The organism is Diaphorobacter aerolatus (genome assembly GCF_014489535.1).
GTDB lineage: Bacteria > Pseudomonadota > Gammaproteobacteria > Burkholderiales > Burkholderiaceae_C > Diaphorobacter_A > Diaphorobacter_A aerolatus.
In genome coordinates, this window is the sequence record NZ_CP060783.1 from 4,850,120 (window position 1) to 4,906,256 (window position 56,137).

General features: G+C 62.1%; 55 protein-coding genes and 9 pseudogenes (2 of these 64 cut by a window edge). 41 read left to right on the forward strand and 23 right to left on the reverse strand.

Translation table 11 applies throughout. The features are described 5' to 3' along the window. The 3 genes in view from H9K75_RS22725 to H9K75_RS22735 are tightly spaced (at most 12 nt apart) and all read left to right on the forward strand, a layout consistent with a single transcriptional unit that may run on beyond the window. Positions 1-3,008, forward strand: partial view of a DEAD/DEAH box helicase gene (locus H9K75_RS22725; RefSeq protein ID WP_187724235.1) — the 3' portion only. Its footprint begins 505 nt before the window's first position; only the last 3,008 of its 3,513 coding nucleotides appear in the window; its start codon lies off the left edge, out of view; it ends in the stop codon at positions 3,006-3,008. Between the two features lie 12 nt (positions 3,009-3,020). Continuing rightward, complete coding sequence (locus H9K75_RS22730) at positions 3,021-3,848, forward strand: hypothetical protein (protein ID WP_187724236.1); 828 nt, start codon at positions 3,021-3,023, stop codon at positions 3,846-3,848. Then, a complete protein-coding gene (locus H9K75_RS22735; RefSeq protein WP_187724237.1) occupies positions 3,845-4,585 on the forward strand; it encodes a DUF4365 domain-containing protein in 741 nt (246 codons plus the stop codon). Before H9K75_RS22730 ends, H9K75_RS22735 begins: the two co-directional genes overlap by 4 nt. A 237-nt stretch (positions 4,586-4,822) precedes the next feature. Here H9K75_RS22735 and H9K75_RS22740 read toward each other — a convergent pair whose 3' ends face one another. From H9K75_RS22740 to tnpB, 3 genes are all read right to left on the reverse strand, one after another. Further along, entirely contained in the window at positions 4,823-5,104 is a 282-nt protein-coding gene (locus H9K75_RS22740) for a hypothetical protein (protein ID WP_187724238.1), read from the reverse strand. Between the two features lie 4 nt (positions 5,105-5,108). After that, positions 5,109-6,698 carry an IS66 family transposase gene (gene tnpC / locus H9K75_RS22745; RefSeq protein ID WP_449757736.1) on the reverse strand — a complete coding sequence of 530 codons (1,590 nt, stop codon included), beginning with the start codon at positions 6,696-6,698 and terminating at the stop codon, positions 5,109-5,111. A gap of 149 nt (positions 6,699-6,847) precedes the next feature. Beyond that, the gene (gene tnpB, locus H9K75_RS22750; protein WP_187724240.1) at positions 6,848-7,180 is read right to left on the reverse strand and encodes an IS66 family insertion sequence element accessory protein TnpB; all 333 of its coding nucleotides are present in this window, start codon (positions 7,178-7,180) and stop codon (positions 6,848-6,850) included. A gap of 406 nt (positions 7,181-7,586) precedes the next feature. On the opposite strand from tnpB, the gene H9K75_RS22755 reads away from it, so the two are divergent. The 7 genes and pseudogenes from H9K75_RS22755 to H9K75_RS22780 all read left to right on the forward strand — a co-directional run bounded on the left by H9K75_RS22755 (position 7,587) and on the right by H9K75_RS22780 (position 14,611). Then, complete coding sequence (locus tag H9K75_RS22755) at positions 7,587-8,894, forward strand: acyclic terpene utilization AtuA family protein (protein ID WP_226858400.1); 1,308 nt, start codon at positions 7,587-7,589, stop codon at positions 8,892-8,894. Between the two features lie 79 nt (positions 8,895-8,973). After that, positions 8,974-9,132 carry an AtuA-related protein gene (locus H9K75_RS24430; RefSeq protein WP_226858401.1) on the forward strand — a complete coding sequence of 53 codons (159 nt, stop codon included), beginning with the start codon at positions 8,974-8,976 and terminating at the stop codon, positions 9,130-9,132. 159 nt (positions 9,133-9,291) lie between these two features. Further along, a pseudogene (locus tag H9K75_RS22765) lies at positions 9,292-10,895 on the forward strand (carboxyl transferase domain-containing protein). 2 nt (positions 10,896-10,897) lie between these two features. Beyond that, positions 10,898-12,520, forward strand: a complete 1,623-nt coding sequence (locus H9K75_RS22770) for an acetyl-CoA carboxylase biotin carboxylase subunit (RefSeq protein WP_226858402.1) — start codon at positions 10,898-10,900, stop codon at positions 12,518-12,520. 137 nt (positions 12,521-12,657) lie between these two features. Continuing rightward, positions 12,658-12,870: an acetyl-CoA carboxylase biotin carboxyl carrier protein subunit gene (locus tag H9K75_RS24435; RefSeq protein ID WP_226858403.1), complete on the forward strand. Its 213-nt coding sequence runs from the start codon at positions 12,658-12,660 to the stop codon at positions 12,868-12,870. A gap of 122 nt (positions 12,871-12,992) precedes the next feature. Beyond that, positions 12,993-13,793 (forward strand): IclR family transcriptional regulator, encoded by an 801-nt coding sequence (locus H9K75_RS22775; RefSeq protein ID WP_187724241.1) that lies wholly within the window; start codon positions 12,993-12,995, stop codon positions 13,791-13,793. Then, a complete protein-coding gene (locus tag H9K75_RS22780; protein WP_187724242.1) occupies positions 13,793-14,611 on the forward strand; it encodes an IclR family transcriptional regulator in 819 nt (272 codons plus the stop codon). The genes H9K75_RS22775 and H9K75_RS22780 overlap by 1 nt, the downstream gene beginning before the upstream one ends. Positions 14,612-15,028: 417 nt before the next feature. On the opposite strand, the pseudogene H9K75_RS25690 reads toward H9K75_RS22780, so the two are convergent. Both H9K75_RS25690 and H9K75_RS22795 read right to left on the reverse strand, forming a co-directional pair. Then, positions 15,029-16,988, reverse strand: a pseudogene (locus H9K75_RS25690) (methyl-accepting chemotaxis protein). A 71-nt stretch (positions 16,989-17,059) separates the two neighbouring features. Continuing rightward, positions 17,060-18,048: pseudogene (locus H9K75_RS22795) on the reverse strand (ABC transporter substrate-binding protein). Between H9K75_RS22795 and H9K75_RS22800 the strand changes: the two are divergent. Continuing rightward, positions 17,986-18,351: a hypothetical protein gene (locus tag H9K75_RS22800; RefSeq protein WP_187726184.1), complete on the forward strand. Its 366-nt coding sequence runs from the start codon at positions 17,986-17,988 to the stop codon at positions 18,349-18,351. The pseudogene H9K75_RS22795 and the gene H9K75_RS22800 overlap by 63 nt on opposite strands. Before the next feature lie 107 nt (positions 18,352-18,458). On the opposite strand, the pseudogene H9K75_RS25695 reads toward H9K75_RS22800, so the two are convergent. The 8 genes and pseudogenes from H9K75_RS25695 to H9K75_RS22840 form a co-directional block, all read right to left on the reverse strand. Next, positions 18,459-19,273, reverse strand: a pseudogene (locus H9K75_RS25695) (enoyl-CoA hydratase-related protein). Continuing rightward, positions 19,270-20,127, reverse strand: coding sequence for an enoyl-CoA hydratase/isomerase family protein (locus tag H9K75_RS22810; protein ID WP_226858404.1), 858 nt, complete (start codon positions 20,125-20,127; stop codon positions 19,270-19,272). Before H9K75_RS22810 ends, H9K75_RS25695 begins: the two are co-directional and overlap by 4 nt. 18 nt (positions 20,128-20,145) lie before the next feature. Next, positions 20,146-21,156: a Bug family tripartite tricarboxylate transporter substrate binding protein gene (locus H9K75_RS22815; protein ID WP_187724244.1), complete on the reverse strand. Its 1,011-nt coding sequence runs from the start codon at positions 21,154-21,156 to the stop codon at positions 20,146-20,148. Positions 21,157-21,203: 47 nt separating this feature from the next. Continuing rightward, complete coding sequence (locus H9K75_RS22820; protein WP_226858405.1) at positions 21,204-22,223, reverse strand: Bug family tripartite tricarboxylate transporter substrate binding protein; 1,020 nt, start codon at positions 22,221-22,223, stop codon at positions 21,204-21,206. 30 nt (positions 22,224-22,253) lie between these two features. After that, positions 22,254-22,757 (reverse strand): FAS1-like dehydratase domain-containing protein, encoded by a 504-nt coding sequence (locus tag H9K75_RS22825; protein ID WP_226858406.1) that lies wholly within the window; start codon positions 22,755-22,757, stop codon positions 22,254-22,256. 35 nt (positions 22,758-22,792) lie between these two features. After that, a pseudogene (locus H9K75_RS22830) lies at positions 22,793-24,015 on the reverse strand (CaiB/BaiF CoA transferase family protein). A gap of 605 nt (positions 24,016-24,620) precedes the next feature. Further along, positions 24,621-24,962: a hypothetical protein gene (locus tag H9K75_RS22835; RefSeq protein WP_226858407.1), complete on the reverse strand. Its 342-nt coding sequence runs from the start codon at positions 24,960-24,962 to the stop codon at positions 24,621-24,623. A gap of 48 nt (positions 24,963-25,010) precedes the next feature. Continuing rightward, the gene (locus tag H9K75_RS22840; protein WP_187724245.1) at positions 25,011-25,727 is read right to left on the reverse strand and encodes a TIGR02391 family protein; all 717 of its coding nucleotides are present in this window, start codon (positions 25,725-25,727) and stop codon (positions 25,011-25,013) included. A gap of 232 nt (positions 25,728-25,959) precedes the next feature. On the opposite strand from H9K75_RS22840, the gene H9K75_RS22845 reads away from it, so the two are divergent. Next, entirely contained in the window at positions 25,960-27,129 is a 1,170-nt protein-coding gene (locus H9K75_RS22845; protein ID WP_187724246.1) for an RES family NAD+ phosphorylase, read from the forward strand. Positions 27,130-27,225: 96 nt separating this feature from the next. Here the strand turns inward: H9K75_RS22845 and H9K75_RS22850 are convergent, their stop codons facing one another. Both H9K75_RS22850 and H9K75_RS22855 read right to left on the reverse strand, forming a co-directional pair. Further along, entirely contained in the window at positions 27,226-27,936 is a 711-nt protein-coding gene (locus H9K75_RS22850; RefSeq protein WP_187724247.1) for a PIN domain-containing protein, read from the reverse strand. Next, entirely contained in the window at positions 27,936-28,601 is a 666-nt protein-coding gene (locus tag H9K75_RS22855; protein ID WP_187724248.1) for a hypothetical protein, read from the reverse strand. The genes H9K75_RS22850 and H9K75_RS22855 overlap by 1 nt, the downstream gene beginning before the upstream one ends. A gap of 214 nt (positions 28,602-28,815) precedes the next feature. Here H9K75_RS22855 and H9K75_RS24450 point away from each other — a divergent pair. From H9K75_RS24450 to H9K75_RS22890, 9 genes and pseudogenes are all read left to right on the forward strand, one after another. After that, a pseudogene (locus H9K75_RS24450) lies at positions 28,816-29,193 on the forward strand (ParB/RepB/Spo0J family partition protein); the annotation flags it as partial. A 71-nt stretch (positions 29,194-29,264) separates the two neighbouring features. Continuing rightward, positions 29,265-30,485 (forward strand): PRTRC system ParB family protein, encoded by a 1,221-nt coding sequence (locus H9K75_RS22860; RefSeq protein ID WP_226858408.1) that lies wholly within the window; start codon positions 29,265-29,267, stop codon positions 30,483-30,485. A gap of 109 nt (positions 30,486-30,594) precedes the next feature. Continuing rightward, positions 30,595-31,077: a PRTRC system protein E gene (locus H9K75_RS22865; protein WP_187724249.1), complete on the forward strand. Its 483-nt coding sequence runs from the start codon at positions 30,595-30,597 to the stop codon at positions 31,075-31,077. Between the two features lie 95 nt (positions 31,078-31,172). Further along, positions 31,173-31,316, forward strand: a pseudogene (locus H9K75_RS24455) (PRTRC system protein C); the annotation flags it as partial. Between the two features lie 310 nt (positions 31,317-31,626). Beyond that, the gene (locus tag H9K75_RS24460; protein WP_264294052.1) at positions 31,627-32,004 is read left to right on the forward strand and encodes a PRTRC system protein F; all 378 of its coding nucleotides are present in this window, start codon (positions 31,627-31,629) and stop codon (positions 32,002-32,004) included. Next, positions 31,952-32,674: a PRTRC system protein F gene (locus tag H9K75_RS22875; protein ID WP_404826387.1), complete on the forward strand. Its 723-nt coding sequence runs from the start codon at positions 31,952-31,954 to the stop codon at positions 32,672-32,674. The genes H9K75_RS24460 and H9K75_RS22875 overlap by 53 nt, the downstream gene beginning before the upstream one ends. A 26-nt stretch (positions 32,675-32,700) precedes the next feature. Continuing rightward, a complete protein-coding gene (locus H9K75_RS22880; RefSeq protein WP_187724250.1) occupies positions 32,701-33,441 on the forward strand; it encodes a PRTRC system protein B in 741 nt (246 codons plus the stop codon). Beyond that, positions 33,441-34,154: a PRTRC system protein A gene (locus H9K75_RS22885; protein ID WP_187724251.1), complete on the forward strand. Its 714-nt coding sequence runs from the start codon at positions 33,441-33,443 to the stop codon at positions 34,152-34,154. Before H9K75_RS22880 ends, H9K75_RS22885 begins: the two co-directional genes overlap by 1 nt. 53 nt (positions 34,155-34,207) lie before the next feature. Further along, complete coding sequence (locus tag H9K75_RS22890; RefSeq protein ID WP_226858409.1) at positions 34,208-34,993, forward strand: PRTRC system ThiF family protein; 786 nt, start codon at positions 34,208-34,210, stop codon at positions 34,991-34,993. A gap of 708 nt (positions 34,994-35,701) precedes the next feature. On the opposite strand, the gene H9K75_RS22900 is transcribed toward H9K75_RS22890, so the two are convergent. Continuing rightward, a complete protein-coding gene (locus tag H9K75_RS22900; RefSeq protein WP_404826388.1) occupies positions 35,702-36,742 on the reverse strand; it encodes a phage integrase N-terminal domain-containing protein in 1,041 nt (346 codons plus the stop codon). 1,314 nt (positions 36,743-38,056) lie between these two features. On the opposite strand from H9K75_RS22900, the gene H9K75_RS22905 reads away from it, so the two are divergent. The 4 genes from H9K75_RS22905 (at position 38,057) to H9K75_RS22915 (ending at position 40,343) form a co-directional block, all read left to right on the forward strand. After that, positions 38,057-38,803 carry a PRTRC system protein D gene (locus H9K75_RS22905; RefSeq protein ID WP_226858411.1) on the forward strand — a complete coding sequence of 249 codons (747 nt, stop codon included), beginning with the start codon at positions 38,057-38,059 and terminating at the stop codon, positions 38,801-38,803. Between the two features lie 278 nt (positions 38,804-39,081). Then, the gene (locus H9K75_RS22910; protein ID WP_187724252.1) at positions 39,082-39,357 is read left to right on the forward strand and encodes a hypothetical protein; all 276 of its coding nucleotides are present in this window, start codon (positions 39,082-39,084) and stop codon (positions 39,355-39,357) included. A gap of 255 nt (positions 39,358-39,612) precedes the next feature. Next, positions 39,613-39,810 carry a CFI-box-CTERM domain-containing protein gene (locus H9K75_RS25300; RefSeq protein WP_319016931.1) on the forward strand — a complete coding sequence of 66 codons (198 nt, stop codon included), beginning with the start codon at positions 39,613-39,615 and terminating at the stop codon, positions 39,808-39,810. Beyond that, entirely contained in the window at positions 39,807-40,343 is a 537-nt protein-coding gene (locus tag H9K75_RS22915) for a PD-(D/E)XK nuclease family protein (protein WP_187724253.1), read from the forward strand. The genes H9K75_RS25300 and H9K75_RS22915 overlap by 4 nt, the downstream gene beginning before the upstream one ends. Positions 40,344-40,734: 391 nt before the next feature. Here the strand turns inward: H9K75_RS22915 and H9K75_RS22920 are convergent, their stop codons facing one another. After that, complete coding sequence (locus tag H9K75_RS22920) at positions 40,735-40,875, reverse strand: hypothetical protein (RefSeq protein WP_187724254.1); 141 nt, start codon at positions 40,873-40,875, stop codon at positions 40,735-40,737. Positions 40,876-40,996: 121 nt separating this feature from the next. On the opposite strand from H9K75_RS22920, the pseudogene H9K75_RS22925 reads away from it, so the two are divergent. Next, a pseudogene (locus tag H9K75_RS22925) lies at positions 40,997-42,198 on the forward strand (tyrosine-type recombinase/integrase). Positions 42,199-42,280: 82 nt separating this feature from the next. On the opposite strand, the gene H9K75_RS22930 reads toward H9K75_RS22925, so the two are convergent. Beyond that, complete coding sequence (locus H9K75_RS22930; RefSeq protein ID WP_187724255.1) at positions 42,281-42,532, reverse strand: helix-turn-helix transcriptional regulator; 252 nt, start codon at positions 42,530-42,532, stop codon at positions 42,281-42,283. Between the two features lie 104 nt (positions 42,533-42,636). Continuing rightward, on the reverse strand, positions 42,637-43,653 hold the full coding sequence (locus H9K75_RS22935) for a LuxR family transcriptional regulator (RefSeq protein ID WP_226858412.1): 1,017 nt from the start codon (positions 43,651-43,653) through the stop codon (positions 42,637-42,639). Between the two features lie 90 nt (positions 43,654-43,743). Between H9K75_RS22935 and H9K75_RS22940 the strand changes: the two genes are divergently transcribed. From H9K75_RS22940 to H9K75_RS22980, 10 genes are all read left to right on the forward strand, one after another. Continuing rightward, positions 43,744-43,977: a DNA-binding protein gene (locus H9K75_RS22940; protein WP_187724257.1), complete on the forward strand. Its 234-nt coding sequence runs from the start codon at positions 43,744-43,746 to the stop codon at positions 43,975-43,977. Positions 43,978-43,980: 3 nt separating this feature from the next. Beyond that, positions 43,981-44,325: an AAA family ATPase gene (locus H9K75_RS25815; protein WP_449757724.1), complete on the forward strand. Its 345-nt coding sequence runs from the start codon at positions 43,981-43,983 to the stop codon at positions 44,323-44,325. 61 nt (positions 44,326-44,386) lie between these two features. Continuing rightward, positions 44,387-44,854 carry an AAA family ATPase gene (locus H9K75_RS25820; RefSeq protein ID WP_449757725.1) on the forward strand — a complete coding sequence of 156 codons (468 nt, stop codon included), beginning with the start codon at positions 44,387-44,389 and terminating at the stop codon, positions 44,852-44,854. Continuing rightward, a complete protein-coding gene (gene repC / locus H9K75_RS22950) occupies positions 44,844-45,767 on the forward strand; it encodes a replication protein C, IncQ-type (RefSeq protein WP_226858413.1) in 924 nt (307 codons plus the stop codon). Before H9K75_RS25820 ends, repC begins: the two co-directional genes overlap by 11 nt. A 598-nt stretch (positions 45,768-46,365) precedes the next feature. Then, entirely contained in the window at positions 46,366-46,644 is a 279-nt protein-coding gene (locus H9K75_RS22955; RefSeq protein WP_187724258.1) for a TraK family protein, read from the forward strand. Between the two features lie 322 nt (positions 46,645-46,966). After that, positions 46,967-47,338, forward strand: a complete 372-nt coding sequence (traJ, locus tag H9K75_RS22960; RefSeq protein WP_187724259.1) for a conjugal transfer transcriptional regulator TraJ — start codon at positions 46,967-46,969, stop codon at positions 47,336-47,338. Positions 47,339-47,532: 194 nt separating this feature from the next. Then, positions 47,533-48,318, forward strand: a complete 786-nt coding sequence (gene trbJ, locus H9K75_RS22965) for a P-type conjugative transfer protein TrbJ (protein WP_187724260.1) — start codon at positions 47,533-47,535, stop codon at positions 48,316-48,318. Positions 48,319-48,333: 15 nt separating this feature from the next. Then, complete coding sequence (gene trbK, locus H9K75_RS22970; protein WP_187724261.1) at positions 48,334-48,603, forward strand: entry exclusion lipoprotein TrbK; 270 nt, start codon at positions 48,334-48,336, stop codon at positions 48,601-48,603. Further along, on the forward strand, positions 48,600-50,249 hold the full coding sequence (trbL, locus tag H9K75_RS22975) for a P-type conjugative transfer protein TrbL (RefSeq protein WP_187724262.1): 1,650 nt from the start codon (positions 48,600-48,602) through the stop codon (positions 50,247-50,249). Before trbK ends, trbL begins: the two co-directional genes overlap by 4 nt. A 322-nt stretch (positions 50,250-50,571) precedes the next feature. After that, entirely contained in the window at positions 50,572-50,805 is a 234-nt protein-coding gene (locus H9K75_RS22980; RefSeq protein ID WP_187724263.1) for a type I toxin-antitoxin system ptaRNA1 family toxin, read from the forward strand. Positions 50,806-51,027: 222 nt separating this feature from the next. Here H9K75_RS22980 and H9K75_RS24465 read toward each other — a convergent pair whose 3' ends face one another. From H9K75_RS24465 to H9K75_RS22990, 3 genes are read right to left on the reverse strand one after another with little or no spacing between them, the layout of a single operon-like run. Next, on the reverse strand, positions 51,028-51,192 hold the full coding sequence (locus H9K75_RS24465; RefSeq protein ID WP_226858414.1) for a helix-turn-helix domain-containing protein: 165 nt from the start codon (positions 51,190-51,192) through the stop codon (positions 51,028-51,030). A 48-nt stretch (positions 51,193-51,240) separates the two neighbouring features. Beyond that, positions 51,241-51,375: a hypothetical protein gene (locus H9K75_RS24945; protein ID WP_264293922.1), complete on the reverse strand. Its 135-nt coding sequence runs from the start codon at positions 51,373-51,375 to the stop codon at positions 51,241-51,243. After that, positions 51,372-51,713, reverse strand: a complete 342-nt coding sequence (locus tag H9K75_RS22990; protein WP_226858415.1) for an XRE family transcriptional regulator — start codon at positions 51,711-51,713, stop codon at positions 51,372-51,374. The genes H9K75_RS24945 and H9K75_RS22990 overlap by 4 nt, the downstream gene beginning before the upstream one ends. A gap of 191 nt (positions 51,714-51,904) precedes the next feature. On the opposite strand from H9K75_RS22990, the gene H9K75_RS22995 reads away from it, so the two are divergent. The 5 genes and pseudogenes from H9K75_RS22995 (at position 51,905) to H9K75_RS23015 (ending at position 55,654) form a co-directional block, all read left to right on the forward strand. After that, positions 51,905-52,474: a recombinase family protein gene (locus tag H9K75_RS22995; RefSeq protein WP_187724264.1), complete on the forward strand. Its 570-nt coding sequence runs from the start codon at positions 51,905-51,907 to the stop codon at positions 52,472-52,474. Positions 52,475-52,520: 46 nt separating this feature from the next. After that, positions 52,521-53,411 carry a sce7726 family protein gene (locus tag H9K75_RS23000; protein ID WP_187724265.1) on the forward strand — a complete coding sequence of 297 codons (891 nt, stop codon included), beginning with the start codon at positions 52,521-52,523 and terminating at the stop codon, positions 53,409-53,411. A 61-nt stretch (positions 53,412-53,472) separates the two neighbouring features. Further along, positions 53,473-54,363: pseudogene (locus H9K75_RS23005) on the forward strand (sce7725 family protein). Between the two features lie 5 nt (positions 54,364-54,368). Beyond that, complete coding sequence (locus H9K75_RS23010) at positions 54,369-55,409, forward strand: RES family NAD+ phosphorylase (protein WP_187724266.1); 1,041 nt, start codon at positions 54,369-54,371, stop codon at positions 55,407-55,409. Positions 55,410-55,453: 44 nt separating this feature from the next. Next, positions 55,454-55,654: a hypothetical protein gene (locus H9K75_RS23015; RefSeq protein WP_187724267.1), complete on the forward strand. Its 201-nt coding sequence runs from the start codon at positions 55,454-55,456 to the stop codon at positions 55,652-55,654. A gap of 221 nt (positions 55,655-55,875) precedes the next feature. On the opposite strand, the gene H9K75_RS23020 is transcribed toward H9K75_RS23015, so the two are convergent. Beyond that, positions 55,876-56,137: the final stretch of an HNH endonuclease gene (locus tag H9K75_RS23020; protein ID WP_187724268.1), read on the reverse strand. Its footprint extends 968 nt past the window's final position; 262 of the gene's 1,230 nt are visible here — the last part of the coding sequence; the start codon falls outside the window, past its right edge; it ends in the stop codon at positions 55,876-55,878.

Sequence of the window (56,137 nt, forward strand, 5' to 3'; positions counted from 1 at the left end):
AGGGCGCGGTCGTTGCCGCGCTGGGCAGGCCGGACACAGTGGGCGATGGCGACGACACGGATGGCGCGGGGTCTCCCGACGGGCGGATTCGCGCCGTGCTGGTCGCCCTGGAGGACAACTTCATGGCCGCTCTGGCCGTCGCGATGCTGGCCCTGGAGCGCGGCGACGAGGCCTTGTTGCCCGTCGCGCGCGAGCGCCTGCAGCATGGCCTCGAGGTCGCCGGAGAACTTGAACTCGTGCCCGCCTGGTGGTGTCACCGCCTGGCGATACATTTGCTAGGCGGTCTTTGGGAGACCAGCTTCCACAAGATCCTGCCGCTGTCCGGGCCACCCGGCGCAGAGGTCGGCGACTGGGCTCGGCTGCGCAAGCTCTTCATTGCCTCGCTCTACCGTAGGAGCAAGTCGGAGGTCGAGCTCTGGCCTTCACAGCTCCAGGCGGCACAGCGTGTGTTGGATGCCGGAACAAACCTGGTGCTGTCACTGCCCACCAGCGCCGGTAAGACGCGTATCGCGGAGCTGTGCATCCTGGCCTGCCTGGCGCGTGGCAAGCGCATCGTCTTCGTCACCCCGCTTCGGGCGCTGTCCGCGCAGACCGAAGTGGGCCTGCGGCGCACCTTCTCCCCGTTGGGCAAGTCCGTCTCGAGTCTTTACGGAAGCATCGGTGCCAGCGGCGCGGACGTCGATGCCTTGCGTTCGACCGATATCGTCGTTGCCACACCCGAGAAGCTCGATTTCGCGCTGCGCAGCGATCCGACGTTGTTGGACGATGTAGGTCTGGTGGTGCTTGACGAAGGCCACATGATCGGCCTGGGAGAGCGCGAGGTGCGCTACGAGGCACAGATTCAGCGCTTGCTGCGGCGTTCCGACGCGGCCGGGCGGCGCATCGTGTGTCTCTCGGCGATCTTGCCCGACGGATCCCAGTTGGAGGACTTCGCAGCCTGGTTGACTCGGGACCAGCCAGAGGGGCTGATCAAGGACGACTGGCGTCCGACCCGATTGCGCTTCGGCGAGGTCGAATGGAAGGGCCAGCATGCCCAGCTCAGCGTGAGCGTCGGTGACGAAAAGCCCTTCATCCCGAAATTCGTGGTCGCGAAAAAGCCGACCCGTGGCCGTGCCAGAAAACTGTTCCCGTCCGACCAGGGGGAACTGTGCATCGCAACCGCCTGGCGCTTGGTGGAAGAGGGCCAGACCGTCCTCGTCTTCTGCCCGATGCGTCGCTCGGTGCTGCCCTTGGCCGCAAGCATCATCGAGATGCACAAGCGCGGCCACATAGCTTCCGTCCTGGCGCATCCAGTTTCCGTGCTGGCGACGGCATTGGCCGTAGGCGCGGAATGGTTCGGACCCGACCACGACATTCTTGAGTGCTTGAAGCTGGGCGTGGCGGTCCACCATGGCGCCTTGCCCACGCCGTACCGCAAGGAGGTTGAGCGGTTGTTGCGCGAGGGCGTGCTTCGCGTCACGGTGTCTTCGCCGACCTTGGCGCAGGGGCTCAACCTGGCTGCGACCTCGCTGGTCTTTCGGGGGGTAAGACGTGGCCGCGATCTCCTCGATGCCTCGGAATTCCGCAATGTCGTCGGCCGGGCCGGGCGTGCCTACATCGATGTTGAAGGCCTGGTGCTGTATCCAATGTTCGACAACCATAGGCAGCGGCGAAGCGATTGGCAGGATCTGGTCTCGAACCATGGTGGTCGGGAGATGGAAAGTGGTTTGCTCAGGCTGATCGCGGCGTTGGTCAGCCGGATGATCAAGAAGTTGGGCTCCCGCGATGTTGACCAGTTGATCGAATACGTCGCCGGGCAGGCCGCGTGGGAGTTTCCGGCGATCGCCTCGGAGACCGGTGAGGACGCTGACACTGCACGGCAACGATGGGATCAACACCTGGCGAGCCTGGACACCGCGATCTTCAGCTTGCTCGGAGAGACCTTCGTACTCGATGCCGAGGTCGAGGCCAAGCTCGACGAGATCTTGGAGGCTTCGCTGTTCGAGCGACGCCTCGCTCGCTACAACGAAGATGTTCGAAAAATACTTCCGGCGGGATTGCATTCCCGCGCCAAGTACATCTGGCGCAACAGCACCCCCACGCAGCGGCGGGGGTACTTCCTAGCCGGCGTGGGGTTGGCCGCTGGAAAGGCGCTCGACGAGCGAGCGTCGGAATTGGAGCGCCTTCTGCTGGCGGCCAACGTCCACATCGGCGCTGGTGATCAGGAAGAGGCCGTCGCAGCGATCACGGCCTTCGCCGAGATTGCGTTCGACATCTCGCCGTTCCGGCCAGAGAGGCTGATTGTCGGCTGGAAGCCCTTGCTCAGACGCTGGCTTCTCGGGGAACCGGTGTCAGAGGCTTTATCTGGGGACAGCGACGAATCCGTCCAGTTCATCGAGCAGGCTTTTGTCTACAACCTGCCTTGGGCGATGGAGGCAGTTCGGGTGCGTGCCGAGGCGCACGAAGATCTGTTCTCGGACGAGGTCAAGCTATCCGACTACCCACGTGCGCACGCCGTTGCCGCACTGGAGACGGGAACGCTGGTGGTTGCCGCTGCAGTACTGATTCAGGCGGGGTTCGGATCTCGGCTGGCGGCCATCCAGGCTGTCACATCCACTGGGGCGAACTTCGATTCGATCCGTGGCCTGATGGCTTGGCTTGCCTCGGACGAAATACAGGCTCTGTCCGCGGCACCCACCTGGCCGACGCCGGAATCACGCGCGTTGTGGCTCGACTTTCATGGGCCCGGAGGCACGCAAGCCGCGCAAGGGTGGGCCGCAACCGAATACACGAGTGGCATCGCGTGGCATGGCGTCCCGATGCCACCTGGCACGCCCTTGCGCCTTGGCGGCGGACCGGGGAAGGAGCGGGTCGTGTTCACGGCCGACTTCCGGGTGGTCGGGGCACTCAGTTGGACACCCAGCTCCAAAGGTTTGATCGTCGCGAACTCAACCAACGAGCTCGGCAAGTTGTCGCTGGAATATCTGGGGCCTGGCCACGTGGACAGTGACTCAGCACATCGGCCTTGAAAGGAGAGCGCGGTGACGGACGAACTCATTCTGAACCATGACGACTTGAGAAGGCTTCATCGGCACTACATCAACCTGACTTGTGTGGATTCCGGTGAACCCGCCAAGGCATCCAATGGCGGAAATCCGAAGCGCTACAACTTCAGCGCTTTTGTGGTCGGTGTGGAGGGCGTCCTGCTCGCCATTACAGCCGGGCATGTTTTCGCAGAGTTGAGACAAGCAGTCACCCACGGTTCGATCCTGTCGGACTGGGCCATCGACGATTCGATGGTCACCGATCACGGGTTCCCGGCGTATCCAGTGGACGTGAATCTCGAAAGGGACATCCTCTTCTTCCACGAAGATGGACTGGACTATGGGGCGTACCTTTTGGATCCAATGGCATCGCGCGCGCTCGAAAAGAGCGGCATCGTTCCGGTCAGGAAGGAGCAGTGGGACGCTGAGGATTTGGAGGAGTTCTCGTTCTGGACTCTGGTCGGCCTGCCAACCCAGTTCGCAACCTTGAACCATGAAGGGCCTTCACTAAAAGGCCATGTCACGGTGCGCGTGATGCACCTTCCTGAGAGACCTGCCGGCTTGTTGCTGACCAAGCACCCGCGCCTATTTGCGAAGGTCGACTTCGCGTCCGTCGCGGAATGGGAACGACAGTTCGATATTGGGGGGATGAGCGGAGGGCCCATCTTCGGTACGCGGCAACCGCCTCAAGGTTCTGTCTATGACTATCGGCTGATTGGTATCCAGAGCGCCTGGGACAAGCGTGAGAGCGTCGCGATGTGTGCGGCTCAACCATTCATCAGGGCGCTGGCCCGGATGATCAAAGAGCGGAAGGGCATGCAATGAGTGATGAACGCGCCTACCCCCAGCACTCAGAGACTCAAGACAAAGAGGAACGGAGTAAGCGGCTCCTCGAGCAACTGGCTCCGACGTCCTGGCAGATTCGCCCTATCACCGAACGTGATGTCGGCATCGACGGCGAGGCTGAGATCCGGGTCAACAACCGGTACACCGGCTTGTTCTTCAAGTACCAGCTGAAATCTACAGATAGCATCGAATGGAGCATGGTGGGCTCCTCGCGTTCCAGCGCTATCAAAAGCAGTACCGCAAACTATTGGCTCGGCCTCGAGATTCCCGTTTTTCTCTTTCAAGCCGACTTGGTTGAAGGGGCAATCTACTTTCGGGCTGTTGGTGCCGAATTGAGGCGGCGGTTTGGCGAGTTTCAGGATCAGAAGACGCTCAGCATCGAACTGAGCCGGGAACTTAGGCTTGGTCGGTGGGATGCAGCGGAGGCATTTGATGCAGCGTTTCGCTGGGAGCGCGCGTTGCCGCGTCTAGCCGCTCTTGCAGAGAGATTTCTCCTGGGATTGGAAGCATCCGCAATTTTCCTAGAGATCTCCCAGGGTCGCGACTTCCACATGGAGGCGGATGAGAGCCTGAGAGAGCAAATCCGTGTCCACTATGAAACCCACGTCGAGCTCCGCGCCTTGCTCGGCCTGCCTTCCGTTGAACCGTATGATGACCTGATCACTCGACTTGAGCGAGAGTTGGGGAGTAGCGGGGGTTCCATGAGTACACGGTGACCGAACTCTGTAGATCGATCGAAGTCGAAATGCCAAACCACGCCACGCGCCTTATGAACATGTTCGCGGTGCGCGAGCGGGCATTCTGGCTCATGAAGTGCCCAACTCTGGTTAGTCAGTGCGACAGACTCTCGCCATTCGTGGCGGAACTTCAAAAGCGCGTTCAGATCGCTAGTGTCGGCTATCGCTGGCGAATGCTGGGATCCTATCCAGGGTGGTAGAGTCGGATCGGCGCATTCATTCGACGACCTCCTTATCGCGCGCCGAGCGGATGGCCTCGCGCTGCCGCTCGATCTCACGCAGCGCTTCCACTTTTGGACGCATTCGACTCAGAACTCTTAGGGTTGATTCCGGCTGCAGCCAGCGTGCACCTGCCTCGGGGCTTAGTTCAGCGACTGATGCCTTTAGTTCGTCGAACTCGGACTCGGAAGGTTGATGTCCATGAAGAAGCCAGAAGGTTCGCTTCACCAGATCGTCAGTGAGCGTCCGGCCGTTCCCATCTTGACCGGCGCCGAGCAAGCCGCTACTGCGGTTGCCAGCGATGCGGCAGCAGTTGTTCGATGTCTCGATGCAGTTGCGTGGGCAAGCGCTGCAGCACGTCACGCAGGAACCCGAGTGGCTCCAGTCCATTGAGCTTGGCCGATTGCACCAGGCTCATGACCACGGCAGCGCGCTGGCCGGCGAGTTCGCTGCCCACGAACATCCAGGCTTTGCGACCCATCGCCCAGGGCTTGATCTGCTGCTCCAGGTGATTGTTGTCCAGCGCGAGGGCGCCGTCGTCAAGGTATCTCGTCAGCGCCGCCCAGTGGTTCAACGTGTAGTCGATGGCGCCTGCGGTAGCTCCTCCATCGGCAACCAGGCGCCGCTCCAGTTGCAGCCATTCTCCGAGCTTCTCCCATAGCGGTCTGGTTTGCAGTTGTCGCTGAAGCTGGCGCTGCTGGTCATCGAGTTCGACCAGTCCTGCCTCCACCTGGTAGATCCGCGCGAAGCGTCGGATCGCCTCCAGTGCGACGGCGCTCGTTCCCGCTTTCGCGAGTTCATCGAACTTGCGCCGGGCGTGCGCCGCGCAGCCCGCGGCGATGCGGTCCGGATGAACCCTGGCATCCAGCACTGTGTCGTAGACGCCATAGCGATCGGTCAGCAGCGTTCCGCTCCAAGGTCGAAGGTCCAGCGCCTCGTCCTCGCCCAAGAACGCCGTGGGGTACTGCGCCCCACGGCCGGCGCAGAAGTCATAGATCACGCCCGGCTGCGCATCGTGGCGGCTTCTCGCATACGCCCAGACATAGGCCCTGCGGGTTTTGCCCGCCCCAGGATCGAGCAGCGCCACCGGCGTCTCGTCGGCGTGCAGCACTTTGCAACCTAGTACGAAGCGCTTGTGCGCGTCGTACAGCGGCTGCAATGCCGCGCCGGCCTGTCCTGCCCAGGAGGCGAGCGTCGAGCGCGGCGTGTGAACGCCGCTGCGGGCATTGATGCCTTCCTGGCGGTAGTACGGCAGATGGTCTGCGAAGCGGCTGATCAACGTGTAGGCCAACAATCCGCTGGAGGCGATGCCGCCGTCGATGATCTCGGGGACGGCTGGCTCCTGCTTCAGGTTCTGGCAGCAGCGGCACGCCCACTTGCCGTAGACGTGGCGGTGCACGAAGAACTCGGCCGGAACGATGTCCAGCCGTTCGCTCACGTCCTCGCCGATGCGCGTCATCGCCTGGCCGCAGCCGGGCGTGGGGTACTGGGTGTTCTCGGGCTCGTAGCGATGTTCGACGCGGCGCAGATGCGCGGGAAGCGCCTCGCGGCGGGGACGACGTGCAGGCGCCTTGGGCGACTGGCCAGCGGCCGCAGCCGCATCGGCGTGCAGCCGATCGAGCTGGGCCTGCAGGCTGGCCTCGTCCTCGGCCAGGGTCTCCTCGAACAGCCGGCGCTGCTGTTCGTTCATCGCCTCGCTGCGCGCGCCGAACTTCCAGCGCTTCAGTCGCGCGAGTTCAAACTCGATCTTCTCCAGCCGAGCCTGACGCAGCACGAGCTCTCGATCCTTGCGCTGCAGCAGCTGGCGCTGCTCGCCGATCTGGCAGTCGCGCTCGGCCAGCGCCCGCTCCTGCTGCTGCAGGCGCTGCTGCATCTGCGCGAACAGCGCCGCCGCTTCGGCGGGAAGTCCTTTGAGATCCACGTCGCTCGAGCCCACGAACATGACGCCAATGGTGCCTGATCGCGCCGCGTGTCGCCATCGGCGTATTCGCTCTCGACTCGCGCGACGATCTCAGATCTCGATCACACGCGGGTGATGATGCTCTGCTCGTGCAGGCGCTGCCAGGGCAGCCCGACGACCAGGGCTTCGAACTGCGCGCGGCTGAGCTGCAGCGATCCCGAGGTTCCCGTGGTCCAGTGGAACCGGCCGGCATTGAGCCGACGCGCTGCGCACCAGACGCCGAAGCCGTCGTGCACCAGCAGCTTCACGCGCGTGGCCCGCGAGTTTGCGAACAGATATCCGTGGTGTGCCTCGGCCCGGCCGAGCGTCGTCACGACCGTCGCCAGCAGCCGCTCGGTGCCGCTGCGCATGTCCTGCGGCTCGCTGCACAACCACAGCGCGTCGATGCGGATCACTTCAGCGCATTGGCCAGATCGCGCAGCCAGGCGCCACAGGCATCCGCGCGCGAGGACGGCCAGCGCACGGTCAACTGCGAACTGCCCTTCTGCAGCTCGATCACGATGGAGTCACCGGTAGTCGCCTCGCACAGGAGGATCTTATCGGGGTTGCCCTGCGGGCCGTTGGCTTGATCGCTGCATCGGTCGACTGTGTATGACGGGTAACCGCTGCCTTCAACTGCGCAACCTGGCGTCGTAGGCGTAGCGAGTCGATCAGATCTATCTCCGAAGTTACGCGCAAAGACAGCACAAGGGCGCTCTTGCTGCCTTCGATCGTAGTTGACGGCCACTGCCGATTTGCATAATAATGAAATTAAGAACAGCAAAATGAAATTAGATTGAACCAACACAGACAGGAGTTCGCATGAAGAAAGTGGTGCGCATGGGCGCTGGATCAGGGTTCTGGGGCGATGCCATGGACCCGGCCATCGAGTTGCTGCGGGACGGGAACCTGGACTACCTGTGTTTCGATTTCCTTGCGGAGCTGACGATGTCGTTGCTGCAGCGACAGAAGCTAAAGAGCCCCAACGCGGGCTATGTGCCCGACGCGGTGAGCTACACCAACGCCATGCTGGCGCTGGCCCGAGAGCGTGGTACACGTCTGATCTCCAACGGCGGTGGCGTCAACCCGCGCTCCGCGGCGGAGCGAATGGCCGAAGGCGCGCGCAAGGCAGGGTTGCAGGGCACGCGCATCGCGCTGGTCGAAGGCGACGACCTGCTTGGCAAGCTGGACACCCTCTTGGCGCAGGGCGTGCCGCTGGTCAACATGGACACCGGAGATGCCGACTTTGCTGCCATTCGCGATCGTGTCGTCTCCGCCAATGTGTACACGGACAGCGCTGGGATCGTCGAAGGGCTGGACGGCGGCGCGGACGTCGTGGTTGCCGGCCGTGTGTCGGACAACGCGGTCTACGTGGGGGCCCTCGCACATGAGTTTGGCTGGACGCGCGATGCGGAGCACGTGGACCGCTTCGCGGCCGCTGTGACCTTGGGCCACATCGTGGAGTGCGCCTCGGCCTGCACAGGCGGGATGTCGTCGCGTTTCACCGAGATGCCCCACATGGGGCGCGTGGGATTTCCCATCATTGAATTCGCCGCAGACGGCAGTGCCGAGGTCACCAAGGTCGAGGGAAGCGGCGGGCGTGTCGACCTGTTCACGATCAAGGAACATCTGGTCTACGAGATCGGAGACCCACGCCGCTACCTGATGCCCGACGCGATCGCCGACTTCACCTCGTTGCGCTTGTCGCTGACAGGGAACGACCGGGTGCGTATCGAGGGCATTCGGGGTGAGCCAGCTCCGGACCTGTGGAAGCTGGTGGTGGGCTATCAGGATGGGTGGATCGGCGAGAGCCTAGCCTTCTTCCCTTGGCCCAACGCGTATGACCGGGCGATGAAGGCCAAGCAGACCATGCTCGAGCGCTTTGAGCGAATGGGGCTGGCAGCGGAGCAGATCCACTTCGACTTTGTCGGTTTGAACACACTCCACGGACCGGCGGCTCCGCTCCCCGATCCTGCGCTCGCCAATGAGTTGCCGGAGATCGGCCTGCGCTGCGCCGTTCGCACCAGGACCATGGAGGAAGCCGACAAGGTCAGGCGAGCGGGTTCGCACCTGTGGATCATGGGCCGGGCGGCACGTCGTTTGGCACTCCGATCAAGCCGCGCCCCGTGATCTCGCTGTGGCCGACGTTGATCCCTCGCTCCTTCGTGGAGCAGAAGACCCAGATCTTGGTGGCCTGAGGAGGCGCGACATGAAGAAGTTGACGGTTCGAGATATTGCCTACGTTCGCTCGGGCGACAAGGGCGACGTGTGCACGGCTGGCCTGATCGCCAAGACGCCGCAGGACTACCCCGGCTGCTCGCCAGCGTCACGCCGCAAGCGGTCAAGGATCTGTACGGCGAATGGGTGAAGGGCGATGTGGCCTGCCACCCGATGGACAACATCGAGGCTGTGGTTGTCGTCATGCAGGGCGCCCTGGGAGGGGGGCCACGCGCACGCTGCGCCTGGATCAGACCGGCAAGTCGCTGGGTTATGCGCTGCTGCGCCTGCCGCTGCAGGATTGAGCCGCATGACCATCTTGCGTTCCACGCTACGCACTACGGATCAAGAGTTCGTCGCCAATGCGGCAGCCTACGCCGCGCTGCGAGAGCAGGTGGCGGGCGTCCGCGAGACCGCGTTGGCCGGCGGGGGCTGAAGGCCCGCGAGGCACACCGTTCCCGCGAGAAGATGCTGCCACGGCACCGGATCAACGCACTGCTCGACCCAGGCACCCCCTTTCTTGAGATCGGACAACTCGTCGGCGAAGGTATGTACGACGGGGCCGCGCCGAGCGCGGGCCTCATCACTGGCATCGGGATCGTGGCGGGACGGCCCTGCATGATCATGGCCAACGATGCTACGGTGAAGGGCGGTACCTACTACCCCCTCACGATCAAGAAGCAGATCCGGGCGCAAGCAGTAGCGCGCGAGAACGCGCTGTCCTGCATCTACCTGGTCGATTCCGGAGGTGCGTTTCTGCCGTTGCAGGAGGAGATCTTCCCTGACGAGAACCATTTCGGGCGAATCTTCCGCAACATCGCCGAGATGTCCTCCCTGGGCATCAAGCAAATAGCCGCAGTCATGGGGGCGTGCACGGCGGGCGGCGCCTACATTCCGGCAATGTGCGACGAGACGGTCATCGTGAAAGGCAATGGGACCATCTATCTGGGCGGGCCGCAGCTCGTTCAAGCCGCAACGGGCGAGGTCGTAGACGCGCAAACGCTGGGCGGGGCCGATGTGCACACGCGCCTGTCCGGTGTTGCGGACCACTACGCGCATGACGATCTGCACGCCCTTGCCACCGTGCGGGACATCGTCGCGCGGCCGGGACCGGTAGCGATGGCAACGCCACCTCTGGCACCGGTGCCACCTCTGTATGACCCGAGCGAACTCTATGGATTGATCCCGGCGAACCCGAAGCAGCCGTTGTCGGCGCGAGAGGTCCTCGCGCGGGTCATGGACGGCAGCGAAATCCAGCTGTACCGGGAGCGCTACGGCACCAGCCTGATCTGCGGGACGGGGGCGATCGGAGGCTATCCGGTGGGCGTACTGATCAACGACGGCGTGCTCTTCAGCGAAAGCGCCCAGAAAGCGGCGAACTTCATCGAGTTGTGCAGCCAGAGCGGCATTCCGCTGCTCTTCCTACACAACATCAGCGGTTTCATGGTGGGGGTGTCCTACGAGCAGGGCGGCATCGCGAAGGACGGGGCCAAGATGGTGAATGCGGTGTCCACCGCGCGCGTGCCGAAGTTCAGTGTGGTCATTGGAGGTAGCTACGGCGCAGGTGCCTACGCGATGTGCGGCAGGGCCTTCGGTCCCCGCTTGATGGCCATGTGGCCCAACGCGCGCACTTCGGTGATGGGTGGAGAGCAGGCGGCCATGGTGCTGGCGCTGGTCCGCCAGGAGCAACTAGCGCGCCAGGGCCAAGTCTTGTCGGCCGACGAGGTGGAAGCATTCAAGCAGCCGATACGCGAGCACTATGCCGCGAGCAGCAGCGCGGTCCACGCCGCCTCCCGCCTTTGGGTCGACGCCGTCCTGGACCCAGCGGACACGCGCGCCTGGCTGACGATGGGGCTCGCGCTGGCCGCAGGAAGTCCCAGGCAGGACACCCGTTTCGGCGTTTTCAGGATGTGAGCATGTTCAAGCGAGTATTGATTGCCAACCGGGGCGAGATCGCCTGTCGGGTAGGCCGGACCTGCCGCGCTCTCGGTATCGAGTACGTGGTGGTCTACACGGAGGCCGACGCCTCGTCGCCTCACCTGCATGGGGCGGCGCATGCGATATGCATCGGGCAGGGGCCAGCCGCACTGAGTTACCTGGATGGCGCACGCATCATCGCAACTGCGATCGAATTCGGGTGCGATGCGGTCCACCCGGGCTATGGCTTCCTGTCGGAGAACAGCGAATTCGCTGAGGCAGTGGCCGCGGCCGGCTTGACCTTCGTGGGCCCCCGCCCGGAAACCATTGCGGCCTTGGGCGACAAGGCGCGAGCGAAGGCGCTCATGCATGAGGCTGGCGTCCCGGTAGTGCCCGGCGGCGGTGACGCGAGCGATGACCCAGAGGCCGTCGAGGCGATCGTGCGCTCAGTTGGCCTGCCGGCCTTGCTCAAGCCCAGCGCCGGCGGCGGCGGCAAGGGCATGCAGATCGTGGAGACGTTCGATGGGCTGAGGGAAGCCGTTGCCTCTGCGATCCGCGTGGCTCGCAGCAGCTTCGGTGATGGGCGACTCATCGTCGAGCGCTACATCGAGCAGCCCCGGCACATTGAAGTGCAGGTCTTCGGCGACAGCCAGGGCAATGTGGTCCATCTGTTTGAGCGTGAGTGTTCGTTGCAGCGGCGCCACCAGAAAGTGGTGGAGGAAGCGCCGGCGCCATCCTTGCCTGAGAGCCTTCGTCAACGCCTGGTCGACTCGGCTGTCCGAGGTGCCCGCAGTCTGGGATACCTGAATGCCGGGACCTTCGAGTTCATCGTCGGCAGGGATCAGAGTTTCTACTTCCTCGAGGTGAACACTCGCCTGCAGGTCGAGCATCCAGTCACGGAGTCCATTACGGGCGTGGATTTGGTGGAGTGGCAACTGCGTGTCGCTTCAGGCGAACCCCTGCCGCTGCAACAGGATGCCATCCGGTGCGAAGGCCATGCCATGGAATGCCGCATCTATGCGGAGGATCCCGCACGTGAGTTCCGGCCGTCGCCGGGACAAGTCCAGGTGGTTTGCTGGCCTGAGGGCGTGCGAGTCGAGGCAGGGGTCGCCAGTGGTGGTGTGGTCCCGCCGTACTACGACCCGATGGTGGCGAAGTTGGTGACGCATGCAGTCCACCGTAGCGCCGCCTTGCAGCGTATGCGCTCAGCCCTCGAAGGCACGCTGCTGCTCGGTCTCACAAGCAACATCGGGTATCTGCTGCGCGTGCTGGCCAATCCTGGGGTACACGCTGCGACCGTCCATACACGCTACCTTGATGAGAATGCAAGTCTGTTCTCAGCAGGCGGGAAGCCAGCCTTGGCAGCAGCCTGCGTGGCGGTGGTCGAGGCAAGCCGCGATGGCCTTGACGGCCATCGGGGTACATGGTGCGATGTGGGCTCGTTGGATCGCGGTGGCTTGGCCCCTGCAGCGCCCCTCGGGCATACGCATGTCTGGTCCGACGGTGTGATGTATTCCTGCGCGTGGCTGGCGCGCTCGGCGCTTGGCTACAACTTGGCAGTCGAAGGCGAGGTCCACGACATCCACGCCGTTCAAACCGCTCGGGCATCTGGCGTGGCGTAGCCGGGCAAAGCGGATGGGCGGCCGTCGAGAGAGAAGGGCGATGGGAACTGCAGCTTCAGGGCGACCGCTTCACGGCTGAATCGGCGCAGCGCCGCACCTTCGACGACGAGGGAGCGAAGGGGCTTGCTGTCGCGCCGATGTCTGGCACGCTCTCGGCACTGCCGGTCCTCCCAGGCCAGCACGTTCAGGCCGGAGATCTACTGGCTGTCGTCGAGGCGATGAAGATGGAGCACGGCATCGTGGCACGGCAGGCCGGCACCGTTCGGGCCATCGCGTTCACCGTGGGTGACAGCGTCAAGGAGGGGCAGTTGATTGTCGACATTGCACCCGGCACCCAGGCCTCTCTGTAAGCTATTTTCGTTTTGTAGGTCATCGGCTGATTCGCAAAAACCTAAAGAATTGAAAGAAGCAACCGACGCCAGCCTGCTAGACTGCCTTCTAATTTCATTTTAGATATGGTGGGTGGTGAACGATGGCGACGAGTGAGCAGGTGGCGGGGAGTGAGGTGCGCGTGCTCGCTCGTGGGCTCGCGATCCTCAAGGCATTCGAGCCGGACAACAGATGGCGCTCGAACACTGAGTTGGCCATCTCGACCGGCTTGCCCAAGCCAACGGTTTCTCGGCTGACTGCAAACCTGACGGAGGCGGGATATCTGGTGTACTCAGCCGAGCGTGCCTCCTATGGCTTGGCGACGTCGGTGCTTACCCTGGGGTTCTTGGCCGCTTCCAACCGAGACTTGATCGTGGTCGCCCGTCCCTTGATGCAGGAGTTCGCCGACCAACACAACGTGTCGGTTGTCCTGGCGTCACCGGACGGCGACACGATGGTGTGCCACGAGGTGGTTCACAGCCGCTCCATGCTGTTCACCCTTCGCGTGCGGGCAGGCTCAAGATTGCAGATGGGGCCGTCGGCACTCGGACGCGCGCTGGTCGGCTCCATGGGCGATGCCGAGCGTGATCGGTTCCTGGCCAGATTGTCGAGGGCCGGAGCTCCTGGCCTCGCCGAGCTGCATGAGCATGTCAAGGCTGCCATTACCCAGATGAAGCAACGCCAGTACTGCATCGCAGCGGGCTCTCTCGAGCAGGGCACCAACGGAGTCGCCGTCGTCATCGACACGCCGCAGCAGCCGCACTCCTATGCCATCGGATGTGCGGCACCGACGAATACGCTGAGTGTCACGCGCATCGAGAGTTCGGTCGCCCCCGACCTGCTTGGACTCAAGGCTCGCCTTGAAGCCGAGATCAATGCGACTTCTGCCCAGAAGGAGTCCTGATGGTTCGAACGAGAAAGCTGCCCTCCGCTGCAGCGAGCTTGCATGGCGCGAATAACGAGTACACCGAGGTCGACTCCTTGCGACGCGGGTTGGAGATCCTGCGCTTGTTTGACACGCGGCACAGGTCGCTCCAACCCTCAGAGATCGCAGCGAAGCTCGGGTTGTCGCGCGCGACGACAGCCAAGCTGACGGCCACCTTGGCGGTGCACAACTTCCTGCGGCCCAGCGGGTCGGCAGGCAGTCTTGAACCTCATGTGGCTTGTTTGGCGCTTGGCCGGGCGGTCAAACGGGGGCTCGACATCATTCCGGTTGCGCTGCCGCACATGCGTGAGTTGTCGCAGCGCTTCGACGTGCATGTGAGCTTGACGACGCGGGATCGGCTGCACATGCTGGTGGTCGAGCATTGCGTTCCAGCCGGGAAGATGCGCCTCGGCCTCGACAGTGGCGCACTGCTACCGATGGTCAGCTCGGCGTCTGGGCGGGCATATTTGTGGGCGCAGGAACCAGCCGTGCGATCGAAGCTCCTGGAGAACTTGAAGGACAGAGAGGACGACGGATCATTCAAGCTGATGTCTAGCGTCTATGCTGCCTTGCAGGAACTGGAAGAGAAGGGGTGGTGCTTTCTGGCGTCCCCAGTGACCAGCCAAACCTATTCGATTGCGACGCCGATCCGGGAGGATGGTAGAGCGGATTTTGCACTCGCGGTGATGGCGGTGGGTCCCGCCAGGTTGGAGCAGAAGCTGCGCGATGTTGTGGCTCCCGAGCTTCTCGGCGTAGCAGGCTTGATCTCCCAGGCGCTGGATCGGTCCCGCCGCTGAGGGGTTGTACCCGAAGCCTCGAGGCCTCCGGGTGCTTCAGGGTGAGGCTCTGGCCCTGGCGACCTGGGCCCGCCGTGCGGGCCTGTACGCCTCCTGGCCCGAGGTGTGGTAGAGCGCATTGGTTGCATCATGGCGTTCGGCCAAGCAAATACGCTCAAGCCGGAAGATTGATCCCTCAGGGTGTCGAAGGCCAAGGCAGAAGCTCTTGTCGAGGTCATCCTTTGATCGCCGTCTCGCGTGTCATCGACCCCGTTGCGATCACTTCTGGTAGGTAACTGCGCCGATCACGTATCAGCGGGACAGCAGACTAGGCGAACACGGCCTTTCGTGTCCTTGGCCGCTCGATCGTCAGAACTTGAAAGACACGCCTAAATCGTCAGCCTTACTGCAGCGTCGGCCGCGCTGCGGGCGACGACTCTAGTTTTCCCCCTCTGTCTGCTCGGGCGAGTCATTCAGCCGGAACACCTGCACAGCGTCGGCCAGGCGCCCGGCTTGGTCGCGGAGGCTTTGGGCGGCGGCGGCCGATTCCTCGACCAGCGCGGCGTTCTGCTGCGTCATCTGGTCAAGCTGGCCGACAGCTTGGTTCACCTGGCCGATGCCATCGGACTGCTCGGCCGCCGCCGCAGTGATTTCGCCAATGATGGCGCCTACACGCTGGACGCTGCCCATGATCTCGTCCATGGTGCTACCCGCGTCCCGCACCAGGCGAGCACCTGAGTCGATTTTTTCTACCGAGTTGTGAACGAGCTGCTTGATCTCGCGGGCGGACTCCGCCGAACGGCCGGCTAGGTTGCGCACCTCCACGGCCACGACGGCGAAACCGCGTCCCTGTTCACCGGCGCGCGCGGCCTCGACTGCTGCGTTCAGCGCGAGGATGTGGGTCTGGGAGGCGATTCCATCGATCACGCCGATGATGTCGGCGATCTTGCGCGAGCTTTGGTTTATTTCGTCCATGGTATTGACCACCTCGCCTACCATGTGGCGGCCGCGCGCCGCTACCTCGACGGCAGATGCTGCGAGCTGGTTGGTCTGGCGTGCCGAGTGGGCCGACTGCTGCACTGTGGCGGTGAGCTGCTCCATGCTTTGCGCCGTCTGCGCCAAGCTGCTGGCCGTGGCCTCGGTACGTACCGAAAGATCCTGGTTGCCGGCGGCGATCTCACTACTCGCGGTGGTGATGCTGTCCACGGCCGTGCGTACCTGCTGCAGCATCTGCAGGTAGCGCTGGCGCATGCCCTCGACCTCCTGCACCAACGCACCGATCTCGTCGCTCCGCGTGGTACGGAAACTCTGCGTCAGGTCGCCCTGTGCCACTAGGGTAATGGCCTGAGTCAGCTCGGTAAGCGGCCGGCTCACGCCGCGGCGCAGCATCACGAAGAGGCCCGCGCCCAGCGCCGCCACAGCCAGCGCCATCAGGCACCAGACAGCAAGCGCCACGCGGCGCTGCCCGGCCATGGCTTCGCCGTCCGGCACCTCGGCCACCACCCACCAGCCGCTGTTGGTCTTTCGCACAAGTGCCCAGGGATCGTCCGAATCGGGTTTGAGTACCGGGGCGGCGCTGCGCACGAAGCCGTCGGGGGACGCTTCGAGGGCGGTGAAGAATTCCCGGGCTTGGGGATAGGCTTCCAGCACCTTTTTCCCGCGCGCCGTCGGGTGATAGATGAAGGTCGCCTGCTGCAGTGAAGCGTGGGGTCGATAACGTATGCCCCCCGTTCTCGAAGAAGCGCGTGTGCTCCACCTGGTTCTGCAGCATGGTGTGGAAGATGCTGATGTCGTTGCCGATGTGCAGCAGGGCCACCACCTTTCCGGTGGCATCCTTGATCGGCAGATAGTGCCCCATATAGGGCTTGTCGCGCACAGTCGTGAGGGAGGTGAAGGGCTTCCCCTGATCGGCAGCGGCGCGGGCGGCGGGGTCGGTGCGCGAGAGCGACGCGTCCAGCGCGCGCTGGCCTCGTTCGTCCTTGATGGAGGTGGTGACGCTCACGAAGTCGTCGCCCTTCTTGGCGAAGATCGTAGCGATGCCGCCGGTTTCTTTGGCGAACTTGTCCACGGCGCTGTAGTCTTGATTCAACAGTGCGCCGAAGCTGCGCAACTCGCCAGTGGCCTCGTCGAGCTGCATGGTGGCCTCGAAGTAGCGCTGGAAGCCCTTCATGGTCCGCTGTGCCAACTCGCGGTTAGCATTGTCGGCCGCGTCGATGGACTGCGCCACGCTTAGCGTGGTGGTGCTGATGCTGTCCACAAGCTGCGCGCGCGTGCTGCGCTGAGTGAGAAAGGCCAGAGCCAGACCTACGAAGACCAGGACGAACGCCACCAGGCCCAGGGCCAGGAGTGTGACGCGTCGGGCCACAGAGCGGTTGTTCGTGGGCGAAACGACGAGCATCGGGAGGTCTCCTTGAAAGTCCTTGCGCCGGCTGCAGCCGGTCTTCGCGTGAGGGGCTTGGGCGAACGCGCTTAGCGGATGAAGCGACCATCGCGGGAGATATTCGTCAGCTCGACAAAGCCGCTGGCGCTCGTTCCGGGTCCGCGGGCATTGATGCGGAAACCGCCGAGGTCCATGTTGCGCAGTCCCCATGCCGCATCCATGAAGGCGCTGCGACTCACGGGGCGGCCGGTGCGGCGAAGGGCCTCAATGAGCACCCGCGCATTGATGTAGCCCTCGAAGGCAATGTGCGATGGCTCCAGTCGCGTCCCCGAGGCCTTCCAGTCTTGCTGAAAGTCGCGAGCGAGGGGCAACAGGGTGCTGGCAGGCAAGGGCACGACCTGGGTGAGCGTGAGCCCCACGGCATCGTTGCCGAGGGCGCTGATAGTGGATGCCGCCCCCATGACTGATGTGGTGTAGAGCTGCAGGCCACGGCGTGCTCTGCGCATGCCCTGGATGAACTCCAGGGCGGGCTTGCCCGCCAGTCCGATGATCACGGCCGCGGGAGAGGCATCGGCGATCTTCGCGATTGCGGTGTTGACGTCTGACGCATCGTTCTCGACCGTGGTCACCGCGACGCTCGACAACGTGCGCTCTGTCAACGCCTGGTTCGCGCCGTTGAACACCTCTTTGCCGAAGGCGTTGTTCTGGTGCACTACCGCGATCTTGCGCAGGCCGACGGTGACGAGATGCTTGACCAGTTCCTCGGCTTCTTGCGGGTAGCTCGCACGCACATTGAAGACATTGCGCATGTCGGCCGGCCTGGCCAGCTTGGCACCGGTGAGAGGCGTGAAGTACGGAATGCCGGACTGTTTGACCTGGGGTAGGGTCGCTGCAACCATGGGGTGCCCATGCAGCTGAACAGGCCAAAGATGCTTGTGTCGGCAATGAAGCCTTCGACGTTCGACACAGCACGGGGAACGTCGTATGCGTCGTCGCGGACGACCAGTTCGATTTGTTGTCCGTTTATGCCGCCACGCGCGTTGAACGCGGCAAAGCAGATCTTTCCACCTTCATGCATCGCCTGTCCCACATCCGCCAGCGGGCCGGTCAAGGCGATCGACTGGCCGATGCGCAACGGCTGTTGCGTTTGAACTTGAGCCAGCAGCGGCGGCATCGCCAGGGTAGAGGCCCCTCCGGCCAGCGACTTGAGCAACGCTCGGCGAGTGCGCAAGGTCATGTCGGGCAGCAGTGGCATGGCGTCTCCTTCAATGTCGTGTCACTGTGGACACGTTTGTCAAGTGCGCCAAATGTGCTGGGTCAGGCCTATTGTGTCAATATGTTGATGAAAAAGATCGTGGAAAACACCTATCACTCAGCGTGAATTTCTCGCAAGTGAGACAAATAGATGATGCATTTGGGTCGTCGCCATGGCCGCCTGAGGGCCCAAAAAGGAAGCGGCATCCCTAGAAAGTCTGCCCAGGTTTCGGCCTAGGTGCGACGGGATGCACGGCGCTCCAGCGCCGCTACGGCCGTTCCAACGGCGCCCAGATGTTCCGGCGCCATGTGTGCGATGGCTTGAAATGCGGCGACGAGATCCAGATGATTTTGCAGGCTCAGTTGCTCGGATTCCCGGAGCAGTCGCTTGTGCATGCGCATGGCATTGGGTGGGTGGCGTGCAATCCGCTTCGCCAGAGCCATGGCTTCGTGTTGCAGCCGGTCGTCGTCTGCGACGGCAGAAACCAACTGGATGCGTTGTGCCGTCTCGGCATCGATGGGATCGGCGGTGAAGGCCAGCTCCATCGCCTTCGATCGCCCCACCAGGCGAGGCAGCATCCAGGCGCCGCCGTCCCCGAGATGATGCCCAGCTGAGCAAAGCTCACAGCGAAGCTTGCACTTCGCGCAGCGATCCTGATGTCGCAGAAGCACGCCAGATCGCATCCGGCGCCATAGGCCGCGCCGTTGACCGCAGCGATCGTCGGAATCTCGATCTCCGAGAGTGCCAGCGGCACCTGATGCACGGACTGCCGATAGCGCTGCTGGATCTCCGCCACGGTGCCGGCTGAGAAGCCCTCCCGGGCTGCCATCTTTCGGATGTCACCCCCGGCGCAGAACGCCCGGCCCGCGCCGGTGATCACCAGCGCACGCGCTGTCGGGTCTGCGTTGGCTCTGCGAATGGCGGCTGCAAGCTCGAGAAACTGATCCTCGGTGGTAAGACGGTTGAGGGTGTCGGGATGCGAGAGTGTCAGCGTGAGCACACCACCGTCGTGGCTTTCCCGAACGAAGGAGGGGTCGGTGCCGCTCATGCGCCGATCCAACGGGGAGCGCGCTTCTCGGCGAAGGCTCGCGGCCCTTCGACGGCGTCTGCGCTGGCGTAGACACGCTCGTGGAAGCGCTTCGCCGCTTCCAGTCCTTGTTCGCAGCCGAGGTCCATGGCGGCGCCAACGCTCTTCTTGGCGGCCCAGACCGTCAACGGAGCGTTGTCGGCGATGGTGCGGGCGACCTGACGCGCGCGACCTCGCACCCCGTCAGGATCGGGCTCGATGTAATTGACGAAGCCAAGCTGGTGGAAGCGCTCGATCGGATGCAGATCGCCGGTGAGCATCAGTTCGAGCAGAAACGGTTGCGGCAACATCCAGAGCATCGGCACGCCCCAAGGCGATCCGCGACCGACCTTGGCTTCGGAGATGCCGCCGCGCGTGCCCTGCATGCCGACCCTGATGTCGCTGTTCGCTGCGAGCACCATGCCTCCTGCAGTGAAATGGCCCGTCATCGCGGCGATGATGGGTTTGGAGACTTTCCTCATGCGTTCGTGAAATGGGTCGCGCAACATTTCCAGCATGTCCTTGCCTGTCTCTGCGCGGATGCGTGCGGCCTCCTTGAGGTCCATGCCTGCTGAGAAGGTTCCGCAGTCGGACGAGGTAATGATGGCCACTCGTATGGCTTGGTTCGTTTCGACTTCTTCCCATAGATCGAGCAGCCGCTCGCAGACGGCGATGGACAGCGCGTTGCGCTGGTCCGGCCGATCAATCGAAATGGTTGCAACGCCATCGTCGATTCGAAAGGAAACCGGGGCGGTTGGAGAATCCACTGCATTCATGCTTAATTCCTGTTCTTGTGTCGCTCCAGGTTCGGGAGCTGTCTCGCCACGCCCAGGCATGACGGGCGAAGCATGGGGCTACTGAAGCGGAATGCCGGCCCGCGTAACGAGTGCTTTCCACTTGGCGGTCTCGGCGGCTTGGAATGTCGCCAGTTCGTCCGGCGTGCTGGTTTCCGCCTCAATGCCGGCCGCCAGCAATTTCGCGCGCACTGATGACTCAGCGAGTACCGCATGAATGCTTGCGGTGAGCTTTGCAGTGACGTTGGCAGGGGTGCCGGATGGGGCATACGCTGCAAACCATCCAACGATCTCGAACCCGGGTAGCCTGCCGGATTGCTCGATCGTGGGCAGGCCCGGCGCGAGATCGGTCGGCCGGCGGGTGGACACGGCCAGAGCCTTGACCTTGCCTGCCTGGGCCAGTGGCAAGGTGGTGACCGCATCGGCGATCATGAATTGGATGTGTCCGCCCGCCAGATCCGTAACGGCCTCGGGGTTGCCCTTGTACTGCACGTTCGCGATGTCGATGCCGGCGGCAGTCTTGAGCATCTCACCCGCCACTCGCGCGGAGGTACTGCCACTGCCGAAGAAGACCTTGCCCGGATGGCGACGCGCATGGTCGATGAACTGTTCCACCGTGTCCGCCGGGATGGAAGGGTGTATAACCATTGCCAAGGGGGTCGTTCCCAGTTTTGAGAGCGGTACAAAGTCCTTGACGGGGTCGTAGGGCAGCTTGCGAAACAGCGCCGGATTGCCCGCCTGCGTTGTGTTGGCGGTCACCAGAAGCGTGTATCCATCGGCAGCAGCGCGCGCGACCTGGGTGCTACCGAGGAACCCGCTGGCACCAGCCTTGTTCTCAACGATGACAGCCTGTCCCAGTCGCCTGGAGAGGCCTTCGCCGATCAGCCGCGCCAGCTTGTCGGTTGCGCTTCCGGCTGAGAAGGGAACGACGATCGAGATGGGCTTCTCTGGATAGCCCGCTGCGATGGCAGACATGGGCCCACTGCCTGCGAGCAGGGCGAAAAAGGCCAGAAACCGGACGAACTGACGCCGACGCATCGCCACACCGAAGCGGCTCGACAGGGCGAGCACCTTGTCTGGAGATTTTGGAGGTCTGGAATCTGAAGTGTGCATGGCGTTCACTCCGGTTCGATGCCCGCGCTCTTCGCAAGCTTGGCATAGTGAGCGCTCTCGGTGCTGATGTATTTGCCGAACTCGCCGGGAGACATTGGCTTGAGCAGCTCATAGCCCAGCGCGTCAATTTGCTGTTGGACCTCTGGCGTTGAAAGGACCGCAGTCATCTCCCGATGCAGGCGATCGACGATGTCGCGCGGCGTGCCCGCTGGAGCGAACAGCCCGTTCCAGTTGCCGATCTCGAACCCCGGCAGCGCCTCCCTCATGGCCGGTACGCCTGGCAGCTTTGTGGAGCGCTCGGGGGTGATTGCCAGCGCCTTGAGTTTTCCGGAGCGAATATGCGCTAGCCCGGTGGCAAAGTCGATGAACATCATTTGCGTCTGTCCGCCAAGTAGGTCGGTCACCGCCTGACCATAGGCCTTGTACGGGATTTCCAGTAGATTGGTCTGGGTCATGACCCGGAACGTGCTGCCGGTGATGCGGGTTGTGCTGTTTGCGTAAGGAAACGACACCTTGCCCGGATTTGCTTTCGCATACGCGATCAGTTCCTGCACCGAGTTGACCGGCAGGGATGGATTCACGACGAGCGCGTGTGGGACGCCACCAACGACTGCGATGGCCGCAAAGTCTTTCTCGCCGTCGTAGGGAAGGCTCTTAAAGAAGTACTTGTTGGCGACTTGGGTGGTGTTGGTGCCGAAGAGCAGTGTGTATCCGTCAGGCTGTGCTTTGGCTACAAATTCTGTACCGAGCATTCCCGTGGCGCCAGGCTTGTTGTCGACGATGACGGGTTGACCAAGGCGCTTGGAGAGGGGCGCACTGATGACGCGCAGAACCGCGTCGGTTGGGCTGCCAGCCGCGAAGGGAAGTACGATCTTCACGGGTCTGGTGGGATAGGTCTGGGCCGAGGCGTTGGTAGTCGTGCCCAGGAGCAGCATGGCGCAGGCTGAAACCAACGCGGCAAAGGAAGCAAGGGGTCTCATCAGCAATGTCTCTTTCGTTGTATGGAGGTACTTGCGCTGGGACACTGTGAAAAGCGTCCCTCGTTCGCGACCGGCTCAAACACTAGGCCTGGTCTTGACCATGCGCAGCGGGTTGTACGTCAGCACCACTTCGCCGCGCTGGTTGAGCACCTTGTTGGACGTCCGCAGGAGTCCGCGGTCAGGCTTGCTGGTGGAGCGTGCTTCGACGACCTCGCATTCGACATGAATGGTGTCGCCCGCTGTGGTTGGCTTGTGGACTTTCACGTCCGCCTCCAGGAAAGCCATACCAGTCCGCTGCATGGTGCTCTGCATCAGCAGTCCTTCCGCCATGCACAGCACCAGAGAGCCGGGGACCGGGCGGTCGCCAATGACGGAGACTTCGCGGATGTACTCCACGTTGGTGAACATCTCCTCAACCATGCCGACTGCCCCCACGAACTGGGTGATGTCTGCCTCGGTAATGGTTCGGCCGAGCGTGCGAAACCGATCACCGATCTCGACGTCGTTCCAGTGCAGGCCGACTCCCATGATTTCAAGTCCTGCAGCGTCCTTCAACGGTGCTTTGTGCATATTGCTCATCTCCTGTGTGTTTTGAATCTGTCTTTCCGAGTCCCTCAAGAGAGCACTCCATCGCGCCTGAGTTGGTCGATTTCCTCTGCGCCAAGATTGAGCGACTGGAGGATCTCGTTGGTGTGCTCTCCGAGCATGGGGGGCGGAACATCGAACTCCAGTGGTGTTTCCGAATAACGTATCGGGTTGCGCATTGAGGGGACGCTGCCGTACCTCGGGTGGGGAATGTCCATGCGCATGCCTCGCGCGATTACGTGGGGATCCTCAAAGACGCGTGCGATGTCATTGATCGGGCCGCCTGGAACCTGGGCGGCTTCAAGCAGTTCGACCCATTCGGCCACGCTGCGCGACCGCGTGATCGGAGTGATCCAGGCGTCAAGGGCAGACCGATTGCTGACGCGGGCCCGGATCGTTGCGAAACGATCGTCCGTTCCCACGTCGGGTTGACCGACCGCGCTGCACAGCCTGCGAAACTGGGTGTCGTTCCCAACGGCGAGGATCAGGTGACCATCCGATGCGGGATAGACGGCGTAGGGTGCAATGTTCGGGTGGCCGCTGCCCATCCGCCTTGGCGGCTCGCCAGTGACAAGATAGTTCAAACCCTGGTTCACCAGCGAGCCGACTTGACAGTCGAGCAGGCTGATGTCGATGTACTGTCCGCCATGGCCAGCAGTGCGGTGGTGCAGCGCGGCAAGGATGGCTACCGTGGCGTACATGCCGGCCATGAGGTCGGAGACAGCTACGCCGACGCGCTGCGGACCACCGCCAGGAAAATCGTCGCGCTCGCCGGTGACGCTCATCAGGCCACCCATGCCCTGAATCAGGTAGTCATAGCCTGCACGGTCCTTGTACGGGCCAGTCTGTCCGAAGCCTGTAATAGAGCAGTAGATGAGTTCTGGGTTGACGGACTTCAAAGAGGAATAGTCCAGACCGTACTTCGACAGCGCTCCCACCTTGTAGTTTTCAACAAGCACATCTGCCTGCTGGACGAGTTGTCGTAGTACGGATTGGCCTTGGGGCTGGGAAAAGTCGATAGCGACCGACTTTTTACCGCGGTTGCAACACATGAAGTACGCCGCATCGCCAAGTTCACCGCTCGCAGCGTCGTGGAGAAATGGTGGTCCCATCTGGCGCGTGTCGTCGCCGACACCGGGCTTCTCGATCTTGATGACCTCCGCCCCAAGTCGGCGAGGTTCTGGGTCGCCCATGGTCCCGCAAGGATTCGGGAGAGGTCCAGGACGCGGACGTTGCTGAGTGGCCTTCGCATGAGTTGAGTCGTCTCCGTGACTGATCTGGTACCTCAGGGCCTGTCCGATCTGGCGCATCAATCATGTGCAGACCTTGCAACGAGCTCTTTTGGTTCAAATCAAAATGAAATTAGAATCTGTAAAACGAAATTAAATCACGAGGAAGTTTTTTGTCAAGAACTCTTACTTCGACACGGTTCAGCTCGTTCCAACGCACGGTGCCCAGTTCAGTGGAGGAGGGATGGCACCATCAGGGCACAAAGATGATCACCGGGGCACGTGCAGTACTAGCCATCGCGGTTTCACCGAGTGGGGGTACCAATACCCGGTGATTCCAGCGGCGTTCGTTGCTGGTGACATGAAGCCTCGTAGGTGTGTGCGGCTGTGACGAATGAGGGCGGCACTGCGCTAAACGACAAAAGCGGTAGGTCCGCGTTTGCTTTACCAAGCTGGCAGGGCCGTACGCGTGCCGACTTCAACAGGGGCTCGGCATCTCGCCTCGTTGCATCGAAGCGTTGCGCAGGTTGCGGGTACCGCTGCTGGAATGCCCCAACGCGGATTCAGTCGCTGTCAGGAATGCATATCTGGCGCGGCGGCGCGTCCAGATGCCGTCGCCGCGAAATCCTCAGTTCAGATGCTGGTGCAGCAGCTGCTGAAACTCGGGCCGTAGCGAGCCAGTGACATCGACCGACAAATGGTCGCATCGTCCGCAGGTCCAGTTCAGCTGGCCACGTGAGCCATCGATTGTCAGCACGGCACGATCAAAGACGCGCTTCGAGGAATGTTCCACGCTGACAAGCTGTAGGGAAGAGACGGTGTAGTCCTCAATCCAAAGCCAGTGGCTCTCACCGCCTGTGGGCTGCACCAGGTCGATCTCCGCAAGGCTGCCACGGGTGGCATTGAGCAGCAGGAGCACGGTGTACTGGATGAGCATGGGCAAAGTCGGTGGCGCGAGCGAAACCGTCATTGTCCTTGCTCAGGACATAACGGCCTTTGTGCGGGCATCTGGCAGTGGCTACGGGCGACCCTTGCATTCCTCCACGCGGCGGGCCAGCAGGCTCAGCGTGACGAGGTACTGAGCTGCCTTCTGCTCGCTCAGATCGTGATTGAGCGAATGCGCCTTTACATTGCGCACGCCCGTGTAGATGCCTTCGTAGATTTGAAGGAACCCTTTCTGGTCGTTCTTTCCCGTCTCTGTTGCGATCTCACTGAATACAAGCTTCCCTTTCTCCAGCCCGAACGCCTGCCCCACGAGGTCCTTGCCGTCCAAGTTGAGTCCAGTGCGGGCACGGATCATGTCGAACACCGCGATGACGCCGTTCAGCACGGCGTCCCGGAGGTGGCCGTTGCGGTATTGACCGAGCGAGCTCTCCACAATGGCCGGATGCAGCAGGTCGTCGAAGCCGACGGACCCTGCATCCTTGGTTCCGTCTCGCGCCAGCGCTTCGGCAGCCTTCAGCACCGACGGAATGTCGTTCTTCAGGATGTCTTGGTAGTCGTTGTTCATGCCGAACCCGATGTGCCGGGCCATGTCGCTCAGTCGGCCTGTGCTCTTCATCCCGGGATCGACCTCTTTCCACAGTTGGATCAGCGCGTCGTAGTCATGCTTCATGTAGCCGTTGATCATCTTGGCGGTGTCGTCATCGCCCGCCTGTAGGTGACTCCTGGCGTCATTGGCTTTCGCCGTCAAATCGCGACACTTCCCATATACCGAGATCAGCCAATCGATCATTTGAAGTCCTTCCATGTCCGGATTGAAAAGAAGTTTACGGCCCGCGAGCAGTGAGGCTCAGCAATCTGGCGGGTGTCGACCATGCGCCTTCCGTCGAATGTCAGAATTTCGTTCGACTTGGCATCGGAGGTACGAAATGATCGGAAGAGGGAAAAAGTTATTCCAGCAAGCCCTTTCAGACGTGGAGAACGCTGAACGTATGTGGGTGTGTCAGGACTGCCTGAGCGACTACATGCTTAAGGGTCTGAATGGCGCGCTCCAGGCAGAGAGGGTCTGCGGCGCTTGTGGCAAGGGGACCCTGAATGCATTGACGCCCGAGCGCATCGCACGTTTTATCCGGAAGCATCTGCCGGAACACTTCCGCGTCGACTATGGCCTCTACCCAGGCTACGAACAGACGCTTGATGACGTTGTCGGCACCGCCGTCGGCTGCGGCTCTGTGACCGTTCGCAGGGCCATATCGGAGCATCTGGAAGACGCCAACGCAGACGAAGAGGACTTCTACTGGCCTGGACAGGAGTACTGCCGTGCACCAAGCCCGTTTGAATCGGCGGACCATGAGCGCTGGTATGCGGTCGGTCCTTGGCACCACGTTGCTCACGAATTAGTTCATGGCCGACGCTTCTTCAACGACAACGCTCGCTCGTTCTTCGAGTGGCTGGTTGGCGAGGCGCTCGAAGCCGAGGATCCCGAGCGCCCGGGAACGCCAGCCATAGTCACCACGCTCGCTACTGGCACGGACTTCTATCGCTCCCGCATCGCCAGCGGCGAGCAGGAAGCCCGCACTTTCGCGGAGAACCCTGCGGTAGCGTTGGGTGCAGCTCCCAAGGAGCGAGCGGCCAACAATCGCATGAGTCCCGCCGGGGTTCCACTGCTCTACGTTTCTCGCGAGGTTGACACCTGCATCGCCGAAGTTCGTCCTTCGATCGGCGATACGGTTGTCGTGGGGCGATTCTGGTCCACGGCACCGTTGAGGTTCTTCGACTTCACCGTATTGAGCCGGCGGTTGCGGCACGCAGCTCTGAGTTACTTCGACCCCAGTTACAGCAAGCGCAGCGAGCATCGTATGCTGCTGGAGTGCCTACACGAAGAAATTGCACGCCCGGTTCGGCAGAGTGACACCGACTACGTGATGACGCAGGCGCTGGCAGAGTTCATTCGCTATGCCAAGCGCTGGGCATTCGACGGCATCGCGTTCCGATCCGTGCAGCGCGAGGACGGAGTGAACTATGCGTTCTTCGACCGCGGGCCGCCCGAGGTGATGGCCGCGCCGGACTGGCGTCCCACGTTCCAACTAGCGATCTCGACCGAAGCTGTTTCGGTGCACGCTATCGAGGGCGTAGGTTACCGCCACACGACCCGCGCTATCCCAGTGGAGACGCCGCGTTCCTTGAAGCGCTGATTTCACCAGCTGGAGCTGCGATGCCCAGAGTACTGCTCCAGGGCGACAAGGGGACGTACGCACAAATGCGCTGCCTCGCGCATGCGCAAGGCGCTGTCACGAGATTGCCAGCAGATGCTTTGCCATCCCGTGTCCAGTGGCATATGCCAAGTTGAGGGCGGCGAACTCGGCTTCAATGTCCGCATGCAGCATGTTGCGTGCAGGCGCAATGGTGTAGTCCTGCACGTTGGATGACAGGAACACAATGGGTGCCTTCAGACCCCGCTGCCGCAGGTCCGCCGCTGCCTCCAGGTAGGTTTCGAGAACGACGCAGTCGGCCAGCGAATCCTTGCCTTTGCGGGCTGGCGCGCGCGCATGCATGACGCGAGAAAAAGCGCGCATTGGAACGTCCTGCGATTGCGGGGCAGTCACTGAAGCCGCGATCCAGCGATGCAGCGCTGCCGTTGCATTCGTGACGTGGGCATCCCAATGGCGGATGTCGGTTCGAACGGGTGCCGCGAAGGCACTGACCAAACCATCCACACGCTCGATGTGCTCGCGCAGCTTGCTCAGGCCGCGACCCGCTTCGTCGACGATGCCTTGCAAGTGCGTACCGAACTCCTGACGGACTTGATCGGCCACGAGACCCGTCAGCAAGGCGCCGGACTCCATGGCCTGGAGAAGGGCCAGTGCTGCGGCGGCATTGTGTGGCAGGGATGTTTCCCGGAATGGGTCGCGGACGATGTCGAGCAAACTGCAGGTGTCGATGCAGAGCACGGGCAGCCCAGCCTGCGCGATCCGGTCGGCCTCGTGCGGCAGCAAGGCCATCAAGCAGTCTCTTCGAACCGGGCAAGCAGCGCGCGGGAGCGCTCGTACTCAATGGCCAGATCACTCGCCTGATCTTGCGGCCAATCCTCAGACTCGATGAGCCAGCGTTCGAGAAAATCGGAGTCGAGTTCGCTGCGCTCCGCATGCGCCTGGATGACGAAATCAAACCAGCGCTGGCGGTCGTAGGGGTGCGACGCACCCGTCGACTTGTTGGCCAGCGCACTGAAGCGGGTCAGCGCCTCAAAGGCGGAAAGGGAGAGTTTGTCTTCGATCTGCTCCGTGCTGCCGGACAGTTCGACCACAAACCCGGTCGAATTCGCCGCCGGCCGCGCGATCTGTTCGGCGAAATCTTCAAGAATCGTGTTGTACGCGCGGCGGCTCAGCTCGCTGCGTTCCAGGGGCACGATGTTCGTGACCTCCAGCCCATCGGGCCGAGGAAAGAGAACCAGCCCGGCTGATTCGTAGCCCGGCGAAGCGTTACGTTCGAACGCCATCGGCTTCCCTTCGACTGCCGGGAGATGTACGCGCTCCTCGCGCTCAGGTGCGTGTCGCCATGGGGCAGTCGCATGATCGATCAAAGCCTGGCGCAACTGCGCGCTGGCGTCTGCAGGGCCGCGTAGCAGCAGGTCGCGGAAGACATTCAAGGGCTTGGAGGTAGAGGCCATCGGGACATTCTGCATGACCCATGGATCCAGAGGGCATATCGGCGTCTGCTGGTTGCGGCTCGGTGGGGGTTGAACCGGAGGTGCGAGGCGGGAGGATGACTGCAACCCACTCGATGCACCCAGGAGGCGCCGTGACCCCATCCATGCAACCGACCCTGCCGATCCACCGGATCGTCCAGGGCAAAAACCCCGCGAATACTTCGACCCTGCCGAGATGGCCGAACTGGAGGAGGGCATCCGCGCCGTCGGCGTGCTCGAGCCCATCGTCGTGCGGCCCGTGCCGGGCACCGACCTCTACGAAATCATCGCCGGTGAACGCCGCTGGCGCGCCGCGAAGAACGTCTTCGGCGACGGCTACGACATGCCGGTGGTCATCAAGGACGCGAACGACGAAACGGCCGAGGCCATGTCCGTGATCGAGAACTACCACCGCGCCGCGATGTCGCCCGCCGAGGAAGCCCACGCGGCACAGCGCCAGCTCCTGCGCCAGCGCGGCGACAAGGAGGAAGCCGCCCGCCTCATGGGCTGGTCGCCCGATGTGCTGGAGCGGCGGCTGGCGCTGCTAGCCTGCACGCCCGCCGTGCTCAAGGCGCTCACCACCCGCACCATCCAGCTCGGCCACGCAGAACTGCTCTCGGGCATCCCGCCGACAAGCAGGACAGCGTGCTCGCCGGCATCCTCGCGCAGAACGTGCCGGTCGGCGTGCTCAAGGCGCAGTTGGGTCGCTACGCGCGCCGGCTGGCCGAAGCGATCTTCGACACCGCGCAGTGCCATTCATGCCCGCACAACTCGGCCCGGCAGGCGGGGCTGTTCGCGGAGTCGCTGGGCGAGGGCTTCTGCCAGCACCCGAGCCACTTCGAGGAACTGACGCTGCAGGCGGTCGAGGCCCGTGCCAGCGCACTGCGCGACGAGTACCCGGTCATCCGCATCGTGAAGACGGGCGACGGCTTCGCGCCGCTGCCCGTGACCGCCGAGGGCGACCTGGGCGTCGGCGCGCCGCAGTACACCTTCTGCCAGGGATGCCAGTCCTTCGGCTGCGCGGTATCCGCGATGCCGGGCAGCTATGGCGAGGTCACACGCTCGCTGTGCTTCGACGCCGCATGCAACAGCCAGAAGGTCGTCCTGTGGCGCAAGGCACAGCGCGATGCCCAGGCGGCGCTGGACGAAACGCAGGGCAAGGGCGCGGCGAAGGCGGGCGCGGCCAAGCCCACCGGCAAGAAGCCCAAGCCTGCCGTGCCCACGAACCAGACACCGCAGCGTGTCGTCAGCCACCGCGTCATGGAGTGGCGCAAATGGCTGGCCAAAGCCTTGATGGCGCAGCCGCAGTGCAGCCAGCGGGTGCTGATCGCGCTGGCGCTGGCCGGTCGCGCGGCCGATCTTCGGGAAGCGCAGTTCCGCAACGCCTTCGACCGGATCGCCGGTCAAGCCGCAGGCGCAGGGTTCGGCGTGCGGGGCGGACTGCAACGGGCCGCTGCCGCGCCCGAGGCCCAACTGGAGCGGCTGCTGCAAGCCGCCACCGCCTCGGCGGCGTTCGGCGTCACAGTGACCGACCTCGAACTGCTGCTGAACTATGCCCAGGTGGATGAAGGGCGGTACTTCCAGTGGAACAAGGAGTTCATTGACCTGTTCACGATGAGCGAACTGGAGAGCCTTGCCGCAGAAGTCGGGCTCAAGAAGGCGATGGGTTCGGGCTTCAAGGCAGCACGCGCCGGCAAGAAGCCTGACTTCATCACGGCGCTGCTCAAGGTGCCGGGTTTTGCGTACCAGGGTACGGTGCCTGCCGTGATGCGCTACCCGCGTCAGCCGATCCTGGCCGCTGCAGCGGATGAGGCCGAGAGCACCGAGGCCACACCGGCATTGCAGCCCGAGCCTGCGCTGGCCTGACGCGCCAACCGGCCCCTGGACACCCACTGGACACCAGGGAGCCGGGTTCTAGCATGTTCTGGACGGCTCCGTATGGGGCCATGTCCCCCATTCCACCAAGGAGCTTCAAATGACGATGTTCGAGGAACTGTTCGCATTGGCTTGCAGCGCCACGCTCACGATGACCGTGAGCGCCGACGAGAAATCCGGCCGCTTGACGGTCAACGTGATCCCCAGACCCCGGCAGGACGCGGGCGAGCCTGGGCTGACGCAGCCCCTGAGCCTCACGGCCACGCCGCAGGAGTTCGACGCGGGTTTCATCGAAGCCCTGCGCGGCTATCGCGAGGTGCGCCATAGCCTGGCGCAGCAGGCCGAGGCCACGAAGGAAGTGATCGAGGCCGCGAAGGCGGCATCGGTCAAGAAGGCCAGTGACGCCACCGTGAAGGCGGGTGCTTCCAAGTCCGCACCGGCCAAGCTTGCGACAGCCCCTGCGGTATCCGCCTCGGGCAGCGTGGCGGATGGCGAGGAGGAAGGCGATGCCTCTCCGGCAGCGGGCGCAACACCGGCTGCAGCCGCCACCGCTGGCGGCGACTCCTTCGACCTATTCGGGTGAGTCGGCAGACGCCCTTGATGCGGGCACCAGCAGCGGGAGACTGAACACATGGCAACCACGGCGGTTGCCGCGTTCATCCCCAAGGAGCCCCATCCATGTCCATAGAAGTCACCCCCATCGTCCGCACCTTCACCTACAACGGCATCCTGCTGCCGGACGTGCCCGGGCTCTCGCCCCGCGACGTGCGCGACCTCTACAGCGCCCAATACCCCGAACTGGTCAGCGCCGAGGTCGAGGCCGGTCCGGTCGCCAACGGGCGGCAGGACTACACGTTCCGCAAGGCCGTGGGTACCAAGGGTGCGGGAGCGCCCGAGCAGCCCGGTCCGCGTCTTGCGGCGCTGCTGGCCTGCGTTCAGCCCCACAGACCGGACCGGCTAGTGCGACGGCCAAGCTGTCCCGCGCCGTATCGCAGCGCGCCGTGGCGAATCGCTCGGCGGCCTGGAGCCGCTTTGCCCACCAGACCCTGGAGCAGCATCGGAACGAAGGCGCAGCCCAACGCGCAAGCGCCACCAGCGAAATGCTCACCCCGCTGCCTTGAGGGCCACCGCCATGCCTGTCGCTCCCATGCTGGCGTTGCCCAGCCTGCAACCCGGCATTCCGCTGGCGGTCGCGTCCACGTCCCAGGCCAGCGCGAACGCGGCCCTGTGCCGCTTCCTGATCGCGTCGGGTGCGGTACGGGAAGACGACCTGCCGGTGGGCGAGGCCGACCCGCTCAAAGCCTGCCAGCGCGCCATCGACGCCTGGATGAAGCGCCAGATCGGCCCGCTGCACTGCCTGGAGCCGCGCTTCGCCATCAACGTGCTCGACGAGCATGGCCACCATCCGGCCATGCGTGGCGGGCAGTCGGCCCCTATGCCCAGTTGGACGTGTACTGGTGCGAGTACCGCGAGGCCGAGTGGCCGGTGGGCCGCAGCCTGGAAGCGTTGAACGCAGCCATGCCGCACCTGGGGCCACGGTGCTGCAGGTGCTGCGCCAGAAGGGCCGCTATGTGTACCCCCTGTTCACCCCCGACATTGCCGATGACGTGGCGTCCTACGTGTACTGGCAGGGAGAAATGGATGAGGAGGCGGCGCTGGACATGATGTGCGAGGACGCCGACGACGCCGACCGCGAAGCCATGCGCGAGGAGATGGTCACGCGCAAGATGCTGGACGATGCCTATCCCGAGTGGGCGGGCCGCTGGCTGGTGCAGCCCGGCAAGAGCGCCGATCGGCGCAGACGCCCGCCCGAATGGCGGCCATGCAGCCTGCGCCGCGCCGCCAAGACGCTGACCGACCCGCACCAGCGCCAGATCGCCGCCGATGCGCTGGCGCTGTCCCGCCTGACGCTCACCGACGACTTCCATCCCGACATCGACGGCGAGTACATCGGCTTCGGTGCGGTGCTGTCCTGGGAAGAGGGCGATGTCACCACGCGCATCTATGACGACCTGCTCAATCTGGCGCACCAGTCCGAATACTGCGACCGCATGGGAGAGGTGCTCATCCCGCTGGACGACCCCGGCGCGTTGCACGCATGGTTTCTGCGCATGGGCCAGCGCTTCGAGGCCATCGCGCTGATCGACCGCTTGATCCACGCCCTGTGCCACGGACACTGACTCTATATAGATCGGAGGTGGTTCCCATGAACGAAGCGGAGTTCTCTATTCAGACGCCCACGGACAACGTGCTGGAGCTGGATCAGGCGGTGCTGCTGTACCACGGGCGCTCGGGGAGCGCGCTGGCGACAGTGCATGAGGTCACGACCGTGGATGGCGCACCCGTGATCGGCGCGGGCCGGGCCATGACCGCCCAGGCGGCGAGGGAGTTGGCTGGAGCCTTGCTCCAGCGCTCGGCCCACGGCGGTTTCCTTCCCGGGACAGTGCTGTACCTCCACGGCGATCTGCTGGTGTGGTGGGTGCCACCGGCACGCAGGCATGTGGCGTTCAGGGTAGGCGCGGAGCAGGCCGAAGCGTTTGGCGGGCGCGAGCGCGGCGAGACGGTGCCGCAGCCGGGACTGATCTTCGCCGCTGCCAGCCACACATGGCGGGTGTGGGCCGTCAAGGGTTCCCATCGCCCGACGCCGCAGACGCCGCTGTTCCAGGCCCCGTACTTCAACGTCGATGGCAAGGGCCGTATCTGCCAGGGCAATGTACCGGTGCCCAACGGCACGACCGTGGAGAAGATTAGCGCCTGGAACGACGCCTTCCTGCGTTCCTACTTCACGCACCCCAACGTGGCGGGCAAGCTGCTGCGCTACCGGGACGGGGCCTACGCCTTCTGGCGCGACATGCTCGATGGAGCCTTCACGCACTTCCCTGAGCGGGTGCTGGTCGATGCCAAGACCACGCTGGGCCAACTGCTGGGCGAACCAGAGGCCACATGATGGGCACGATGGACCCGAGAGACCAAGCCCTGCTCGCCGCCTGCCCGGTGATCACCGCGCCGCGCTTCGGCGCGCTGCCGGACATGGGCAACGGCCAGCGCATCATCGTGGCGCGCAACGGCTGGTTCGTGCAGACCCGGCTCGACTGGCTCGACAGCATCGTGGCCCTGGGCCACGGCTCACCGTCCATGCGCTTGCCGTATGGCGAGGTCGCGGAACACCTGCGCTTCAGCTTTGGCGTGCTGCCCATCCGTTTGATAAAAGCGTTCGTGGCGGCGGGTAGGGAGCGCCTGCCCAATGAAGCCGCCGGGGTGCTGATCTACTCGCGCCGCACCGGGCAACTGCGGCTGGCGATGTGCGAAGCCGAGCAGACCTCGCCTGTCCATATCCACTATCGCCGTCCCGCCATGGACGACGACGAGACGGTCGCGGTGGACCTGCACACGCATGGCCGGGCACCGGCCTTCTGGTCGGGCGAGGACGATCGCGACGATCAGGGCATCAAGGTGTCGGGCGTCTTCGGTCGGCTCGACCGGCCACGGCCCTCGGCCTGTTTCCGGCTGGTGATCAATGGCCTCTACCAGTCGCTCGATCGGCATCCCTGGCGGGAGCCGCAAGGCGAATGGCTGGAGCAGGGCGCTGCGGCACAGCGCAGCGAAGGCTGGATGCGGCGCGTGCTGTGGCGCTGGCGCGAGCGCCACCTGCCGGGTTGAAGGCCATCCATTCAGCGAGAGACTGGGTGCAGGACATTCGATTGGAGGCACTGGTGGAACACCTGATTCATCCGAAGCTGCTGGAGCGCCGCGTGGCGGTGCATCTGGTGGGCGTGGGCGGCAATGGCGCACAGATGGCCGCCTGCCTCGCCCGCCTGGACATTGCGATGCGTGCCCTGGGCCATCCGCTGGGCCTGCACGTCAAGGCATTCGACGCGGATCGCGTCAGCGAGGCCAATGTGGGGCGGCAGCTCTACAGCGCCGCCGACATCGGCAAGCACAAGGCGCTGGTGACCATCCACCGCCTGAACCAGTTCTATGGGCTGGATTGGGAGGCCCATCCCATGCGCTACGAGGAATTCGTGCTTGGTCAGCGCTACTCAGCCAACGCCGATCTGCTGGTCAGTTGCGTGGACAGCCGCTCGGAGCGGCAGGCGCTGCACCAGCTCGCATGGCGTGACGCCAACCACTACGGCTACTGGCTCGACTTGGGAAACACCGAGTCCACCGCACAGGTGGTCTTGGGCGAGCCACAGAGCAGCGCGGCATCGTGGCAGGGACAAGGCCCGCGCCTGCCGTGCGTGACGGAGCTGTTTCCCGAACTGCTCGACGCGGCAGCGCCAGAGGACAACCAGCCATCCTGTTCGGTCCGCATGTCGCTGGCCTCCCAGGGGCTGTTCGTCAACGACGTGGCGGTGCGCTACGCCGCGCAACTGCGGGCGGCTGTCCGCGCACGGTGTCGTCATCAATCTGGAATCCAAGCGCAGTGGTCCCATCGAGGTCGATCCACGCACCTGGGCGCGCTTCGGCTTCAGCCACGAAGATGCCGAGCGCCCTGACCTGGAGTTGGAAGCCGTTGCCGAGGAGTGCGCGCCATGAGCATGAAGCAATGGAATGTGCGCGTGGTGCGCAACGGGCATGCTGTCCATATCGGGCAGGTGGCCGAGTCCAACGAGACGCTGGCGCGGTGTGCCGCACTGTCAATGTATGGGTTGTCCGAGGACGAAGCAGAAGAAATAGAGCAAGACGAGACTGGTTCGCGCGGCCCTCGATCCATCCGGACGAGGAGTTTGGCGTGTCGCCCGAGACTTGATTCCGAGGGCCTGCTATAGACTTGGCCTGTGGTCTGGGTGTTTGACTCGCCTCGCACGATCACGCATCCCCAACGCATTCCAATCACAAAGGCTGCCATGGCTCGCAAATCTCTCCACCGCACGACCCAGGAACTCGACGCCGAGATCGCCAGATTGCAGAAGGAGCGCGATCAAATCCGCGAGGACGAGAAGGCGGGCGTGGTGGGCCGTATGAAGGAAGCCATTGCCTACTATGGCATCACCGCCGCCGACCTGGGGCTGGATGCCGCCAAGCGCAAGGCCCGCACCGGCGTGGCGAAGGCTAAGGACTCGAAGACCCAACGCGCCGCAGGCCGCATCAAGTACAAGGACGACGCGGGCCACACATGGTCGGGCTACGGCCCAAGCCCAAGTGGTTCACCGAGGCACTGGCCAGCGGCAAGACCGAAGCCGATCTGCGCGCAGCGTGATGCGTCATGCCGGCGGTTGAGCCTCTGGCCTGTCGGCGGATTGCCTGCAGCCTGCGCTTTGCCTTGGCGATGCTTGGCCTATGTAGGCTCCAGCGGCTCTTTGCCTGGCATGACCTGCTCTCTCTGATACGGCCAGTCGCGCAGCCCGATCCGCATCCGCGTCCACGCAGCCGCCGCCGCGCACGGGCGATGGCGCACCTGAAAGCGATTCATACAGGTCGTTCAGATTGCCATGCCGCAGGCCGTGGGCTGTGATACCTGCCTGCTGCTTGGTGATGCCGAACTTCTCCAGGGCGTAGTCGAGCCGGCGCAGGTTGCGCTTGAGGTTCAGGGCTGGATCGCCCATGTGTGCGTCGCGGCTTGTGACCAGAGACCGGGCCTGTGCGACAGCCGCGCGCTGTATCTCTGTTTCCAGCGGCACCCAGCGCACGCGCCCACCCTTGCCCTTGATCCATACATACTCATCCGCCTTGCGGCTTTCGAGGGGCAGGCCAGTCTGCTCGAATGGCACGACGTGCTCGAAGGGCCGGAACGTCACCGACTCCTTGCGCCGCAGCGCTAGCGCGTCCATCAACCGTATCGACGCCGCGATCCGCGCATCGAATTGCGCGACCTGGGCAAGAACCGTTTCCACATCGACGCCGTGCGCGCCCCAGCTCTTGTCGCGCTGCGCGTATTCGTGGCGCTCGTATTCCTCCAGACTCAGGCCATAGTGTGCCGGCGGCCGCACGAAGCCCGGCTTTCCCAGCCAGGACGCCAGCCCCCGCAGAAAGCTCAAATAGGTCTGGATCGTGGCAGGTGCCAGCCGCTCGCGCTGCCAGACCTGCACCATCGCGTGCAGGTGCTTCTGCCCCAGGTTGCGTGGGTCGGGCATGGTGTGGAAGCCCGCCTTGCGCTGGAGGTCGAGGAAGAAGCGTCGCAGAAAGCGCGCTCGTTCAGCACGGGTCTTGTGCGAGACGGTTTTCTCGCGTGCCGTGTGCCGCATGTTGAACAGGTCGATCAGGGTGTCGAGCACGCGCATCGGATCGGCATGGCCGGGCTGCAAGCGGGCAAGGATTTCCTGGGGCGACTTGCCCGCCAGGCTTGGGGCGTGGTCGATCCATGCCAGGGATGCGCCCTGGGCTGATCGAATCGGCCTGTCGGGTTGAGGGTGTCGTCATCGTGCTTTCCAGGTGAAGGGAGGGGCGCGCCGCCCGAACGGCGCGCCGTCAGGAATCCGGGAAGTCCAACCCAGCGACGGATTCCGTCATCCGCTGGAGCGGGTGGTCAGACAAGCACGGCAACACGCGGGACCACACCGCGTGCCGCCGACCCAAGGGTTGCGCCAGCCACGCACATGTGTATGGGCCAGCTCGGTCGGTCTTAAAAATGAAAACATGTGATCCGGCTCCGTCCGCGCATTTCTGCGACCACGGAGGGTTGTGACGCGCCACCGCCTCAAGGGCGGGCAGCCGCATCGGCGACGAGATCGGGTCTCGCGCGCACTGGTGGATCAATCCTGGAATTCGCAGCGCCATCCGACCGCATGGGTCCACCCCTGACCGAAAGTCCAGGGCGGTGTCGGGCGTTCGAGCGGAAACCAGCGGGGAGCCCATGAGGGCAAGCACAGCCGCTGGCGGCGTGAAACACGCATGCTCGGGTGATGGCGGGATCGGGAGCCGGCATCGGGTGCCGGGCTGGGAGATCGACGGCCTCGACGCGCTTCCATGAGCGCCCAGCCGCAAGGGTTGGCAAAGGTCGAGGCACATGCTCTACGAATCAAACCTCGGAGCGGTCGCCTCGGGGGCGACGGCCACCCCGGCTCTGGGCCGGGGCTGCAAGGGCAGGTAACGACTGCGACGCCTGTTGCTCCGCGATGGAGCGGGCCAAGGATGGCCCTCGGGAGCCTCTAGTGGATGACGAAAAGGGCTTGATGGTCAATGCCGGCGTGGCAATGCGACGGCATGGGAAAGCGCGTTGCCGGTGGCGCTTGTGGGCACGCGACGGCGTGATAAGGGCGATTTAGTGTCCCGCACGAACGCAGAGCAAGGCTGCATGCGGGCTTGACGGGAGAAAGTCCTGCCTCTGGTCCCGGACGGGAATCCCAAGTCCTTGCCGGGCATCTGCACGAAGGGCGCTTGATGGGCGCGCAACGGGGGTTGACGACTGCCAGTGCGGTGAGACCGTGGTGACACACACGCAGTTCGCAACGGGTTGAGCTCGGGTCTGGCGTCATTGCAATGCCACTGTTCCTTCACTCCAGTGACAGCCAGCGGCACCTGATCCCGAAACCTGGGTCATTTCGTGCGAATTGCGGGTGGCGTGGCCGCACCGGTTTTCCGATGCTGGCCGTCATGTTTCCTCACCTTGGAGCACCATCATGGAATTGATCGTCAGGGCGGTGGATGTCGGATCCGGCAACACCAAGCTCGTCACCGGCGTCACGGGCACCGAAATCCGTTGCGCCAGCTTCCCCTCTATCGCTTATCCATCCAGCGGCGAGACGCCGCAGTGGCCGGCCAGCGAGCGGCGCAAGACTGTCTGTATCCCCGTCGGCCCTCTGTTCTACGAGGTCGGGCCCGATGTGGGCCTGGCGGCGGACACCTTCCGCGCCAAGCAGTTGCACGACGAGTACACCGAGTCGCCCGAGTACATGGCGCTGCTGCGCGGCGCGCTCAGCATGATGAAGGTGTCCCATGTCGACCTGCTGATCGTCGGGCTACCGGTGGCGCTGTTCACCTTGAAGAAGGCCGCGCTCGAGAAGGCCATGGTCGGCAGCCATCAGGTCGGCGGTGGCAAGACCGTGACAGTGGCCAAGGCGATGGCCGTGGCCCAACCGCAGGGTGCTCTGGTTCACTACGCGGCCGAACACCAGAAGATCGAGACCATCGGCACCGAGCAGAGCCTGGTCATCGACCCCGGCTCGCGCACCTTTGACTGGCTGGTCACCCGCGGCATGCGCCTGGTGCAAAAGCAATCGCACTCGATCAACCGCGGCATGTCCGACGTGCTGCGCCTGCTGGCGGCCGAGATCTCCAAGGACATCGGCACCCGTACCGTGACTTCGACGCTATCGACCTCGCGTTGCGCACCGGCAAGGCCCGGTGATCTTCCAGAAGCCCTATGACATGAAAAAGCACCTGCCGCTGGCCGAGAGCGTGGCCCAGCAGGCAGTGTCCACGATGCGCCAGTGGATCGAGACCCCGGAGAGCCTGCAGAACATCATCCTGGTGGGCGGTGGTGCCTTCCTGTTCAAGAAGGCCGTGAAGGCGGCGTTTCCGAAGCACCGAATCTACGAGGTCAAGGAGCCCATGTTCGCCAACGTGCGGGGCTTCCAGATTGCGGGCCAGAACTATGCCGCCAGCACCCTGGCCCAGGCCGGGATCGTGCCGCAGGGGAGGCTGTATGAACTCCCGTCCTCAGATCGAGCTGAAGCCCATCCGGCTGGTGTTCGAACTGGCGCGTGCCGACAACCCGCGCCTGTACGACGAACTGGTGCGGTTTCCGCAGGGGGCCAAGCGCGTGAACCGGCTGCGCGTACTGGCCTATGACGGGCTGCTGGCGCAGTACGGTGTGTTTGCCGTGGATGAAGCGAGGCAGGTGCCTCCGCGCGTGGCCAGCGAAGTGTCGAAGTCTGCGGCCGTGACCAACGACGTGTTCGGGCCCAGCCTGGACGAGTGAGGTGGCTATGCCAAGACGCAAATACGCACAGCGTGATGAGGTGAGCGCCACGGAGCTTGCAGAAATGGGCTTCTGCGAGAAGAGGGTGCAGCTTGCGCTTCTATATGGTGACCAGGCGACGCCCGAGCAGAGCAAAGCCATGGCCCGGGGCAGGCGGCCCACCAGCGGTACTTGGAGGAGGGCTTGGCAGCAACGGCGGATCGCCGGTGCTTTGTGGCCACCTTCGTGTTCAGCCCTGATGCGCGGGAGACACAGGTGCTTCGCGCATACCGTGACGCAGTGCTCCTGCGACGGCGCTGGGGGAGGATTCTGGTCGCTGCGTACTACCTGGTTGCACCGATGGGTTGTCGAATCATGGCGCGGTCACCTGCGACCGTGGCCGGGGTGCGCCGCATGCTGTGCGTCGTGGTTACACGGTGTGAAAGGTCACTGTGCGACAGGAGGTCGTCATGACTTCGTCTGCCGTGTATGTGCCTGCCAGTCTGGTGCTCGTGCTATGGCTGGTGCGACGATGGCGCCGCCGCCATGGATATGGCGAGAGAGCGTCCCGGCCGCGAGAGCTCGCCAATGCTGAACTGATCTACATGGAGAAGCTCTTTCGTATTGAGGAGCCCATTCGGCTCGTTGCCAAAGTGGATCGGGTGTACCGACTCTCGCGAGGATCGCTAGTACTGGTGGAATTGAAGACTCGATCAAGCAACCGGGCCTACCCGAGCGACATCATTCAGCTATCGGCGCAAAAGGCCGCCGTTGAACACCAGACCGGCGAAGCGGTCGAGCCAGTCGGGTTTGTCACTGTTCTCGATCCGACGTCAGGCCGACGCCGGCAGTCCCATCAAGTCCAGTTGTTGGATGAGGGCCAGTTGATTGAGGTGGCGCAACGCCGCCGTGCAATTTTGGAGCGGCGAACTGATCCTGCCTATGCCCACTCGGTTCGAGCGTGCGCCGGCTGTGCGTTTCACGGGCGATGTGATCGCCCTGCATGACGGCGATGGGGATGGCGTCCGCCTGGCATCTACGTCGCATCGCGGCTCGTTGACAGCACGCATGTCGTTGATGATGTGCCGCGCTCGCGACCGGCTATCGGCGGAACACCGATCCGTAGATCGATTGAGCTTCGTCTTGACATGTTGAAACCAGGCCATGCTGTGGCATTATTTGACTTGAGAGAGCAAGTAGAGGTGCGCAGTGCATTACTTGTTGCCTGCAACAGGCTCACCGCGCGTCATGAAAGCCCACTCATTTTGACGGTACCACTGACGGTATCAAGCGTATTTGGAGCTCCCTCCACAGAGGGAAAAACTGGCCGAGTGAATTATCGAGTGGGAGTGATTCGACGTCTGGCACTGACTGGCATTGAGTAGCACTAGAGCGAAGCTAAGTTATTATCACTACAGGAGTTTTTGTGATTTTGTCCGGCACTGATTGGCAATCTTTGGTATCGCCAAGCACCATTTTTTTCATGGCATGATGAATGGCATTTAGTGCTTCGATGCCATGAGATGCCATCAATACCATGTAGATCTCTTTCTGATGCTCATGGTATTGATCTGACGTAGTTCAATGATTTTATTGAATTTTTTCGCCAAGATGGGCTGACTCTAGGTCATGGTATTTGAGCCGAACTAGGGCGAGAATCATGCTGACCGATACCAAGCTGCGTAACCTCAAGCCGAGGGACAAGCTCTACAAGGAAAACGACCGCGACGGCCTCTATGTGGCCGTCACGCCTGCCGGGGCGATCTCGTTCCGCTACAACTACTCGATCCACGGTCGACAGGAGACCATCACCTTCGGCCGCTACGGTGTCGGCGGCATCGCCCTTGCGGAAGCCCGTGAGCGGCTGGGCGAGGCCAAGAAGATGATCGCGGCCGGGAAGTCGCCGGCCAAGGAAAAGGCGCGGGACAAGGCCCGCGTCAAGGACGCGGAGACGTTCGGGGCCTGGGCGGAAAAGTGGCTGCGCGGCTACCAGATGGCCGATTCCACCCGGGACATGCGCCGTTCAGTCTACGAGCGCGACTTGAAGCCGAAATTCGGCAATCAGAAGCTGGTGGAGATTACCCACGAGGACTTGCGGGCACTGACCGATGCCATCGTGGAGCGCGGCGCGCCGGCAACGGCAGTGCATGTCCGCGAGGTGGTGATGCAGGTCTATCGCTGGGCCATCGAGCGCGGCCAGAAGGTCGAGAACCCGGCGGAGTTGGTGCGCCCACGAGCATCGCCAAATTCGAGCCGCGTGACCGAGCGCTGACGCCCGACGAAATTGGCTTGATGTACCAGTACATGGAGCGCATCGGCACGACGCCATCCATCCGGGCGGCGGCCAAGCTGCTGTTGCTGACGATGGTGCGCAAGAGTGAGCTGACCAATGCGACCTGGAGCGAGATCAATTTCAGCGACGCGCTTTGGACGATCCCGAAGGAGCGGATGAAACGGCGAAATCCGCACCTGGTGTTTCTGTCCCGCCAGGCGCTGGACATCTTCATTGCCCTGAAAACCTTTGCTGGTGGATCGGACTACGTGCTGCCGTCACGGTATGACTCGGACTTGCCCATGAGCAGCGCCACACTCAATCAGGTGCTGACGCTGACGTATCGGCTAGCGCAGAGGGAAGGGAAGTCGCTCGCCAAGTTCGGGCCACATGACTTGCGGCGCACGGCCAGCACCTTGTTGCACGAGGCCGGCTACAACACGGACTGGATCGAGAAGTGCCTGGCGCACGAACAGAGAGGCGTCAGGGCCGTCTACAACAAGGCCGAGTACCGCGAGCAGCGCACGGCGATGTTGCAGGACTGGGCGGACATGATCGACGAATGGACGCTGAGACGGCCGAAGGCGTAAACCAGACGAACGCAGGTTAGCAGCGCCGCCTGAGCATCGAAGCATGGCCTCGGGTTTCATGACACACGAGGGGCGCGGCGTTTTAGCGGCTAAAAAGTGGCGCTGCGACCGTCTGAATGAAGCCAGGCCGCATGGCCTGAGCACCCGATGACTTGCGCGCCTCGATCCATTCCTCGATCTCTGCCAAGTCCCAGGCGACGTTTCGGCTGGTGAGTGCGATGCGGCGCGGGAACTCCCCGCGCTGTTCCATGTTGAAGATCGTTCGCTCAGACAGCGGGATCATCGCCAGTAGCTTCTTCCGGTTGATGAGTGTCTTACTTGTGGTTTCCTGCATCCCCTGACCTCTTCAGTCACTTGCGAAATATGTGCCTGATGGTGCCTGTCAATGCGGATCGATTCGGCCTAATGATTGACCCTTTTGGTTGACGCCAAAAGAAATCAGCGGATGGGGCGCTTCTTCTTCTTCTTCAAGTGAAACATTGCGGGGATTAATGCCAGCGTCTTCGATACCGCTTGGCGCTCGATGCCCAACCTTCGCGCAATCTGCGACTGATTGAGTCCAGACCACTGGAGCATCAAGATCTGCTTCTTGCGATCGGATAGCTTCGAGTCCACCATCAGCCGCGCCTGGTTGCGCAGTTCCGCTTTGTCTGCTGGCTGCAATGTCTGGCGCATGACATAGTGGAAGAAATAGCCGTCAACGAGTTGATCTCCCGATTTCACTTGCGGCGTTGCCGGCTTCGCGCATTGCTGGCTGAGCCTGGCCAGCTCAAGTTCAAACTGCGCGAGTGATCGCTTCGCCTGTCTGTATGCGGGGTTCCATTCGCCATTCGTTTGCTTGGGTCGATGCCCCTCGCAATACTGGTGACTAAGTTCAAGCTTCTTGCGATTCTCAAGCTCCGCATCGTTTACCTGCTGCTCCGCAATCTTGGCCATGAACGCGGAAAACTCCGTCAGCTCTCCGCAGAAGTCGCAGAAGCCGTGTTTCCTTTGCGCGTTGAGACTGACGCCCTGAGCGGCGGCAGACGTTTGCGGGCGTTTGCTGGCACAGCAGCAAACCAGTTCGATCAAGGCTTCAAGGGTCGCGGTAAAGCGATGATCCCTTGGTGTCTGTCGGTCTTCCGTTTTGATGAATTGACGTAGCAACTGGCGCTGCACGCGAACCATCGCGTCAAGTCGTACCAGTCCAATGATCGCGCTGAAGCCCACACCCGTGCCGGCTCCGGGGACGTAGCCCGAGTAACGTACTGGAAGGGTTGCCATGTAGGCGGCTACAGCAGGATCGATCACTTCCTGGATCAGTCGCCCGATGGGGTAGCGTCGCGAAGACGTGGAGTATGGCTTCCAACGTTCGCGGAAATCTTTGATGGACTGAGAAACGGTGGGGTCGCAAACTTCCCAGATGGGGATGTAGTAGCGACCAAGACGCTTCTTTACGTGCTCTTCGTTTTCCATGTCAACCATTATTGCCAACTAATAAGCCGCCATCAAGCCTGATGATGCGTAACCTTCGTTGCAATTCAGTTGATAACGGAGGTTTACGCAATGACGATGGAAGACATGCTGCTGCAACGCTTCGGCCCGCTGCTGAGTATCGTGCAGCTCGCCACTGTCCTGGATCGTTCGCCTGATGGGTTGCGGATCAGCTTGCGTGCGACCAACGAATGGACGCAGCGGATCAACAAGGCCCGTTTGAAGATCGGCCGGCGGGTCTACTTCCGAACCTCGCAGATCGCCGAGGTGCTGAGCGACGAATCCCTGTACGGAACGGGGAACTGAGTCATGGCGATTAACGTCCTGGCGGCGTTCGAGTGCGAACCGCCGGTGCTGGACTTCATATGGCCGGGCTTCCTCGCGGGAACCGTCGGCGCGCTCGTCGCCCCAGGAGCCACGGGCAAGAGCTTCTGGGCGCTGGAAGCGGCCATGAGCATCGCATGCAGCGTTTCCGGCGGCGATCTTGTGGGCCTGGCCCCGCACACACCGGGCGCGTGGTTTATCTCGCTGGGGAAGACCCGCCGCCCGCGCTTGTGCGGCGCATTCACGCCATCGGCCAGCACCTCGGACACGCGGCACGCCAAGCCATCGCAGAGAACCTTGCGCTTGAGCCGATCATGGGCAAGCGCCTGAACGTCATGGACGAGGCTCACTTGCGCCGCGTCATCGAGTACAGCGCCGGGCGAGGCTGATCGTGCTGGACACCCTGAGCCGCATCCACGCCCTCGATGAGAACAGCAACGGCAACATGGCCCACCTCGTGGCCGTGCTGGAGCAGGTCGCGGCTACCACGGGCGCATCCGTGCTCTACCTGCACCACGTCAGCAAGGGAAGCGCCCGCGAAGGGCATACCGACCAGCAGCAGGCCGCGCGTGGCGCGTCCGCGCTGATCGACAACGCCAGGTGGTGCGGTTACGTCGCCCGCATGACTAAGGACGAGGCGAAGCGCCTCAGCGACCGCGCCCATGACCGGCAACCCATCGAGGATGAGCGGCGCGGCTACTTCGTGCGCTTCGGCGTCAGCAAGCAAAACTACGACGCCACGCCGCTTGATCGCTGGTACATACGGCACGCCGGCGGCGTGCTGGTGCCGGTGGAGCTGTATGAGGCCAGCAGGAATGAGGAAAGACGTGATAGTCGGAGGCGAGGCGATGGCTTTTGACCTCACCCATGCCAGGCACGACCCAATGCACTGCTTGGTCCCCGGCTTGTTCCGCAGTCTCAAGCGCGGCGAACGGAAGAAGCTCAAGCTCGATGTGACGTATCACTACGCCGAAAATGAACTGGCGCGGTTCGTCGGCTTCGAGCCTCTTGGTGCTGATGACATGCGGCTGCTGCAAGGTCTTGTGGCTCTTGGAGGGCCGAAGGGCATCATCCTGACGGCAGAGCCAACAGCGGACTTGCCGAAGCAACTCCGTCTATTCCTTGAGCCGAAGTTCGATGCGGTAGGGCAGGATGCGCTTGTCGTGCGCGAGAGCATGACCAGTCTGCTAGGCGAAATCGGCTTGACCGATGGCGGCGACAACATCAGGGCGATCAAAGCGTGTTTGCTGCGCATGACAAACGTGACAGTGATGGTCACCAAGGGGATCAAGCACAAATCTTTTCACCTGATGAGCCATGCCTTCGATGAGGGAGATGGACGGCTATTCGTCGCGCTGAATCCTCAGATTACGGAGGCGATTCTTGGGAGGCGTCCGTATACCCGCATCGATATGGCCGAGGTACGGGCGTTACAAACCGACCCGGCCCGCTTGATTCACCAGCGTCTATGCGGCTGGATCGACCCGGGCAAAGCTGGGCGTGTGGAGCTGGATACTCTATCTGGTTACGTCTGGCCGGACGAGACAAACGCCGAGGCCATCAAGAAGCGCCGCCAGAAGGCTCGCAAGGCTTTGGCCGAGCTTGCCGCCGTGGGCTGGAAGGTGAGCGAGTATGCGGCAGGGAAGTGGGAAATCGGCAGGCCGAAGCCCGTAGTAACGTTCCCCAAGCTCCGTAGCAATGCTCCCTTCACCCGTAGCAACGTTCCCCGCCTCAAATCAGAAAACACAGCAACGGCGCGGGCTTGCGGCTAGTTCGTAAATTCCATCCATGATCTTCCAAGATCATCCACTAGGCGCGGCACTTGGCGCTGCCCTAAAGGGCGACGCCAAGCCCTTGCCAATGGGCCGGCCATTCGGTCTTTAAGTTTTACGCCAGAAGAGTGGTCAGCCCCGACCGCTTTTTTAGCGGCTAAAACGCTACGCCCCTCAAGTGTCAATGACTGGTGTTGTATGTTGTAGCGCGCTACAACATACAACAGTGCGATTTCGATACCCTGTCGCATATGAGGCCGGCCCACTTTTTGCGCGCCGACCGAGCTGCAACACCGTCACTTCTGGCGATGCTGGCCACCGTCACCATTTCCGATGGTGACCACAGCCATCCCCATTTCTGACGATGGCGACCGAACTGTCTGTTGACACTTGAGGGCCATGCTGGGAATCCCCTGGGCCTACTCCCTCTTGGCGTTCAACTCTTCCGTGATGCTGACTGGACGGCCATCGCTGTTTCGATGGGCGTGCTTGTGTCATCGGCTCCATGTCAACCAACTTGGCCAATTATTGGAATGTTGTGCAGGCCGGCACTCCGTAACCTTCGGAGTAGTTCAGTTGATAACGGAGGTTTACGGACATGACGACTACAGAAAGCAGCTACCCGGAGGAGCTGGCTGCGCGGCTCGCTCATAAGCAGCAGACTTCACAGCTAAAGCGCAGGGACTACTTGGCCTTGTTCATGGCGGTGCGCTCGGACGTGACGGCAGCGATGGAGGCTGGCTACGCGCTCAAGATCATCTGGGAATACATGCGCGAGAGTGGGCGCATTCCTTTCCGCTACGAGACCTTTCTGAAATACGTTTGCCAGCACATCACCAATGCGCCGCCCGGTTCGACGAGTCAGAACACGAAGTGAGGAAAGACCCGTGCCCAATCGCTGCAAGTGCACGGCTGATGCACTGTTATTGGTGGTTGGATCGCTGTAAGCGCGCGGAAATGGGCCATTTCCTTCCCATTTTCACGCTGCGGACGCGCTGTTGCGCAGCAATGGGGCGCTTATAGCGCGAGATTCGATGAATCGTTCGATGCAAAAACAACGCCATAAGGCGGGCAGGATGTGTGAAGTAGGCCCACCCGCAAGCGGGTTGTCCTTCTTCACTTCCCCTCATTCGCGCCGGGGGCGCTCAACGGGGCATCCTGCTCTGCGAGGCTGCCGGCTACCGCCGGTTGGAGGACACATGGGCGACGAGAAACAAATCACCAGGAAGGGCAGCCCGCCGATCAAGGTGTACTGCCTTCCCGAAGAACGCGAATTGATCGAGGCGAACGCCAAGATGGCCGGAATCAGTGTGGCGCGCTACCTGCGCGACGTAGGGCAGGGCTACCAGGTCAAGGGAGTCATGGACTATCACTACGTGCGCGAGCTGGTGCGCGTGAATGGTGATCTTGGCCGCCGGGGCGGATTGCTCACGCTCTGGCTGACCGACGATCCGCGCACTGCCCGTTTCGGCGATGCAACGATCCTCGTCCTATTGGGTCGGATCGAAGCTACCCAGGACGAAATGAGCCGGCTTATGAAGTCGGTAGTGCAGCCGAAGGCCAAGCCTTGAGCGTTTTAGCGGCTAAAAATCTGATGGGCAGTGTCATGATCGAACGATAGGGGTATAGAAGCATCGATACGCAATGACGCCGTGACATAAACCAAAAAGGCCGGGCTTTGGTGTCGCTCTGGTCAAGTACCGATTAGCTACGTGGCGCAGCTACTCGATGACCCTGAATGCCACTTTCAGAAAGGTTTATCGACATGAAGAAGCATCGCTTTTTAGCGGCTAAAACCGCGCTCGCCGCCGTCCTGGCCGGCAGTATCGTCATCACCCCGGCGCAGGCCGGCATCCCCGTCATCGATGGCGGGAACCTGGTGCAGAACGTCATGACGGCCATCGAGTCGGTGGCGCAGACGCTCAAGCAGATTGAGCAGTACCAGACCCAATTGCAGCAGTACGAAAACATGCTGCAAAACACGATGGCCCCGGCCGCGTATATCTGGGATCAGGTGCAGTCCACGATCAACGGGCTGATGAATGCCGTCAACACGCTGGACTACTACAAGACCCAGCTCGGCAGTCTCGACAGCTACCTGGGCAAGTTCCAGGACGTGGCCTATTACCGTGGCTCACCGTGCTTCTCGGCCGCTGGGTGCTCGGATGCCGAGCGCATCGCGATGGAGCAAAACCGCAACCTGGCGAGCGAGAGCCAGAAGAAGGCGAACGACGCGCTTTTCAAGGGCCTGGAGCAACAGCAGCGCAACCTTACCACCGATGCTCGCCAGCTCGAACGGCTCCAGTCGGCCGCGCAGGGTGCGAACGGGCAGATGCAGGCCATCGGCTTCGCCAATCAGCTCGCCGCCAACCAGGCAAACCAGCTCCTGCAAATCCGTGGCTTGCTGATCGCGCAGCAGAGTGCCGCGACCGCCAGGATGCAGGCCCAGGCCGACCTAGAGGCGCAACAACAGGCCGCCGGCGCGACTTCCAGGGAATCCAGGATCGAGCGCACTGCCAGCCCGAGAAACTGGCTCGAACTGACCCGCTGACGGAGGCCCTGCACCATGAAGAAAACGATGCTGCTTGCCGGCCTCGCGGTGGTGCTGGTGGCTGGCTGCGACAACAAGCCGGCCATCCCGCCCATGCCCGAGGTCAATGACACAAATTGCCAGATCGAGGCGATCAAGAAGATAGTGGACAAGGCCACGCGCGAGAAATTCGCCGGGCTGTGCTCGCGTCGGTCGCCGGCCGCCGGCGGCATCGCGCCGACCGAGAAGCCCATGAATTGGCTCGAACTGGCCGACCCGAAAGACCTGAAGGAGGTGAAGCCATGAAAGCACTGCACAAGGCGGCGCTGATCGGCATCGCTCTCGCGCTCTACTCCACCGCCGCATCGGCCCAGCTCACCAACCAGGGGATGCTTGACCAGGTGGTGACGGAGTTCACCACGCGGGCCATGTCCTGGCAGACGGTGGTGATGACTGCCGCGATGTTCCTGTTCTGGACGCTGGGCACGATCTCGCTGGTTTTCACGTTCGGCTTCATGGCGCTACGCAAGGCCGACATTGGCGAGTTCTTCGCCGAGTTCATCAGGTTCATTCTGTTCTTCGGCTTCTTCCTCTGGCTGCTGCGCAACGGCCCGGCCTTCGCCAACTCGATCATCCAGTCGCTGGCCCGGATTGGTGAGCAGGCGTCCGGGGTGGCATCGGTGACACCCTCGGGCATCGTGGATATCGGCTTCATGATCTTGAAGCAGGCATTCAGCAACTCGTCGATCTGGTCGCCCGTGGATAGCTTCATCGGCGTGGCCTTGAGCCTCGGCATCCTGATCCTGCTGGCTGTCGTTGCCATAAACATGCTGCTGCTGCTCGTCTCGGGCTGGCTGCTGATGTACGCTGGCATCTTCTTCCTCGGCTTCGGTGGCTCGCGTTGGACTTCGGACATGGCGATCAACTACTACAAGACCGTGTTGGGCGTGGCCGTGCAGATCATGACGATGGTGCTCCTAGTCGGCATCGGGAATGACCTACTTACCAGCTTCTACGCCAGGATGAACACCGGCACGCTGAACTTTGAAGAGCTGGGCGTGATGCTGGTTTTTTGCGTGACACTGCTCATGCTGGTCAATCGTGTGTCCCCTCTTGTCGCTGGCATCATCACCGGCTCGGGAATCGGCGGCGCGGGTGGCTTCGGCAACTTCGGCGCGGGTGCTGCCATCGGTGCGGCTATGGGCGCGGCGAGCATGGCCACCGGTGCGGCAAGCGTGGCCGGTGCAGCCGTGATGGGTGGTGCAGCCTCGGCCGCTGGCGGTATGTCGGCGGTCAAAGCAGCGTTCGAGAAAGCGGGATCGAGCGCCGGCGGCGAGTCGGGCGGGATGCCCATGCTCGGCGGCGGCTCCGACTCCGGCAGCGATGCAGGCTCGTTTGCACAAACTGCTGGCTTTGGTGGCGGGGCAAGTTCAGGTGCGGGCACCACTACACCACTTGCGCAGGCCGCCGGTTTCGGCAGCAGTTCGGGCGGCTCGGGTGGCGGCAATGGGCAGCAGTCCGGTAAAACGGGTGGAGGTTCCAGCTCGAAGGGTGGCGACGAAGCCGGCCGCAAGAATGCCCAGCAAAGCGGCCAGCAGGCCGCATCAGGCAGCACCGGCCCCGGCATGCTGGCATCCGCCGCGTCGGCGCTTGGCGCAGCGGGCCGCGTGACGGCCGACGCCGGCGCGAACCTGATGCAAGGCGTCGGCGAGGTTGCGAAGGCCAAGGCTGCCAGCATCCGCGATGCCGCGGTCGAACGCATCGCCGACACCACCGGCGGGAAGATCGCGGCGGCTATCAGGGCGAGCGCGGAGAGCGACCAGGCCGCCGTTGTCGAGTCGGTGCCGACATTCGGCGGCAACAACTTGGCAGGGACCGATTCGGCCGCTGCTGATCCTGATGATGAAGTGGCCGCGTTCGCCAACCGCAAGCACGGTAAATCGGAGGCGTGACTATGAAGGGTAGTGGCTTTTCGATTGCCTGGAGTTCGACTAAGTTCAGCGTCAGGCGGTGGAGTTTGAGCGACCTGGCGATCAATCAACCGAGCTTGATGCAGTGATGGAGATAGCAGCCTTCGCTGATCGCTCAACTCCGTCTGCAATCGAGGCCACGAGGCCGGCGGCCAAGTCATCGAGCAACAGTTACAGCGGCAGCAACAGGAATACGCCGCTGGCTGAGGCCGCCGGCTTCTACAGCAGCGGCCAGAGATAAAGCGCGCCGGCCGGCGTGGGGCCGGCCGACACTTCCACAACCCACCTACCACAGAGGTGAATCATGGCAACCTTGAATCCTACCAATGCAATCGCAACCCAGGCAGTTCATCATGCGGCCGCGCAGCTCGCGGCCCTGGACTGGATCGACCAAGAGGCGGCGCGGCAACTCTCGCCAATGGCCGAGGCCGTCGCCAATATGTTCATGATGCTGTACTACCAAGCCGAGACGGGGCAGGCCACGCGGGACGATTTTCGCCAAGCCCTGGATGCGGTGCGGCAATCACTCACCGCGTAGGCTCTCGCACCAGGAAACAGCAAGGGCGGCCGATGGCCGCCCTTGTCGTTTTCGGGCCTGCATCGCCGGAAGCGGCGATGCGCGCCGGCGTGCTCGAGCATCGCCAGATCGAGCGATGACGGCCGCCCTGCACCTTTCCCTTGGCGTGGATCTCGCATCGTCATTTCCGGCGATGAGGTCCACCTGCAGCACCGCCAGAAATAGCGATGCTGGCCAGCTTCGCTATTTGATGCCGTGCATGGCCCGCGCACGTGCCGCAACTTCGCGGGCGTGCTCGATATAGGCCGGGTCGGCCGTGGCTTCGGCATCGGCCAGAAACGCGGCTATGGCTTCGGCGGTTTGCAAGTCCTCGGGCAGCAGCTCACGGCCAACTGCAGGGGCATCCATCCATTCGCGCTGCTCCGGCGGCAATGGATACCGGCCGGGCGCTTCGGCTTAGGCCAGCAGCTCATTGAGCGTGTAGCGCACCCGGTCGGCCGAGACGGCGCGGGCCGAGTCGGCTTTCAGCGCGTCATGGGCCGGGCCGGCCTTCTGATGCAGCCAGGTTTCCAAGTTCTTCGGGTCAATCATCGGCCGGCCTCATCGAGCAGCGCCGCCAAGCGTTCCAGGCCATCGACCGAATGCGCACGGAAGTGGCCGGTCAGCAGCTCGCCCAGCTCGGCCAGCGTCAATCCAAGAGCCGCCGCCGCTTGGTCGTTCGACAACTGCCGCGCCGCGATGGTCTGGCTGATCTTGGTTACAAGCGTGGCCTTGGCCTGCATTTCGTCGGCGTCGGGGCGGCCCAGGTCGGCATAGACGTTCGTGCTGCCATCGTGAGCTTCCGGCGTGTCGTCAGCATTCAGATCGGCGAGCAGCTCGGCAACCGTGGCAAACCGCCCCGAGACGCGAGCGGCGCGGGCATCCTTCATTGCCTGAATCGTTGTTTCGTTCGGGATCAGCGGCGGCTCCCCGTGTCTTTGCTGGCCATGCTCATTCCCTTGGGGTGATGTTCATCAAACGGTGGTTTTTTGGACATTAGCCAATGCTGCGTTTTGGCATCGCCAAGACTGGTAATAAGTGTTAAGATACCCGTCAACTTTTCAGTGTTCTGAACGCGTCAATGAATCAACGCATTGGATACGCTAGCGTGTCGACCGATGACCAGCACTTACACTTGCAGCGAAGCGCGCTCAAGCAAGTCGGCTGTGGGTTGATCTATGAGGAAGCCGCCAGTGGCAAAACCGCTACTCGTCCAGAGCTTGAGCAGTGCCGGAAGGTGCTGCGGGCGGGGGACACCCTTGTTGTTTGGCGACTCGATCGGCTAGGCCGCAGTTTGCCTGACTTGGTTCAAATCGTTGCCGATCTTGAACAGCAGGGAGTCTACTTTGAAAGTTTGACAGAGAAAATCGAGACAGGCAGCGAAGCGGGTAAGTTGACGTTCCATGTGTTTGCAGCGCTTGCAGAGTTCGAGCGCAGCTTGATCCGGGAACGCACACAGGCAGGCTTAGCTGCTGCGCGCGCTAGAGGTCGAGCCGGCGGTCGGAGGCCAAAATTGGACGAGCAGCAGGTGCGCGAAATTAAGGTATTGTTGCGTGATCCTGGTATCCATGTGGCAGACGTGGCTCGCAGGTACGGTGTGTCTCGAACAACCTTGTACAAGCATGTGGGCGTCATCGCTCCGAGGCTATGAGAGCGAAGAATGCCAGCGAGAATTATTTTATGGTTGAGGTGAGAGAATGAAGGCTCACAGCTCAGCACAGCTTTCTGCTTTGACTCGGCTGTTCTCTGCGGCTGTTTTCAGAGAAATGGCGAAGAAGGGCCAGTCTGGCTTGTTTCGTTGCCTACTCGGACAGACCGATTTGATTGAACATCTTGATCAAAGCGCGACCGTTGGAGACACCTTCGACTCTGCGTTCGATATCTTGAAGATTGTGGGGCATCGCGATGAGTATATCTATCGAGCAGCGATCACTCAAAAAGTCTTGATGGGGACACATTCACTCCGCACTGCCTCGATGCTCAACGAGTTTCGTATCGGGAGTTGCAAGGCTGATCTCGTTATCTTGAATGGAACGGCGACAGTATACGAGATTAAGTCTGAGCGAGATTCGCTTGCGAGACTTGTTAATCAAGTCGAGAACTACAAGCGTGTCTTTGCAACGGTTAATGTGATTGCAAGCGAAGGGCATATTCAAAGCGTTTTGGACATAATCCCGAAAGATGTTGGGGTGCTATGCCTCTCTAAGCGATACAGAATTACATCAGTACGTGAAGCTGAGAATTGTCCATCGCGGATTTGTCCCGTGGCAGTGTTTGAATCGTTGCGAATGGCCGAAAGCATAGCTGTTTTGCAAGCGATGGGGATAGAGGTGCCGGAAGTTCCCAACACGCAAAAACATGCCGCAATGCGCGATCTATTCGCTAAAGTTGATCCCGTCCTTTTGCATGTCGAGATGGTGCGAACGCTCAAGCAAACACGCAATCTTGCTCCGCTCAGTGACTTGGTCGATCGTTTGCCGAAGTCTTTGCAGGCTGCGGCGTTGTCGATGCCCGTACACCGTTCTGAGCATTCGAGACTGATTGACGCTACAGCAACCCCGCTGCGCGTGGCCATGACCTGGAATTGATCGCCGTATGTACTATCCCTATTTCCGAGGAAAACAGTTCGAGCTCATCACAATCCGCGAGATGGCGAAGTTACTCGCTGAAAAGGAGTTCATACCTGTCATCGAGCCAGTGCGAGAGTCACTCGGTGGACTCAAGAGGACTTTGGCGGCAGTATGCGATGCTGGGGGGCGCGCAATCGTCATTGTGAATCCTTATCACGGAGACCATCAATAGGATGGGGTCGGTATTACGGCTCTTCTGCAAGAAGATTTCAAGGATTTCGATAATATTTCCGCTGGCATTCTTCTGCGTACGGACATGACCGTCGATGCGGTAACGGCTTGCTATGGCCAACATGTTGATCATCAACCTGTTTTAATTCACGCGGGTTTCACGGCGCCCAAAGCGTTGGCAGTGGAGTTTGGGGAACGGGTGTCCGGTCTCACAAACGTATTCATAGAGGATCACGCCAATACGCTCTACCGCAAGCATTTCGAAGGAAGCACACGCATCCTAATTCGCGACGGCTTTAAACGGCGTAAAAACTCTGAATTTGCCAAGATCCCAGTCGAAGAGTTCTCCGAGCTTCATCTGACTTTTCAGAGCGATCTCGGAATGAATGGCTTCGGCGATTTCTTGACGGTTGGCGATGCATATTCCGATGGTGGTGGTCCTGCCTATGCCGTTGCAATCCACCTGACCTTCATAGATCCGAATGCAGACGAAGTAATGCACATCTATCACTTCGTCTCTACTACGAATGATACGCCGACCGATCCCGCTGGAAAATTCGCGCAGGCCTTGGCGAAGCTGATCGAGAAATTGGATGGCGGCGCTTCACACATTCTTGAAACTAGCGCGATCCAGGAATTTCGTAGTCTTCACGCTAAGGGGCACTTTCCCGGCCTTGGATACGTTAAAAAACTCTCGATGAAGCATCATATTGAGACGCTTGCGGCTTACCTAAGCTGATTGCTATGGCAAAGCGTTTTTGTTGCCCGGAGTGTTTCGATGATCGCGCCCTGCGCGACCAGCTTTTTCCTTCGCTCGATCCTAGTCATGGGACATGCGACTTCTGCGGGACCACTGAAACCCAGCTCGTTGAGCCAAGCAGACTCGCCAATTATTTCGAGCTTTTGATCAATGTTTATGAGCCTAGCGATGACGGGGGGTCGCTGGTCGAATGGATGAAGGACGATTGGCTGCTTTTCAGTCATCAGCGCATGGACGTCGCCCATGCGAAGGAACTTCTCGGCGAGATTCTTGATGACGGTCAGATCGTTAGGCGTGGTTTTGTTCCATCGGCCAGTTACATAAGTGAGGGCCTCGCGCAATGGGACAAGCTACGGGACGAGATGATGTATGGAAATCGCTGGTTCCTCAATGTTGCTATAGATGAGGAACGTCTTCGTCGGTTGCTCGAGATGCTGATCGCCAAGAATTTACCTGAGCAATGGTATCGTGCGCGAATTCGTATTGACGAAGAGGCTTTCCCAATTGCTCAAATGGGGGCGCCGCCGAAGCGACGTTCTTCGCATGGAAGGGCCAATCCAGCGGGTATTCCATATCTTTATCTTGGGTCCCTCCCTGAGACTGCTGTTGCTGAGATTAGGCCCCACACCGGCGAATCTGCTTGTGTCGCTGATTTCAGGATTCCTCAAATCCAGGCCGTCGACTTGCGTAACCCGCGAAAGCTTGTGTCACCGTTCATCTTGACGGATGCAAGTGAGATTGGGCAGTTGCGTGCCGACCTGCCTTTTCTTGAGCGCCTAGGTAATGAGTTGACGAGACCAGTTCAGCCAGCAGGTGCGGCGATCGACTATATTCCGAGCCAGTATCTTTGTGAATTCATAAAAAAGAGCGGCTTCGACGGCGTTGTTTATCGCAGTTCTGTTAGTGACGGCATCAATCTTGCACTTTTCAATCCCGCTCAGGCGGTTGGCGGAGATGTGATGCTCTACAACGTGACGAAGGTGTCAGTCCACGTAGCTGAGGACAACGCAGCTGCGCATGCCTAATCGGCGAGGCCGTTCGAACTTGGTGGAACACAGAGGATAAGAGCATGACAAAGCTACACCAGGATGACCAAACCGAGCCGTGTTTCATAACCGACGGCGCGCCGTCCTGCGACCTGCCGCGCCCTCCGCACCGGACCATGAACCTGCAGCAAATTCTGGCGGGCCTCACCAATGACGAGTTGGCCAGGTGGCCCGGCGAGTTGGCCGACGCCGAGCGGGAGAGGCGGCGCAAGGCTGGAGGTTGAACGTGATCCGGGTGGCTAGCTCAACTTCTCTGGCATCGCATGGTACTTACAATGGCATCGTGTGAGTGCATTGAAGTAGAATGTTGATTTAGAAGAATATTTTCCTATTGACGATAATCGAGTGGGAGTGATGGTGAGGCAAAAAACCAGCGCAAGCTTCATTCGTGAACGCACTCGGCGGGAACTGGCGTTGGAACTCTACCCGAATTCTATGTGAGTGCTTATTGCGTTGACTGGTTGATATCTTTGACTCGAAGTTGTCTAAAAATGCCCTGAAGTTGCTTTGAATTAGTGCCGAAGTGAGCCTCTTTGTGATGAGCTGGGCATAGACAGACAACATTTTCAAGGTTATCCGCACCTCCGTCAGCGAGCGACTTTATGTGATGTACTTCGCAGTAAGGCATATCGTCCACTCCAAGAAAATGCTCATGATTGCACTCCTGGTATTCGCAATGAAAATTCGCACGTAATTTTGCAATTGCA

Coding starts and splice junctions, on each gene's coding strand:
- H9K75_RS22865 (WP_187724249.1), top strand. CDS start 30,595: ATGACGATGTTCGAGGAACTGTTCGCATTGGCTTGCAGCGCCACGCTC.
- H9K75_RS22780 (WP_187724242.1), top strand. CDS start 13,793: ATGGTTCGAACGAGAAAGCTGCCCTCCGCTGCAGCGAGCTTGCATGGC.
- H9K75_RS22845 (WP_187724246.1), top strand. CDS start 25,960: ATGCTTAAGGGTCTGAATGGCGCGCTCCAGGCAGAGAGGGTCTGCGGC.
- H9K75_RS22775 (WP_187724241.1), top strand. CDS start 12,993: ATGGCGACGAGTGAGCAGGTGGCGGGGAGTGAGGTGCGCGTGCTCGCT.
- H9K75_RS22905 (WP_226858411.1), top strand. CDS start 38,057: ATGGAATTGATCGTCAGGGCGGTGGATGTCGGATCCGGCAACACCAAG.
- H9K75_RS22770 (WP_226858402.1), top strand. CDS start 10,898: ATGTTCAAGCGAGTATTGATTGCCAACCGGGGCGAGATCGCCTGTCGG.
- H9K75_RS22940 (WP_187724257.1), top strand. CDS start 43,744: ATGACGATGGAAGACATGCTGCTGCAACGCTTCGGCCCGCTGCTGAGT.
- H9K75_RS22915 (WP_187724253.1), top strand. CDS start 39,807: ATGACTTCGTCTGCCGTGTATGTGCCTGCCAGTCTGGTGCTCGTGCTA.
- H9K75_RS22810 (WP_226858404.1), bottom strand. CDS start 20,127: ATGCCTGGGCGTGGCGAGACAGCTCCCGAACCTGGAGCGACACAAGAA.
- H9K75_RS22850 (WP_187724247.1), bottom strand. CDS start 27,936: ATGGCCTTGCTGCCGCACGAGGCCGACCGGATCGCGCAGGCTGGGCTG.
- H9K75_RS24435 (WP_226858403.1), top strand. CDS start 12,658: ATGTCTGGCACGCTCTCGGCACTGCCGGTCCTCCCAGGCCAGCACGTT.
- traJ (WP_187724259.1), top strand. CDS start 46,967: ATGGGCGACGAGAAACAAATCACCAGGAAGGGCAGCCCGCCGATCAAG.
- trbL (WP_187724262.1), top strand. CDS start 48,600: ATGAAAGCACTGCACAAGGCGGCGCTGATCGGCATCGCTCTCGCGCTC.
- trbK (WP_187724261.1), top strand. CDS start 48,334: ATGAAGAAAACGATGCTGCTTGCCGGCCTCGCGGTGGTGCTGGTGGCT.
- H9K75_RS22855 (WP_187724248.1), bottom strand. CDS start 28,601: ATGGCCTCTACCTCCAAGCCCTTGAATGTCTTCCGCGACCTGCTGCTA.
- H9K75_RS22840 (WP_187724245.1), bottom strand. CDS start 25,727: ATGATCGATTGGCTGATCTCGGTATATGGGAAGTGTCGCGATTTGACG.
- H9K75_RS24430 (WP_226858401.1), top strand. CDS start 8,974: ATGAAGAAGTTGACGGTTCGAGATATTGCCTACGTTCGCTCGGGCGAC.
- H9K75_RS22880 (WP_187724250.1), top strand. CDS start 32,701: ATGAACGAAGCGGAGTTCTCTATTCAGACGCCCACGGACAACGTGCTG.
- H9K75_RS24460 (WP_264294052.1), top strand. CDS start 31,627: ATGCCTGTCGCTCCCATGCTGGCGTTGCCCAGCCTGCAACCCGGCATT.
- H9K75_RS22995 (WP_187724264.1), top strand. CDS start 51,905: ATGAATCAACGCATTGGATACGCTAGCGTGTCGACCGATGACCAGCAC.
- H9K75_RS24945 (WP_264293922.1), bottom strand. CDS start 51,375: ATGATTGACCCGAAGAACTTGGAAACCTGGCTGCATCAGAAGGCCGGC.
- H9K75_RS23015 (WP_187724267.1), top strand. CDS start 55,454: ATGACAAAGCTACACCAGGATGACCAAACCGAGCCGTGTTTCATAACC.
- H9K75_RS22825 (WP_226858406.1), bottom strand. CDS start 22,757: ATGAGCAATATGCACAAAGCACCGTTGAAGGACGCTGCAGGACTTGAA.
- H9K75_RS22735 (WP_187724237.1), top strand. CDS start 3,845: ATGAGTGATGAACGCGCCTACCCCCAGCACTCAGAGACTCAAGACAAA.
- tnpC (WP_449757736.1), bottom strand. CDS start 6,698: ATGCAGCAGCGCCTGCAGCAGCAGGAGCGGGCGCTGGCCGAGCGCGAC.
- H9K75_RS22930 (WP_187724255.1), bottom strand. CDS start 42,532: ATGCAGGAAACCACAAGTAAGACACTCATCAACCGGAAGAAGCTACTG.
- H9K75_RS22910 (WP_187724252.1), top strand. CDS start 39,082: ATGAACTCCCGTCCTCAGATCGAGCTGAAGCCCATCCGGCTGGTGTTC.
- H9K75_RS23000 (WP_187724265.1), top strand. CDS start 52,521: ATGAAGGCTCACAGCTCAGCACAGCTTTCTGCTTTGACTCGGCTGTTC.
- trbJ (WP_187724260.1), top strand. CDS start 47,533: ATGAAGAAGCATCGCTTTTTAGCGGCTAAAACCGCGCTCGCCGCCGTC.
- H9K75_RS25815 (WP_449757724.1), top strand. CDS start 43,981: ATGGCGATTAACGTCCTGGCGGCGTTCGAGTGCGAACCGCCGGTGCTG.
- H9K75_RS22755 (WP_226858400.1), top strand. CDS start 7,587: ATGAAGAAAGTGGTGCGCATGGGCGCTGGATCAGGGTTCTGGGGCGAT.
- H9K75_RS23010 (WP_187724266.1), top strand. CDS start 54,369: ATGGCAAAGCGTTTTTGTTGCCCGGAGTGTTTCGATGATCGCGCCCTG.
- H9K75_RS22990 (WP_226858415.1), bottom strand. CDS start 51,713: ATGAAGGATGCCCGCGCCGCTCGCGTCTCGGGGCGGTTTGCCACGGTT.
- H9K75_RS22835 (WP_226858407.1), bottom strand. CDS start 24,962: ATGACGGTTTCGCTCGCGCCACCGACTTTGCCCATGCTCATCCAGTAC.
- H9K75_RS22885 (WP_187724251.1), top strand. CDS start 33,441: ATGGGCACGATGGACCCGAGAGACCAAGCCCTGCTCGCCGCCTGCCCG.
- H9K75_RS24465 (WP_226858414.1), bottom strand. CDS start 51,192: ATGGATGCCCCTGCAGTTGGCCGTGAGCTGCTGCCCGAGGACTTGCAA.
- H9K75_RS22980 (WP_187724263.1), top strand. CDS start 50,572: ATGGCAACCTTGAATCCTACCAATGCAATCGCAACCCAGGCAGTTCAT.
- repC (WP_226858413.1), top strand. CDS start 44,844: ATGGCTTTTGACCTCACCCATGCCAGGCACGACCCAATGCACTGCTTG.
- H9K75_RS22920 (WP_187724254.1), bottom strand. CDS start 40,875: ATGGTATTGATGGCATCTCATGGCATCGAAGCACTAAATGCCATTCAT.
- H9K75_RS22955 (WP_187724258.1), top strand. CDS start 46,366: ATGACGACTACAGAAAGCAGCTACCCGGAGGAGCTGGCTGCGCGGCTC.
- H9K75_RS22935 (WP_226858412.1), bottom strand. CDS start 43,653: ATGGAAAACGAAGAGCACGTAAAGAAGCGTCTTGGTCGCTACTACATC.